The organism is Nocardia sp. NPDC102475 (assembly GCF_055584605.1).
The window spans coordinates 117,452-173,091 of sequence record NZ_JBVJLS010000001.1 but is presented as its reverse complement, the minus strand read 5'-3'; the positions used below and the strand labels follow the sequence as shown (position 1 = coordinate 173,091).

The following is a 55,640-nucleotide window of genomic DNA, read 5'->3' as shown; positions in this document are numbered from 1 at the left end:
CCGAGCACCGCGGTGCCGCCGTTCTTCAGCGCGTCATCGATATGGCGACGCACGATATCGATCTGGCTGGGCATGGTCATCGGACCGTAGGAAGCATCGGCGTCCGAGCCCGGCTTGATGTCCTTCAGAATGCGCTCGACCTCGGCGACGAATTCGTCGCGCACCGAGCGATCCACGTAAACCCGCTCCACACCGGCGCAGGTCTGGCCACTGTTGGCGGTGGCGCCCCAGGCGACCGCATCGGCCGCGGCCTTCACATCGGCATCGCCCGCGACGATCACCGCATCCTTACCGCCGCATTCCAGCAGCACCGGGGTCAGCGATTCGGCGGCCGCGGCCATGATCTTCTTGCCGGTAGCGGTGGAGCCGGTGAACGCGATCTTGTCCACCCCGGCGTGTACCAGCGCTGCGCCGGTCGCGCCGTAACCATTGACCGTCTCGAAGACGCCTTCGGGCAGCTCCGGATTGGCCTTCTTGAACGCATCGGAGAGGAAATTGCCGATGCCGGTGGAGAATTCGCTCGGCTTGAAGACGACGGTATTGCCCGCGGCCAGGGCGTAGGCGATGGAGCCGTTCGGGGTGTAGACCGGATAGTTCCACGGGCCGATCACGCCGATGACACCGAGCGGGCGCTGCTCCAATCGTGCGGAGAAGTTCGCCATCAACGCGCCGGGGGAGATCTTCTTCGGCGACAGCACCTTCTTGGCGTTCTTGGCCGCCCAGGCGATGTGCTCGAGTGCGAGCATCAATTCCAGGAACGCGTCGTCGAGTGGTTTGCCGTTCTCCTTGTGGATGAGCGCGGTGAACTCCTCGGAGTCCGCGACCAACTGGCTCGACCAGCGCAGCAGATGTTTGCGCCGCTCGTCGAAGCTCAGTCCGCCCCAGGTGGCGGCGGCGGTACGGGCCTTGGCGACGGCGGAGCGCACCGCGTCCGCGTCCGCGATGGTGTGGGTGGCGATGACCTCTCCGGTGGCCGGATCGACCGATGTCAGCGCCGTCTGTGGCGCCGCTGGGGTGGTCTCGATGGTTGTCACGGTTGGTCTCTCCTCTTGCCGAGATAAGTTAACGACCATTCTCTGAGATGATGCTATGCCACAACTCTCACCAGGTCACCCCTCCCGTCAATTCTTCCCGAGTCTGTCGGCGCCGCGTGCAAGTATCGAGATATGTGCGGCAGATATGCGACAACTACCGATCCCGGTCGGCTCGCCGCCGAACTGGACGCCATCGACGAGACGCCGACCGCTGACAACGGCGGTTCCGCCAACTACAACGTCGCGCCGACCACCCAGGTGCTGACCTTGGTGGAGCGCCATGAGCACGGCCACCCCGACGACGACCCCGAGTTGCGCATCCGGCGGATGCGCTGGGGCCTGATCCCGGTCTGGACCAAGGCCGCCGAACCGGGCGTGCCGGTCAAGGGCAAACCGCTGTTCAATGCCCGCGCCGACAAGGCGGCGACCACGCCATCGTTCCGTGATGCGGTGAAGTATCGCCGCTGCCTGGTTCCGATGGACGGCTGGTACGAGTGGTTGGTCGAACCGGATGCCGGGGCCAAAGGCAAGGTCGCGAAACATCCGTACTTCATGGCGAATGCCGATGGCTCACGGCTGTATATGGCCGGATTGTGGTCGGTTTGGCGGGACCGTTCGCAGCAGGAGAGCGAACCGCTGCTCTCGTGCACCATCCTGACTACCGACGCCGTCGGCGAGCTCACCCGCATCCACGATCGGATGCCGCTGCCCATGCCGCAAGAGAATTGGGCGGCCTGGCTGGATCCGGATCATCCGGCGCCGGCCACCCTGCTCGAGACGCCGAGCGTCGGATCGGTGGCGGGCATTGTGGCGCATCCGGTCTCGACGCTGGTCAACAGCGTGCGCAATAACGGTCCGGAGTTGTTGGCGCCGTTGGACTCTCGGGCCGGCACGGAAAAGGCCGGGCAGATCAGCTTGCTGTGATCGCCCGGCCCGCCGTTCATCGACTCAGAGCTGGCACTTCACGCTGTTCGTCACGATATTCAGCGCACACTTGGCGATGCCGCCGCCCAGGTCGATGACCTTGCGCGCGACGCCGCCGCCCAGGTCGATGACCTTGCCTGCGACGCCGCCGCCCAGCTTCTCGGCCTTGTCGGCCTTCTCATCCTTCGTCGGGGTGTTGTTCTTCTTCGGCCCGTCGTCAACGGCATGCTCGTCGAAGGGGAAGTCGTTGACGTCGATCACCAGGGGGCTGCCAGGTGCGGCGGTGGCCGTAGGCGCTAGCAGCGCGGCCGGGCCGTTGGTGAGCAGGAGAACTCCGAACAGGGTGACGATCACGGTGCTGCACAATCGCTGGCGCGCGGACATTTCGCATCACATCCTCGAGTCGGACGATCTGGGCCCGTTCAGTAACGCACAAATGTTGCTGGCGTGGTGCGGATTTATACGGATGTGACTAGTGCGGTTACCGCATCGGTGAGTCGAACCAGGTCCGCCGGTGCCAATTCGATCTCCAGACCGCGCCGTCCCGCGCTGCAAAGCATGCGGTCCCAGGCCAGTGCCGAGGCATCGACCACGGTGGGCAGCAGCTTGCGCTGGCCGAGCGGGGAGATGCCGCCGAGTACGTAACCGGTGATTCGCTCGGCCTTCGCCCTATCCGCCATGGCCGCCTTGGGCGCGCCGAGCGCCGCGGCGGCCGCCTTGAGCGACAAGGTGTTCGGCACCGGCAACACCGCGACCGCGAGCGCGCCGGACGACAATTCGATCACCAGCGTTTTGAAGATCTGCGCCGCCGTCACCCCGACCTCGGCGGCGAGTGCGTCGACCGCCTCGCCGCCGTAGGAGTCGGCGCGCGGATCGTGCTTGTACGCGTGTACGCGGTGGGCCACACCGGCCTTGGCCAGGGTGCGGATCGCCGGGGTCGAGGCTCCTGCCATGCCGGTCACCCTAATGGCGGTCGGCAACGCGGTTTTCGGGGCGGGGAGTTCGCTATGGGAACACAGTCGAGCGCGGACATGTTGCATGCGATACGGAAGCCGCACGGCGGTTGTACGACGTGAAGGAGAGGTCGGTGCCAGTTCTGCTCGAAGAACGCCCGGTGACGTCGCAGAGGGACTCTCAGTTCTCACTCGATCTGGCCACGCCTGTAGATTTGGCAGGTACGGCGATCGAAGGGATTGGTGTGACGAGCGACGATGACGTGGTGACCGACGGTGCGGTCGGCGCCGCGGTCGACGATACCGAGCTGGTGCAGCGGTTCGAGCGCGATGCGCTCCCGTTGCTCGACCAGCTCTACGGTGCCGCGCTGCGCATGACCCGGAATCCGGCCGATGCCGAGGATTTGGTGCAGGAGACCTACGTCAAGGCGTTCCAGGGCTTCAAATCCTTCAAGGAGGGCACCAATCTGCGTGCCTGGCTCTATCGGATCCTGACCAACACCTACATCAACTCCTACCGCAAGAAGCAGCGCCAGCCCGCGCAGTATCCGACCGACGAGATCACCGACTGGCAGCTCGCGGCCACCGCCGAGCACACTTCGACCGGGCTGCGTTCGGCCGAGGTGGAGGCGCTGGACGCGCTCCCGGACGACGACATCAAGGCCGCACTGCAGGAGCTGCCGGAGGAATTCCGGATGGCGGTGTACTACGCGGATGTCGAGGGTTTCCCATATAAGGAAATCGCCGACATCATGGGCACCCCCATCGGTACGGTGATGTCCCGGCTGCATCGCGGCCGCAAGCAGCTCAAAGGATTGCTCGCCGATGTGGCGCGCGAACGTGGATTCAACCGCAACGGCGCGGAACGCCAGGAGGTCAAGCAGTGAGTACGGAGCGTGACCCCGATATGGAGTTGGACTGCACGGCTGTGCTCGCCGACGTCTGGCTCATGCTCGACGGTGAATGTGACGATGCCACCCGGGCCCGGCTGCAGCACCACATGGATCACTGCTCACCGTGCATCGAGGCCTACGGCATCGAAGAGAAGGTCAAGAGCCTGCTGAGCCGCAAGTGCGGCGGCGATCGGGCGCCGGATTCACTGCGCGATCGGCTGAGCCTGGAAATCCGCCGATCCGTCACGGTCACGCGGGTCGAGACCACCGAGTAGTTCCGGAAACAGAAAAAACACCGAGTGCCTACGGAAGATCATGGCCCTCGGTGTTTTTCGTCTGTTACGGCTCAGGCGTTGGGACGCTTGCCGTGGTTGGCCGCGCTTCCCTTGCGGCTGCGCTTCTTACGACCACGCTTACCCATAGGTAGTCTCCCTTCTGATTGAAGGCCATTGTTTCATGTGTGGTTGGCTGTAGCTTCAGCGGATACGGGCGAACGAGTGGATGAGGTGTCATGGCGGAGGAAGTGCTCTCGGAGCTGGTGTCGGTCGTGCAGCAGGTTGTCGTTGCCGAGGGTGACGAGGTACACGAGGGCGACACCCTGGTGATCCTCGAGTCGATGAAAATGGAGATCCCGGTGCTCGCCGAAAGCGGCGGCACGGTGACCTCGATCGGCGTCAAAGAGGGCGATGCGATCAAGGCCGGGCACCTGATCGCCGTCATCTCTTAACTTCTGAAGCGGGTAGATCGAAATGGCGACACTGAGTGAACTGCTGGCCGAACACACCGACCTACCCGGCGTCGCCGTGGACCATCTGCAGCGGGTGGTCGGCGATTGGCAGCTGCTCGCCGATCTGTCCTTCGCGGATCTGCTGCTGTGGGTCGGTGCGGGACCGATCGCCGACGGCGCCGATATCGTCTGCGTCGCACAGTGTCGACCGACGACCGCGCCCACCGTCCATCCGGAGGATCGGGTCGGCGGAACCGCATTGCACACCGATCATCCGCAGGTGTTCGACGCGCTGGTGACCGGCAAGATCGTGCGCGCGGACAGCGATGTCGAGGCCGAGGGCGTCTACCATCCGCATCCGGTGCACGCCATCCGCGAGGCCATTCCGGTGCGCTGCGGCGACGATGTCATCGCGGTGCTCAGCCGCGATACCGATCTGCAGCGCTCGCGAGTGCGCAGCACGCTGGAGATCGCCTATGTCGCCTGCTCCGACGATCTGTGCCAGATGATCGCCGACGGCACCTTCCCGACCACCGAGGACCGCGCCGCGACGCACTCCAGTCCCCGTGCGGGCGACGGCTTCATCCGGCTCGATACCGCGGGCATCGTCGTCTACGCCAGCCCGAACGCACTGTCGGCGTATCACCGGATGGGGCTGCAGTCGGATCTGGCCGGTCAGGATCTGGCCGTCACCACCCGGTCGCTGATCACCGATCCGTTCGACGCCCAGGAGGTCGTCGGCGATATCCAGGCCGCCCTGGCTGGACGCACCGGGCGCCGCATGGAGGTCGAGGCGCGCAGCGCCACCGTGCTGCTGCGCACCCTGGTGCTGCGCCCGCACGGGGAACTGGCCGGGGCCGCGGTGCTGGTCCGTGACGTCACCGAGGTCAAGCGCCGCGACCGCGCGCTGCTCAGCAAGGACGCGACCATCCGCGAGATCCACCACCGGGTGAAGAACAATCTGCAGACCGTCGCCGCGCTGCTGCGGTTGCAGGCGCGCCGCACAGAGAACGAGGAGGCGCAGGTCGCGCTGACCGAATCGGTGCGCCGGGTCACCTCGATCGCTTCGGTGCACGAGATGCTGTCGATGTCGGTGGATGAAGAGGTCGATCTCGACGAAGTCGTGGACCGGCTGCTGCCGATCATGGCCGATGTCGCGACCGTGCACACCGCGAGAATCAAAGTGCGCCGGGCGGGTTCGCTCGGCGTGTTCTCCGCCGAACGCGCCACCCCGTTGGTGATGGTGCTCACCGAACTGGTGCAGAACGCCATCGAGCACGCCTTCGATTCCGGCGAAAACGGCACGGTGACAATCCGTTCCGAGCGTTCGGCGCGCTGGCTGGACGTGATCATCAGCGATGACGGCCGCGGCCTGCCGCCGGGTTTCAGCCTGGAATCCTCCGACCGCCTCGGCCTGCAGATCGTGCGCACCCTGGTCACCGCCGAACTCGGGGGCTCCATCGGTTTACACCCAGGTGCCGATATCGGCACCGACGCTGTGCTGCGAGTACCATTGGGCCGCCGCTCCGGGCGCTGAGTCGAATTCGCCTGGCAAGCAATAAGACTCAGCTTCTATGCATAGCTGACCACAACGGAGCGAGTCTTACGAGCGACGTTCGCGGCCCGTCTCGCGGCCGAGCCGTCGAAGCGCATGCGCCGCAATTAGACACAGGCACAAAATAGCCCGGCACCTGAGTGCCGGGCTTGACTGCGTTACCGGGCCGGGCTGAGAGGTCCGGTAACGCTGGTCGTCCTACTAGACGACGGTGCGGGTGCGCGTGCGGGCGTTGCGACGCTTGAGCGCCCTACGCTCGTCCTCGCTCATACCGCCCCACACGCCGGCATCCTGCCCGGACTTCAGGGCCCAGGACAGGCAGTCGGCGGTAACGGGGCAGCGAGCGCAGACCAGCTTGGCATCGGCAATCTGCGCGAGCGCCGGACCACTGTTACCCACCGGGAAGAACAGCTCGGGGTCCTCATCGCGACAGATGGCCTTGTGGCGCCAGTCCATTCCTCTGCTCCTTTGCTGGGCGCCGCAAAGGGCGCCTACGGTTTGTGGATCGTTCACTTGTGCGACTCGAATGTTTCCGCACGGTTGCTTGTGAATGCTTTCACGAACACCGTAGATGTCAATAGGTATCCGGTGCACCGTGGGGAAGCTCACGCTCTCAAGGAACCCCTTGGGGAACCTGCCCGGTCCTTTGTACTCGCTCTACCCGGTTTTCGCAGCACAACACCGAGTTTTTTCGCGCGTTTCGTGCTCATTTCGGGCGGGGAGCGACGACCTCGAGCACGTCGGGCACGGCTGTGAAATCCACCATGTTGCGTTTTCCGATAAAGTCGCCATCGATTTGCAGGCCGATCGGCTCGCTGGCCTCGATGTGCAGGGACGGCACATCGTCCTCGCGAAACAGGTTGCGGGACTTGGGATTTCCATTGGCCGCGAGAAGCTGCCTGGCGAGCAACAGGGTGGAGACCACCGACATCGACCGCACGGCAAACACGCCGAGACCGGTTTCGAAGGCCGTGCCCGGGTTGGTGTGCACCGGGGTGGCGTTCAGGTAGGTCCACGGACTGGCGTTCGTTACGAAGGCGTAATGGACCTCACTGATCGGGTCGAATCCCGGGATCTCGATCCGGACGCTCGGCTCCTTGCGCTTCGACTTGAAAAACTGTCGGACAGTGGTGCGAACGTAGCGACCGGGGGTGGCGGCATGGCCGTTGGCGCGGCTGTTGTCGATCGCTTCGCAGACATCGGCGTCGAGACCGACACCCGCGCTGAAGCCGAACCATCGGTCATCGGCGAGGCCGAGCCCGATCTTACGGTCGTGGTCGAGGGTGAGCAGATCGATGAGCTGGTTGGTTGCGGTCACCGGATCCGGGGAGATGCCGAGGGCGCGCGCGAACACATTCGCCGAGCCGCCCGGAATCACGCCGAGGCGCGGCAGCCAGGCCTGTCCGTCGTCGACCTGGGGCAGCGGCAGATAGCCGTTGATGGTCTCGTTGACCGTCCCATCGCCGCCGTGCACGACGATCAGGTCCATCTCGTTGGTTGCTGCCCACTGTGCCAATTCCGCCGCGTGGCCGCGGTGCTGGGTATGCGCGACGGTCAGCTGAGTCCGGCTCTCCAACGCGTGCGCCAGCAGGTCCCGCGTCGCCGGCGTAGTCGAGGTGGCATTCGGATTCACGATCAGCAACGTCCGCACCTTCGGCAGCCTAATCGGCGCACGGCCCGGTCCGAAAAGCCGCCGAGTGCGTTCTAGGCTTGGCCACGTGGCGGACAGCGGCAAAGACGAGGTTTCGGCGGGTGTGCCCGCGACGGTGCGCGGTGCGGGCGGATTGGTCGCGCTGGAGGGGGCGGTGGCCGTGGTCGTGGCGATCGTGCTGATCGTGCGTGGCCTGCTCGGACACGATCAGAGCGCCGCGAGCGGATACGGCACGGCCGCGTGGTTCGGGATTCTCGGCGGCGCGGTGCTCGCGGCCGGGATCGGACTTTTTCTCGGGCACCGATGGGGGCGGGCCATCGCCGTGATCGCACAGGTGCTGCTGCTTCCGGTGACCTGGTCGCTGCTGACCGATTCGCATCAGCCGGTGCTCGGCGCGCTGCTCGGCCTGGTCGTGGTGGGCGCGCTGGTGTTCTTGTTCGCGCCCGCGTCGAATCGCTGGATGGCCGAGGTGTACGGGATCGAACCGGAATCGAAGTAGCCGGGATCAGGCGGTGGCGGCGCGCAGTGCCTGACGGCACCAGTGATCGGCCCGGCGGGTGGTTTCCGGCTGACGGTAGCGCGGGGTCAGCGCGAGCACCTGGGTGCATGCGGTGTCCAAGTCGATGAGATGACCGACCGAGACGAAGACCGGCTTGACGCCGCGCCGCGTGCGCAGCGCCCGCCCGACGACTTCGCCGTCCATCGCGATATCGCTGACTGCGCCGCGCTCGGGACCGGGCTCCGCGTAGTCGCCCCACGGTGTCTTGGCTACGCCGATCGTCGGTGTGCCCGTGAGGATTCCGACGTGGCAGGCCAAGCCGAAGCGGCGCGGATGTGCGAGTCCCTGGCCATCGCAGATCAGCAGATCCGGTGTGGTACCGAGCTTTTCGAGTGCGGCGAGGGTTATCGGCAGTTCACGGAAGGACAGCAAGCCCGGCACGTAAGGAAAGGTGACCGAGCCGTGCGCTACCGCGGTCTCGACGGGATCCAGTGTGGCACTGTCCAATACGACCGCGGCTGCGGCGGCGATCCCGGTTTCGTCGTCGTAGGCGGAGTCGAGTCCGGCGACGGTGCGGAATTGCGGTTGATGCGGGTCGGTCGTAATCACCAATGGCCGCAACGCATCCTGGATCGCCATGGCCTCGTCCGCGGTGGTCGGCCAATCCGTCGGTGCGGTAACCCTCACTCGTTCACCAGGCTTCGGCGGCGAGTTTCTCGATGGCCGCGCCGGTGAGCCGGTAGCCGACCCACTCGTCCTGCGGTTTGGCGTCGATGGATTTGTAGAACTCGATGGCGGGCGTATTCCAGGTCAGCACGGCCCAGTCGACCCGGCTGTAGCCGTTGGCGGCGGCCTCCTCGGCGAGGGCGGCCAGCAGCGCCTTGCCGTAACCCTTGCCGCGGGTCTCCGGCTTGACGTACAAGTCCTCCAGGTAGATGCCGTGTACACCAGTCCAGGTGGAGTAGTTCAGGAACCAGATCGCACAGCCGACCACACCGGTCTCGTCCTCGACGACATGGGCGAAAACCGCGGGCGACGGCCCGAACAGCGCGGCGTCCAGCTGCTCGGCGGTGAGCGTGCACTCCGCGCGGGACTGCTCGTACTCGGCGAGATCCTCGACCAGGCCCACCATGGCGGGTACATCGGCGGGGGTGGCGTGGCGGATCTGGCCGGTGCGGGTCATAGTGCGGCTCCGTGATTTGCGGGAACTAGGTTGTGCGCCAGGATGGTTCGGTCGTCGTGTTCGTAACCGAGCACGGTGATCGCGGCGGTCGACATGGTGAAGCGCCGCCCCTCCCGGATATCGAGTTCGGCCCAGCGGGCGATCAGCGCCCGGGAGAAATGACCGTGGCCGACCAGCACGATATCCCGGTCCGGCAGTGCGGGTTCGACCGATGCCAGCACCCGATCGGCGCGCGCGCTGACCTGTGCGGCCGTCTCGCCACCCGGCACGACTCCGGTCCAGATGGTCCAGCCGGGATCGTGCTCACGGATCTCGACGGAGGTCTGCCCCTCGTAATCGCCGTAATCCCATTCGGCCAGATCGTCGTCGACGACGGTATCGGTCAGCCCCGCGAGCACCGCCGTGCGCACAGCACGTTGACGCGGACTGGTGAGCACCAGCGGGTCGCGCAGCTTCAGCTCACCGAGCAGTCCGCCCGCGGCGCGGGCCTGTTCCTCACCGCGCTCGGTGAGCGGCAGATCGGTGCGGCCGGTATGGCGCCGTTGGCTGGACCAGGTGGTTTCGCCATGCCGGAGCAGGACCAGTCGGGCGTCGTCGCGTGCGGACATGGCTAGTCAGCCTCCCCGAATCTTTTGCCGGTCGTCGGTGCCTCGATAGTCATTTGCCGGGCCGGCAGTAGGTGCCGCCGGGTTTTTGGGCGTTCCCGATGAGTTACCCATGTTCTTACTAAATCAGTAATCACGAGCCCAGTGCGAACATCTCGGCTCCACGTCTTTCCAGCACGGTTGTGCCGAGGACGGCGAGCGAGATGGGAGAGCCGTCGTAGCCGGGGCGGGCAACCGGAATACGCGACACCTCGGTGCCCGAAGTGGGATCGAGGACCGCGATGGCGCCGTCGACCGGCACGAGTAGTCGGCCGGCCATGAAGACGGGACTGCCGAGTGCGCCGGGGGCGGCCCAGATCGGATCGAAAGTGCCCGCGTTCAAGGCGATCAGGCTGTTGCCGGTGAATACCAGGAACAGCGAACTGATCCGAGTGGTTGTCGTCTTATCGCTCAGCGGTGCGGAAAGCTGGTGCACCACAAGCGCATTCCCGGTGCCGTCGAAGACCTCCAGCCGCGGCGAAATCGCCTCGGCGGTAGCGGTCGCGGGCGCACCCGGCAGGTACAGCACGATTCGGTTGTCGGACACCGCGATTACGCGCCCGTCGGGCGAGTCCGCACCGGATCCGTTGAGCACATGCGACCCGTACTCCTCGGGCACCGTATTGTCCTTCGGCGCCGGATTGAGCACGGTCAGCCGGTTGGTCGGATCTTCGGGGCAGCGTTCGAGGACGGCGAGCCGGGTGGAACTCGAACTCGACGAGATCAGCTTGCAGCCCTTGCGCGGTTGGGTTTTCACGTTGACGGGTGCGTCGACGTAACCGTATTCGAGAGTGCGCACCAGATCCGAGCGCCACATCTCCAGCCGTCGCGGGCCCTGGGCCAGCACATAGGTGCCGTCGACCGATAGTTGCACGGTCGGATCCATATAGCTGCTGCGCGCGGTCCGGCGCGAACCGTCCTCGCCGGCCAGCAGCGTGGCCTGGCTGCAGCCGCGCTGATCCTTGTACACCGCTATCACCGTGCCGAACTGCGACTCCACGCCGCACAGGGGTAGGTCGCGCCGATAGTGCCACACTTGCTCACCGGTACGCGGATCGTGTCCGGTGACCGTGCCATCCGCGCCTGTCACGACCGTGCCCGCGGCCACCAGCGCCCGGTTCGCCGCGGGGTCCGGCGCATGCCACAGCTCGCGCAAGCTCGTCGGAACCTGATCAGCCGCCGCGGGAGTGGAAACCGGATGTTCCGCCGTCACCGATTCGGTGCCCCTGGCATCACTGCGTGCCCACACCACCGCCGCCGCGATCACCACGACCACGGCGATCGCGACTGCGGAGATGATGTCGGCGCGCGTTCGCCGCTCGGGTGCGAGCACGTTTGCGAGACTACAACGTGTCGCCCGGGGGATGCGATCGGTCTCGCGTGGGCATCCGCCGACGCATGACGGCCGCGGACGCGTTCAATGGCGCTCACCTGCCGGTATTTCCACGTTCGGCGGCCCCCTTGCCGCTCGCCTGCGACCATGCATCCGTGACGCGTCCGCGTCGGCGCGGTTGAGACACCACAGGCGCGCCTGTCCATGACAGACGCGCCTGCTTGTCGACTATGCCGAGGCGGTCACCGTTTCGGGAGCGGTTTCCACGGCCGCTTCGCCGGCCTCCGCTTCGCCCGCGGGCTTGCGACGGCGGCGGCGACGGCGTGCGGGCTGATCGGTGGTTTCGGCGTCATCGGAATCGCCGTCCGAGTCCGACTCGGCGCTCACGCCGTTTCCGTTGTCTCCGTTGTCCTTCGACTCGGTGCCGTTCTCGGTGCCGTCTTCGATGGCACCGGCGGGCTTGCGGCGGCGACGGCGGCGACGCGCGGGCTTGTCCGCCGTCTCGTCGTCGGTCGCATCGTCGAGCGGGGCTGCGGCGGTATCGGTTTCGGATTCATCGGTCTCGATGCCGTTGGTTTCGCCGTCGATCGGCTGACCCGCGCGGGTGCGGCGACGATTGCGCTTGCGCGGCGCACGAGCAGGGCGCTCGACAACCTCGTCATCCTCGTCGCGGACCGGCTTCGGCTTGCGGACGGTGCCGGTGACGCCTTCCGGAATGCCGAGGTCGGAGAACAGATGCGGGGACCGCGAATACGTTTCGACCGGATCCGGGATGCCGAGTCCGAGGGCCGTGTCGATGGACGTCCAGCGGTTCAGTTCGTCCCAGTCGATCAGTGTCACGGCGACACCGGTGCGGCCGGCCCGGCCGGTGCGCCCGATCCGGTGCACGTAGGTCTTCTCGTCCTCCGGGCACTGGTAGTTGATGACGTGGGTGACATCGTCGATATCGATGCCGCGCGCCGCGACATCGGTCGCGACCAGCACATTGATGGCGCCCTTGCGGAACTTGGTGAGCGCCTTCTCCCGAGCGATCTGCCCGAGGTCACCGTGTACAGCGCCGACGGCGAAGCCGCGGTCGGCCAGATCGTCGGCGACCTTCTGTGCGGTGCGTTTGGTCCGGGTGAAGATCATGGTCGCGCCGCGGGTCTCGGCTTGCAGCACTTTGGCGACCAGTTCGCTTTTGTCCAGTGCGTGCGCACGGTACACGAACTGCGTGGTGCGATCGTGCACGGCGGAATCGTGCGGCTCCTCGGCGCGGATATGCGTAGGCCTGGTCAGGAAGGTGCGGGCCAGGGTGATGATCGGGCCCGGCATGGTGGCCGAGAAGAGCATGGTCTGACGCTGCGTCGGAACCATGCCGAGAATTCGTTCGATATCGGGTAGGAAGCCCAGGTCCAGCATTTCGTCGGCCTCGTCCAGGACGAGCACGCCGATCTTGCCGAGGATCAGATGGCCCTGATCGGCCAGATCCATGAGTCGGCCGGGGGTACCGACGACGACGTCCACACCGGAGCGCAGCGCGGCGATCTGGGACTCGTACGGGCGGCCGCCGTAGATCGAGAGCACGCGCAGCTGGCCCTGATGGTTCTTCAGGTACTTGCTCGCGTTCTCCAGATCCTTGGTGACCTGAATGCAGAGTTCGCGTGTCGGCACGATGATCAGTGCCCGCGGGGTGCCGTCCAGCGGGGTCGTCCCCGTGTCGGCGGTGGCGATCCGGTGCAGCAGCGGCACACCGAATCCGAAGGTCTTACCCATACCCGTGCGGGCCTGACCGATCAGATCTTCACCGGCGAGTGCCAGCGGCAGGGTCAGTTCCTGAATTGCGAATGTGCGTTCGATTCCGATCTCGCCGAGTGCTCGCACGATTTCATCGCGAACCCCCAATTCGGCGAATGTCGGAGCGGTATGGGTTTCGTCCAGTTCGGCGGTCAGTAGCGTATCCGCCAGACCAGGTTCCTGTTCGACAGTGATCTTGCTCAGGTTCGTGCCTTTCCTCGTTATCGCGTCACGCGCGCACGAGGTGTGGGGCGGACCGGCCGGCCCGCGACAACCACAAATCCGCCTGTGATACTCACCTCGGCCACTGCCCTGATGTCTGCGGGAGCTCGTCGTTTCGGCAGCTGACCTCGGAAGACATCGGCGCGGCGCAAGGGTGATGCGGATCTGGTGCGCGCACATATTCCCGGACTTCGAAAACCTCGTCGGCGACACTCGGGCGACCGTACGATCCGGCGACTCGACGGACGAAAATTTCCGTTGTCCGCAGAGATTGTAGCGTGATATTGTGCTGGGCTCGAATTCGACGTAACAGTCCGCTGCCGTAGCGGCTGCTTGCAGGTCGCTCGAAATGGTCGGTAATTCCGGACAAAATACGCGGTTTCCTTGCGTTGACCGTCGACGTACGCTGCGCCACATGGCAATTCATCTGGCGCGTCGAATCTGGCACACTCTCGAACCCATCCACGATGTCGTGTATTTCGGCGCGGACGTCAAGCAGGCCGGAGTTGCGCTCGGACTGCGCGGATTCTGGCAGACCTACTTCGCATTCCGGGCCGCGCCACTCGGGCCGGTGGGCGCGGGCGCGGTACTGGCGACCTTCGCCGGATTCCATCCGGACACGGTGGCCAAGGCGGTGCCGGATGCCTGGGCCCGGACGACGCCAGCGGCATGTCTGCAGGCCCGGCTCGCCTTTTCGGTCGGATTGTTGCGCGGGGCCGGAGCGGGTGACGCCGATTGCGCCCGTGCCGCCGAATTGCTCGAACCGGTAGCGCGGACGGCCGATCCGACCGGCCGCCCGCTGTATGCGGCGAATGCGGAATTGCCGCTGTCGGCCGATCCGGTGGCCGCGCTGTGGCAGCTCACGACCACGCTGCGCGAACATCGCGGCGACGGACATGTGGCGGCCCTGGTTGCTCACGGCCTGTCCGGATCGCAGGCGCTGGTGCTGCAGGTAGCGGCCGGAAAGTCGCCCGAATCGGTGATGCGGCCCGCGCGCGGCTGGTCGGAGCGGGAATGGTCCGATATCACCGACGAGTTGCGCGCCAGGGGTTTGATCGTGGGGGAGCCGATCAGTCCGGAGTTGACCGGCTCCGGCGCCGAATTGCTCGAACGCGTGGAGGCCGATACGGACGAAGCCGCCTGGAACGGCGCACTGGCGGCGCTGTCGCAGGACGCCATCGCCGAGCTGACCTACTTGCTCGAACCGTTGACGAAGCGTGTTCAGGAGAGCGTGGTGCCGCCGCTCAATCCGATCGGCATGACGCGGGGCTGAGTGGTGCACGATTGCTCACAAATCGGAGTTGCCTGTTACCGTCGGTAACGGGATGTGAGACATTCTCGAGGTGAGTTTCACCGACACCGTCACCATCGCGGCGCGCAATGCCTGGGCGCTGACCTTCGGCCAGGGCGTCGAGGCGCCCGATCCCGCCCCGTCGACGGTGCTGTGGGACGAACCGCATCGGCAGCTGCGCCGCTTCGAGGGTACCGGATCCGCCGCTGCCGCAACGGATTCGGCGGTGCTGCTGGTGCCGCCGCTGGCCGCACCCGCCAGCTGCTTCGATCTGCGTCCGGATCAGAGCCTGGCCCGATTCCTGCTGGAGACGGGCCGGGCGCCCTACGTCGTCGACTACGGCCAGATCACCTTCGCCGACCGGCGGATGGGCTTCGAGACCTGGATCGACGAGATCCTGCCCGAGTCGATCCTGCGCACCTCCGCCGATCGCGACGGCCGTCCGGTCGACCTGGTCGGCTGGTCCATCGGCGGCACCCTCGCACTGCTGACCGCGGCCGCGCACCCCGAACTGCCGATCCGCTCCATTACGGCGGTCGGCTCGCCGCTGGACTACGACAAGATGACCGGCATTCCGCAGGTGCGCGCGGTCGCCAAGCTGACCGGCGGCATCGCCACCTCGACGGCGGTGCGTGCGGCGGGCGGCATTCCGGCCACGCTGACCAGAATCGCCTACAAGGTGACCGCATGGGACCGCGAACTCACCCGTCCCTGGTTCGTCGCGAGCAACATCGCGCGCACCGAAACCCTGGCCAAGATGGAGTCCATCGACCGATTCATGTCCGAGATGCCCGGCTATCCCGGCCGCTTCTACGGCCAGCTGTGGGGCCGCCTGATCCTGAACAACGACATCGGCCGCGGTGTCGTGAAACTCGGCAAGCGCCGCATCGAATTGGCCGACGTGACCGCGCCCGTACTGCTGGTCGGCGGACCCGCCGATGTCATCACCCCCGCCGCCGCGGTGGCGGCCGGACAGCGCATCCTCACCGGCGCGCAGTCCGTTCGCTACGAAACCGCACCCGGCAGCCACCTCGGCATCCTCACCGGAGAAACCGCGCGCGACACCACGTGGACCTATCTCGACAAGTTTCTGTCCGAGCTGTCCTGAACCAACGACGCTCCCGATGTTCGTCGGGATGACGGCGACATGTAACGGGATGACGGTGTCACGTAACAGGCCGGGACTAGGCTGTGTCGACATGGGAGCACAGTCACCTGCAGCGGTAGGGGTTTCGTTGTCCGGCTCGTTCATTTCCGCCGACGAACCGGGCGTGATCGACCTGTTCGCGGTGCTCGCCTACGGTGAGATCTCCGCGTTCTACCGGCTGGCCGAGGAGGCCAAGCTGTCGCCGACGCTGCGTGGCAAGGTTGCCGTCGCGAAGATGGCCGCCGCCGAGATGCGGCACTTCGAAACCTTGGAGTCCGCGCTGGCCGAGCGCGGTGTGGATATCTTCGACGCGATGGCGCCGTTCGTGCGCGCCCTGGACGCCTACCACGACTCCACCGATCCCTCGACCTGGCTCGAGTCGATGGTGAAGTTCTACGTCGGTGACGGCATCGCCGCCGACTTCTACACCGAGATCGCCGGCGCCCTGTCTCCCGAGGTCGCCGCCGTGGTCCGGGATGTGCTCGCCGAGACCAGCCACTCCGAATTCGTGGTGGAGGAGGTGCGCCGCGCGGTCGCGACGAGCCGCTCCGAGCGCGACCGGCTGACGCTGTGGGGTCGGCGGCTGCTCGGTGAGGCGATCACCCAGGCGCAGTACGTCATGGCTCAGCGCGACGAACTCACCGAACTGGTGCTCGCCGCGACCGGTGACCTCAACGGCATTGCCGCACTGTTCGAGCGCATGCAGGCCAGCCACGCCGAACGCATGGCCATCCTGGGAATCTGATTACTCGTTGACCGCGCGGACCAGTCGCAGGCCGGGCGATTGCGCCTGCGCCTGGTCGGTGAGCCAGACGACGATGCACTGATCCTTATCGGCGTTCAGTGCCTCGAACGGGATGTCGATATGGCCGTACTCCGGGTGGTCGAACCGCATCGTGCCCGAGACCAGGTCGTCGATATGCTGTGGCTGCCAACGGCTTTCGAACTCCGGATAGGCGAGGAGCGCGTCGATCAGCTCGAGTAGGCGGTCCTCGCCCGGCCAGCGGATCGTCGCGCGGCGCAGTGCGGCCGAGAAAATATCGGCCACCTCGTCCCAGTTCCGCAGCACCTGCTTGGCGCGCGAATGCGCGAAGGTGAACCAGGCCAGATTCACGACCTCTGGATTGTCGAGCAGGCCAACGGGTTTCGCGATGTCCGCCCAGGCCGGATTCCAGCCGAGCACATTGAGCCGCCGCCCGATCACGAAGGCCGGGGTGGGATGCAGTGCGCGCAGGATGGTCTCGATCGCGGGCGTCGGCTGCTCTTCGACGGCTTCGGTTGTGGGACAGCGGGATTCGTTGCTCGAGGTGACGGCGAGCCAACCGAAGTGGTGGCGGTCCTTACCCTCGATCAGCAGCGCCTGCGCGAGCGCATCGATGACCGCGGGCGACGGATTGGTATCGCGGCCCTGCTCGAGCCGAGCCAGATAGTCGGCGCTCACCCCGGCGCGCACCGCCACCTCTTCGCGGCGCAGTCCCGGGGTACGGCGGCGACCGCCCCCGGGAAGTCCCACATCCGCCGGCCGCAACTGGGCGCGGCGCGCGATGAGGTATTCCGCGAAGGGATTGGGTGCCATACGTTTCATCGTGCCCCGTCCTGGGATGGTTATCCGCGCCCTGACGGGTCCAGGATAACGGCGGTCTGGCTAGCGGACCACGGTCCGGTCATGCTCTATGGCATGACATCTTCCGCTGAATCCACCACCACACTCACCCCGGGCTCCTGGGCTCTGGACGCGATGCATTCCCAGGTCGAGTTCACCATCCGCCACCTCGGCATCTCCAAGGTCCGCGGCCGCTTCAACAAGTTCGAGACCGAGTTCGTCGTCGACGACAACGGTTTCGCCAGCCTCGGCGCCACCATCTACCTCGACTCCTTCGACACCGGTAACGCCGATCGCGACAACCACGTCCGCACCGCCGACTTCCTCGATGTCGCCAACCGCCCCACCCTGAGCTTCCGCGCCGTCGAGCCGGTCCAGATCACTGAATCGTTCGAGGTCGAGGGCGAGGCCACGCTCGGCGGGATCACCAAGCCGGTCACCCTCGATGTCGAGTGGGGCGGTGTCCAGGTATTCGCCGGAACCGGCGACCGGCATGCGGGTTTCTCCGCGAGCGGCACCATCAAGCGCACCGATTTCGGCGTCGGCGGCCCGCTGCCCGGCATGCTCAGCGATACCGTCAAGGTCGAGCTGGAAATCCAGCTCATCGAGCCCAAGTAGCATTTGTTCGCTGTGAGCGCAGGCGGGCGTGATACCGGCTTCGGGGTGCTGCATTAGCCTTGATTTCGACAGCACACAGGACTCTAGGTTCGGAGGTTGGCCGTGGAGGTCAAGATCGGTATTTCGGATAGCCCACGCGAGCTCGTGATCAACAGCGGGCAGACCCCGGACGAGGTCGAGGCGCTGGTGTCCGGTGCGCTGAGCGGCGACGGCGGCGTCGTCGCGCTCACCGACGAGAAGGGCCGCAAGTTCCTGATCCAGGCCTCGAAGGTCGCCTATGTCGAGATCGGCGCCGCCACCGGCGGTCGCGTCGGCTTCGCGGCGGTCTGAGCCGAACCGCGACGCAATAGACGAGAGCCCCCGCACTCGGGTGTGAGTGCGGGGGCTCTGCTGCCTCGATACTCGATCAGTGGATCGGATGCAGCGGCACGTGTGACAGACCGCCCCATGCCAGCGCGACGGTGGTGTCGACCGCCTCTTCCTTCGGAATCGGCCGATCGGCCTCCAGCCAGTACCGTGCGGTGAACTGGCTGGTGCCGACCAGTCCGACCGCGAGGATCCTGGCCCGGTAGGGGTCCAAACCGGAATCGTGGGCGACCAGGTCGAAGACCGCGTCTACACAGGCCTCGGTGGCCTGCTCGACCCGGCGCTGCACCTGCGGCTCGCTGATCAGATCGGATTCGAAAACCAGTCGGAAGCCCTGCATTTCGTTGTCCACGAAATCGAAGTAGGCCTGTACTGCGGCGCGCACACGCTGCCGGTTGTCGGTGGTCGAGCGCAGCGCCTGGCGCACACTCGACACCAGCATGTCGACATAGTTCTGCAGCACCGCCAAATAGAGTTCGAGCTTGCTGGCGAAGTGCTGATAGAGCACCGGCTTGCTCACTCCTGCGCACTGCGAGATCTCGTCCATACCCGCGGCGTGGTAGCCGCGCTGGACGAACACCTCGCTGGCAGCCGCGAGTAGCTGTTGACGACGCTCGTCGCGCGGAAGCCGGGTACCGCGCTTGGTCGGCGCCATGGCATCGGAGGACGTTTTGCGGGACGTCATCCGGTCCACGAGGTCAGTCATTTTTCGGCTCTCCCAGTCGATGCCCCGGCAAATTGGGGTGTACACCGGGTATCCCATGAACGATACCCGTTTGTATCTCGTCTGCCGATCGGGGCCGCAGATGCAGTCCACTCGGTGAGATATATCGCACCGGTAGCGACTGCTTGCAGGTCGCTCGAAAGGGTCGGCATCAGGCATGGAGGACTGGTCGGGTCGGGGGTATTGCGCCCTGTGAGACGCTGGTTGACGTGACCGACCGACCGGAAAGACCCTCCGGCGCCGGACGCAGTGCGTATCGCCGGGCTGGCTCCACCGCGTCCGGTTCCGTAGTCTCGGGCTCTGTGGAAAGGCCAGGCCCCGAGGTGCGTACAGGGGCAGCCACCCGAAACGGTGCAGCTGCCCGGGACGGCGCCAAGGGTGAGATCGAATGGAGATCCGGTTCGCCACCGCAGGATGCGAATGGTGTCGAGGTCTATGACCCGCTCGGTTCGCACGAACCAATGGTGGACCGTTCCTATCAACCCCTGCGGGCCCGCTGGGATCCCACCGCACCCGACGAGAGTCGTTCCCGCGCACCGAGACCCGAGCGCGATACCAAGAAGCAGAGCGCGGTCGGTCGTTTCATCCGGACCTATGGTTGGCGTGCTTACGCACTTCCCGTACTTTTCGTGGTGACCGTGCTGGTGATCGTGGACGCGGTGCGCGGAGGCACCGATCCGGCGAATATGCCAGGCGGGGCACCGGGATTCGGACGATTGAGCCCGCGTGCGGCATCCGCCGGAATCATCGGCGCACCGCCCGGCGACGGCCACTTCCCGACGAATCTGCCGACCGGCGCGCTGCCCGACGGCGGACCGTTCACCGAAACCGGTACGGGCACATGGCGTGTGGTGCCGGGGACCACCGCGCAGGTGGGCACCGGATCGGAGTTCCAGTTCAAGTACACCGTCGAAATCGAGGACGGCGTGGACACTTCCGGATTCGGCGGAGACGAATCCGTGGCCAAGTTGGTCGACAGCACCCTGGGCAATCCCAAGAGTTGGGCGCACGACACCAAATTCGCCTTCCGGCGCATCGATCACGGCGAACCGGACTTCCGTATTTCGCTCGCTTCCCGCGAATCCTCGCGCAAGGCCTGCGGTTTCGATATTCCGATCGACTCCTCCTGCTTCAATGCCGATCTGCGGCGAGTGGTGCTTTCGGAGGTGCGCTGGGTGCGCGGTGCACTGGCCTTCGAGGGCGATATCGGTTCCTATCGGCAGTACCAGGTCAACCACGAGGTCGGCCATGCCATCGGCTACCACCAGCATCAGCCGTGCGAGACCGACGGTGGGCTCGCCCCGGTGATGATGCAGCAGACCTTCGGCACCAAGAACAACGACATCGCCGCCCTCGATCCCGACGGTGTGGTCCCGATGGACGGTAAGCGCTGCCGCTTCAACCCCTGGCCTTATCCCCGCGGCTGAATTATTGGCAGCGCCTGCGGCGCTGCGTGTTCGCGGCCCCCTGGTGTCTCGCGTCCGAGCCGTCGAGACTCGCGCCTGCGGCGCATGCGCTTCGACGACTCGGACGCGAGACGGGCCGCGAACGGGTCGCGAACGGGTCGCTCGTAAGACTCGCTCCGTGGTCGTCGAGTGAGTGGGCAGGTCGGCGCCGGGTGTATACCCGCTCAGGGGCTCGGGTTGGTGGTGCGAGACCATGGTCGGGAAGAACGGCCCGATTGTCGGTGTTGACTAAGTAGGCGCTGAGCCACCACAGTGCGATCGGCCAATTGATTCGAGGAGCCCTGGACGTGTCATCACCGAAGTCCCTGCCGCCGCTGGTCGAACCGGCCGCGGAGCTGACCAAGGACGAGATCGCCCGCTACAGCCGTCATCTGATCATCCCGGACCTGGGTGTGGACGGGCAGAAACGGCTGAAGAACGCCAAGGTGCTGGTAATCGGCGCCGGCGGGCTCGGCTCGCCCGCGCTGCTGTATCTGGCGGCCGCCGGTGTCGGCACGCTCGGCATCGTCGAATTCGACGAGGTCGACGCGTCCAATCTGCAGCGCCAGATCATCCACGGCGAATCCGATATCGGTCGCCCGAAGGCCGACAGTGCGCGCGATTCGATCCTCGAGATCAACTCCGGCATCGAGGTCCGGCTGCACAAGATCCGCCTGGAGCCGGAGAACGCCGTCGAACTGTTCGCCGAGTACGACCTGATCGTCGACGGCACCGATAACTTCGCCACCCGCTACCTGGTCAACGACGCCGCGGTGCTGGCGGGTAAGCCGTATGTCTGGGGCTCCATCTACCGCTTCGAGGGCCAGGTGTCGGTCTTCTGGGAGGACGCACCGGACGGCCGCGGCATCAACTACCGCGATCTCTACCCGGAGGCCCCGCCGCCCGGCATGGTGCCCTCCTGCGCCGAGGGCGGTGTCCTCGGCGTGCTGTGCGCCTCCATCGGTTCGATCATGGTGACCGAGGCGATCAAGCTGATCACCGGCATCGGCGAACCGCTGCTCGGTCGTCTCATGGTCTACGACGCACTGGATATGAACTACCGGACCATCAAGCTGCGCCGCGATCCGGAGCGTCAGCCGATCACCGAACTGATCGACTACGAGGCGTTCTGCGGTGTGGTGTCCGAGGAGGGTCAGGCCGCGGCCGCGGGTTCGACGATTACCGCGCGCGAGCTCAAGGAACTGCTCGACGCGGGCAAGGAAATCGAGCTCATCGACGTGCGCGAGCCGGTCGAATGGGACATCGTGCACATCGAGGGCGCAAAGCTCATCCCGAAGGATCGATTCCTCTCCGGTGAGGCGCTGTCGGATCTGCCGCAGAACCGGCCGATCGTCTTGCACTGCAAGACCGGTATCCGCTCGGCGGAGGTGCTCGCGGTCCTGAAGAACGCCGGTTTCTCCGACGCCACGCACGTGCAGGGCGGCATCGTCGCCTGGGCGAATCAGGTCGACAAGTCACTGCCGGTTTACTAGATCTAGTGCCCCGCCGTCAGCAGATTGCTTCGTGACGTAACTACCGCGGAGTGAGTCTTACGAGCGACCGTTCGCGGCCCGTCTCGCGTCCGAGTGGCCGAAGCGCATGCGCCGCAGGCGCGAGTCTCGACGGCTCGGACGCGAGACACCAGGGGGCCGCGAACACGCAGCGCCGAAGGCGCTGCCGACGACAGAGCACACGGCGCGCCGCAGGCGTGCCAAATTCAACACAGGTACCGTACGGCCGTGACTTCTGTGGAACCCCCCGAGCACGTGCGCGCCACGTTCGGTCTGCGCGAAGTGACCCCGGTTTCGCTGGGAGACTGGGACGGCGGCTGGCGGCTCGGTGACGTGGTGCTCAGCCCGATCGCCGATCATGCCAGGGCGGCATGGTCGGCGAAGGTCCGCGAAACACTGAAGGTGGACGGCCTACGCCTGGCCCGGCCCGTGCGTGCCACCGACGGCCGCTACGTCGTTTCCGGTTGGCGCGCGGATACCTACCTCGAGGGTGTGCCCGAGCCACGTTACGACGAGGTCGTCTCGGTGTCACTGCGACTACACAAGGCCACGGCGGAGCTCGAGCGACCACGGTTTCTGGTCCAGCCGCCGGTCGCCCCCTGGGTCGATGTCGACGTCTTCGTCGCCGCCGACCGCGCCGCCTGGGAGGCGGTACCGCTGCGAAGTCTGCGCGCCGGTGGCATCACCCCGGCAACCTCCCCCGACGGCCAACGCAGCATGGAATTGATCGGCCAACTCGCCACACTGCGCAAACCGGTCCAAACACCCGCGCAACTGGTGCACGGAGATCTGTTCGGCACGGTACTTTTCGCCGGAGTCTTCACACCCGGCCTCACCGACATCACGCCGTACTGGCGTCCGGCGCCATGGGCCGCCGGTGTCATCGTCGTCGACGCACTCGCCTGGGGCGGCGCCGACGACGGCCTGCTCGACCGCTGGTCCGATTTACCCGAGTGGCCGCAGATGTTGTTGCGAGCGGTCATGTTTCGGCTTGCTGTACATGCGCTGCACCCCCGCTCGACCCCCGAGGCGTTTCCCGGATTGGCGCGGACCGCCGACATGGTTCGCCTCATGCTCTGAGTTCCGTCTCAACCGCGCGATCGCCCGGTTACCCGATCTGCGCCGTGCGCTGCATCGGTTGCTCTATGCTCGGACAACCGCCATCAGGCGGCATCGTTTTACCCGCTTTTCGGGCCACCGGATGCTGTGCGGTTGCCCGTGCTCGAACGGCCCCGCGACCGGTTCAGATGATGCCGGAATGGAACCGGATCGGACCCTCGTGGAGCAGCGTAAGCGTTGTGCCCGTGCTAATTTGACGTTCGTGGACGCGGTGAGGAGCGGCGCGCCTGCGACTTGGGGTGAGGACGGCAGCAGGTGAGAATCCAACCGAGGCAACAGATTCTGGACGTGTGGCGCGCCATGCTCGCCGCGTGCTGGGATGGCAGGGATTGGCGCTGGGGCGGTCGGATGGACGCCAACTCTATCAGCGATTCCGAACAGTTGCTCTGCCTGCTGTATCCGGCCACCGAGATCGATATCTTCGCACTGGACAATCCGGATCGCATGGAGGACGACGTCAGTTCCGTCCTCGAACCGCTCGGCGGTCCGAAGCAGATCGGCAGCTTCGTGGTCTGGCTGCTCGAGCGCTACATCGAGCAGAACACCCGTAACGACGGGCAGCCGAACTTCTCCGCGGGCAGCTATCTGCGCTCCGCCGATGAGCGCGAACCCAATACGGCGCAGCGTGGCATCGAGGTCGTCGACTCGTACTCGATGTCGCTGACCGTCTGTATGGCGGGCCTGCGCTTCCTGCGCGCCTTCCGCGGTTGGGCGCGACCAGGGGAACTGACACAGCGGATCGATATCCTCTCCGGGCAGCTCAGTGCGCGGCTCACCGCGGCGATGACCGGACTGGTGCGCAGTTTCGTCGTCAATACCGTTAAGCCGAAATCCCCTGAGGGACAGACGATTCTGGGGATGCTGAACCAGACCGGCGAGCCCGAGCAGGCCATGGTCGAGGGTGTGCGGCGCAGTCTGGAACGGGTACGGGCGCGGTTGCGCAGTGACGTCACCTTGGGCCAGGAGGAATCGGTCAAGGAGCTCGAGGACGAGAATCTGCTGTTCGAATGCGGGTGGAGTTGGGGTGTGGCGCGCGACGCCACCGAGGTCGACTTCGTCGAGGCGCAGATCGCGAGTGAGAAGGGCATCGCCGATCCGCGCCCGTATCTCTATTTCACGGTCGTCGCGCTGGACGGTATCAACGACCTGGTCTCCCCGCGCACCGGTGAGCTCGGTCTGCTCGACGAGAAACAGCACCGGCTGGCCCAGGCCCTGCGTACCCGCTGGGAGTTGACTCAGCGCTACTGGTCGACGGTCGCGCGGTTCGGCTCGGGTAGTTGGCCGCTCGAGGATATCCCGTGGCGCACCTCCGACGGCGAGCAGTCGGACTACTTCAGTCTCATCGTATCCGCGGTATTGATCCAGGATCTCGTCGCGCGCACCGCATCCGATGACGACTTGACAAGGGCCGTAGCCATTTTCGACGAATTGGCAGGCCGGGGCCGGATCATTCGCCGGACGATGCGCGAGGACCCCGCGGTCGCGCTGCACACTCCCGGCGTGCGACTGACCCTGCGCGGCAGTGAGGGCGTCGAGGACGGACCGACACTGCAGTGGGAGGTTTCGGACTTCTCAGCGGTGCTGCTCAAGCGAATGTTGCAGGCGGCCAGGCTGTCCAACAATGTCGCGGCCCGCGACAAGCTGATGGAATTGGCCAAATCGGTAATGGAGCATCTGGATCGGCGCATGCTGCGCGCCGGTGCGCCCGGACTGTGGGACGATCCGGCGGGCGCGTTCGGGGAGAACGGCGATGCCGAGGTCACCAGGCCGTCCTGGTACATGACCGAACGCGTCGTCGAATGTCTGGTGGCCGCGGACCGCACCTACCGTGAACCGCCGCCCAACTGGCCGGATCTGCAGGACGTCGCGCGGGTCATGCTGAATACCGCCGAGCATCGATTCGATCAGGAGATGCTCGGTGTGAGCATCGATGACACCTCGGGCAATCGAGCCGCGCTCGATCGCGTGGAAGACCATATCGATCAGGCCAGGCGGTTGGTGCGCGAGGATTCCGCGACCACTTTCGTGCACGCCCTCGACGCGCTGCGTGAACTCGACCGACTGGCCGCCGCCCGCCGCGATGCGACAAGGAACCCCTAGCGCATGATCGTGTTCGCAACCTCCGACAAGGGCGGCACCGGCCGCTCGGTGACCAGCTGCAATCTCGCCTATCGGATGTGTGTGCGGGGTAAGCGGGTCGCCTATCTGGATTTCGATTTCGGTTCCCCCACCGCGGGTGCGCTTTTCGAGATCAGCGGTGTGGAGCGCGGCATCACCGGTGGCGACGGCCTGCATTCCTATTTGCTCGGCCGCGGCGTCGCCACTCGAATCGACGTGCGGGACAATACCGATCGTCGCGAATTACGTAAGATGCGCACGCGAACCGGCAAGCTGTTCCTGCTGCCCGGCGATGCCGGTGGCGCGGAGTTCACCAAAATCGATGACCGCACCCTCGACAACTGCGCCCAGTTGCTGCTCGAACTCGATCAGGACTTCGACGTATGCATCGTCGATCTCAGCGCGGGACGCTCGGTGGCGATGGAAATCGCGCTCAAGGCAACGGCTTTGCCGCAGTTGGCCGCGCGAACGGTGCGCTGGTTGGTATTTCATCGCTGGACCCGTCAGCACATCATCGCCGCACACGGTCTGGTGCGCGGACAGTTCGGGATCCTCGATTGCGGTGCGGGCGCGGGCCACGATCGCGAGGTGCTGCTGGACAACATCAGGTACGTGCGCACCGCCGTGCCGCAATTGAACGACGCGGCCGAATCTCCTGGGCCGCAGGCGGCTTGGTTGCACCAGCAGGACTCCATGTTGAAACGGCTGGCGTCGACGAACAAGGTCGGTGCGAGCGCGATGCTCGGCGAGACCCCGGTCGAGCCGGTATTGCAATGGCGCGAACAGCTGATTCTGGACATCGACGTGCAGAAGGAAATTGCCAACAAGGCAACAGTCGAGGCCTTCGACACGCTCGCCGATCGCGTGCTCGACCCCGCGACTTGGCGCCGGATCTGAATCGACTGAACTCGAGAACACCATCGGAGGAAAGGGATTTCGAGCACATGGAGCATGCCGCAGGCTACAGCGAGGCCACCGAGCACCCGCGCGTCGCCAAGGTGCCGCTGTCCCATGTGTCGATCGAGGTCGGGCATTTCTATATGCACGATCTGGCCAATGGCGAGGAGAAGATTCGCACGCAGTTTCGTCGGATCGTGCCGCTGGTCACGGCATTCACCGAGGCCGCGAAAATCGAATTCGGTCCGCGCGCCAGGGTGAGCACCTGCTTTCTGGTCGACGACTATTTCCGGTTCGACACCAATCCCGGCGAAATACTCGACAAATTGCTGCGCAATGCCGACGAATGTGGTTTGAGCATCGACTATTTGGCGCGCGAGGCGGGCTGCTGGGAGGTTCCGGCCGCCGAATACGGCGCGGTGAGCGCGCCGCGTATCGAACTGGCCGAGTTGGTCCGCGCCCGCATCGTGGCCGAACCGCCCGAGGGCGCGAACGGACGCAGACCGCCCACCGCGGAATCCGGCTGGCTGTGCAATGGGCGACGTGCCTCCGATGATCCCTCGGAGCAGGCCATGCACGACGAGCCGTACGAACCGGCCGAGGAGTTCGGGCGGCGCGAGCATTCGATCTTCCTCGACGTCGAAATGTGGAGCAAACAAACCCGAAAGGTGAACGGGCGCAAAGAAGTCTTCACCAAATGGTCCTGCCCGTATCTGGCGTCCATCTGGCAGTTGCTGCGACTGGGCATGCTGCGCTTCGACGGTATGCCGGTGGTCGAGCCGCAGCCGTGGGAGGCGGGTATGCCGTGGCCGAGCAGTTGGTGGGAGATGCCCGCGGTGGTCCAGCTGAATCCGCGGGCCAAACCTTTTGCCGCATATCGGTCACTTTCGCTGCTGCCGCAGCGATATCTGGGTATCGAGCACGCGGTGCGGGTAATACTCGATCACATCCAACTCGACGACGAAGTGGTGGATCAGATCGTCGCCAGGGGAAACGAGGAGGGCATCGACGTATCGCGCAAGGTGACCGAACGCCTCACCCATTTCCTGCTGGACGGATCCTGACGTGAACGAACCGAACGATTCGGCCGCGCGCCGGATGCGCACGGCCCGCTCGACGCCGCATCTCAGGCAGCTGCGTCGTGGCCGAGCCGTGCGCCTGCTGGTGCGCGCTGGTGCGGCACAGACCAGGACACCCGCCGGCCCACTGATCGTGTTCGGTGAGGTGGACACTTGCCTGCTGCCCGCGGCGACGCCGCTGCCGCGCGGTGATCTCGAGGAACTGCTCGAGCTGGTGCCGGGCCGTCCGATGCTGTGGCGGGAGCGCCCGATGTCGCTCGCGGTTTCGCCGACCACCGCCGAGGGCGTGGATTGCCGGTTGGCCGCCCCTTCGCATCCCGATGTGCGGGCGATCGGCACGGTGGCAACGCATGCGGTCGTGGTCGGCGGACGGGTGCTGCAGAGTTCGGCACAGACCAGAGTCGTGCGCGCCGCAGGCGATCAGCGTCGGACGTGGTCGCACTATCTGAGCCAGGTCGGGGTGTCCGAGGTGATCACCAAGGTCACCGCCGAAACTGGTGCCCGGCTGGCCGAGGGCTTCCTGGCCGCGGGCCCGCCGCCGGTGGGCGCCCTTGATCTCGCGTCGATCGCCAATCGGCTGCTCGGCCGCATTCGGATGGATCACCGCCTCGATCAGAACACGCCGGTGCAATCGGGGACGACCAGGCTGCGCTGGGCGGCGCGGATGGGTGATCCGGCGCAGCCTGTGGTGTGGTTCCGGTTGCAGAACGATACGGTTCGCACCGCGTTGATCACCGTGCGCACCGAGGCGGAACTGGCCGATGTGCAGCGGTTCTGCGAGGATCTCGCGGTGCACGATTGGCTGCTGTCGGTCACCGCCGCGGGGCTGGAGAAGTCCGACCTGTACCCGCCGGGCAGTGCGGAGTCGGTGGCGGTGCTGGCCCCGGTGTTGCACCACCTGGCGCATCTGTGGGTGCCCGGCGCGCATACGCCACCGGCGCTGCGCGGGCTGTGGACGCAGCTGAATACCGATCCGGATTTCACCGCGGGACGGCGGGCATTGATCGATCAGCTGCACAATCGGGTGCTGGTGGCGGCACTCGATGCGGTGCGGCACACCAGGATCGGCAACGAGGACTACAGCGCGGATTAGCACGCCGCGGCGGCATCAGATTCGGAACCATCGCCGGACCAGCAGTGCGAAGAACAGCGAGTTGAGTACGAGTCCGGCGTAGGCCTCGATGATCAGGAGTGTCCGTCCGGCGCCCCTGATGTCCTCGAGGTCGCCGAGGCCGAGTGGATTCAGATAGTTGATCAGGCACATGTGCAGCGCGGTCGGGATGGGCTGGCCGTCGGTGGCCCACAGCACGACGGTGCCGATGAGCAGTACGGCGGCGATCCAGCCGAGCAGCCGGAACGGCCGAAAACCGTAGCCGCACAGCACTTCCAGGGTCCAGTGCGGGATCCGCTTCCAAACCGGATCGACCGCGCGGCAGCGCGCTTGCGCCAAGGCGTGCCCGCAGCGGTCCTGTGCGTCGAAGTCCTCCTCGACACGGTGTACGCCCACCGCGCGTTTGAAGGCCAGCACGGCATGGTGGGGCAGGTCGGCGGCGACCAGCGCGCGGCCGAGATGCTCATAGATTTCGGCGATCCGGGTGTTCTGAGTGCGGCTCAACCGTCGTGGTCCGCGGAATTCGACCTCGGCGGCGAGCAGAGCCGTCAATGCGCGCAGTCGGCCGTCGCCGTCCGCGACGGGTTCCTGTGCCGCCGTGTAGATATGGGAGAAGACCAGGCTGTCGCCGGGCTGGGAGATCTTCACCGGGTCGTAGTCCAGCTCCAATGTCTCGACATGGGTGTTCAAGGAGTCGAGAAGCGGCTGTTCGGACCCGCCCTCGGCCTGTTGGAAGTATTCGGTGATCTCGCCCGCGTATCGGTCGGCATGGCGATCTATCAGCATGGTCATCGAATTGACCACGGGTGACAGTTGGGACAGGCCCGCGTATTCGGTCATCGTGTGTTCCCCCGGGTGCAGCCGTCACGTTCGACGTGATACCCACCATACCAACGCGATTCGACGGTCAATCCGGTGCGCGACCGCCCTTGAGCCACCGCTTGTCGCTCGGTCCGGGGAACTGCGAGGTGGTAGGCCAGCGATCGATGCGGTGTACCAGCACATCTCGCGGTTCGTCCGCGCCGAAGTAGCGCTGTTCGTATCCGGCCCAGCGGAATCCCGCGTTCTTGTACAGCTTGACCGTGCGCCGATCGGTAGGTCGCACCGTGAGGTATACCGAATCTGCTTGTGCGGTGCGGCAACTCGTCACGGCCCGGTCCAGCAGCGCGCGGCCGAGCCCGCGATTGCGGTAGTTCGGTGCGACCGCGAGACCCATCACCCAGCCGCGCCGCCGGGTGCCGACGCCGACGAGTGCGTAGCCGCGCACTCTGCCGCCGATTTCGGCCACCACCCAATCGGGTCCGTGCAGGTCGAACAGTTGCCGCAGCGTCACATACGGGTAGCACAGGTCGCCGAAATGTTCTCGCTCCAGCGCGGCGATATCGTCGAGATCCGCCAATCGTGCGGTCCGGAACACCGGTTCCCCCGCCCCCTCGGAATTATCCAATGCCCACCCTCCCGGTGTGAGGCTGCTTTCCAGCGTAAAGTGCTGGCGCAGTTGATGGACCGAGACCGCCAAAAGCAATCCCTACTCAGTCGCGGGTGGTGATGCGGATGGACGGCCGAATGCCGCGCTGGGGACCTCGTCCAGCGCGGCATTCGGGTCTAGCGGGTGATGTGGTTATACGTTGGCGTAGGCCAGTGAGGGGACACGGGCTACGGCGAACGAGGAGCGCAGGTAGAAGAACCAGGTGACCGTGGCCATGACCAGGAACGCGCCGGCGTAGGCCCAGAAGGCCGGGTTCATGCTGTGGAAGTTGATGTTGGACAGGCGAAGTGCCTGCTGGAGCAGGTAGCCACCGGACGCGCCGATCGCGCCGATGACACCGATCGCGGCACCCGCTTGACGCTTGGCCGAGGCGGCGGCGTCGGTGAGGTCGAGTCCCTGTTCGGACGCGTACTTCTTGGCCTCGGCGCTGAAGATGGACGGGATCATCCGGTAGGTCGAACCGTTGCCGATTCCGGTCAGCACGAACAGCAGCAGGAAGGCGACCAGGTAGAGCGGGAAGCTCTTGGCCTGTAATCCGGCCATGATCAGCACACATGCGACGGCCATACCGCCGAAGACGTAGATGGTCATCTTGGCGCCGCCGACTTTGTCGGAGATCCAGCCACCGAACGGACGGCTGAACGAGCCGACCAGCGCGCCGAGGAAGGCGAGGTTACCGAGGGTGGTGATCCAGCCGATCTTGGCCAGATCCGGGAAGTTGGCCTTGATCAGCGTCGGGAAGGCGAAGGAGAAGCCGATGAACGAACCGAAGGTGCCGATGTAGAGGAACGACATCACCCAGGTGTGCTTATTGGTCAGCGCCAGTTTGTAAGACTTGCCGTCGGCCTTGGCGGTGCTGATGCCGTCCATGTACCGCAGCGCGCCGAACATGGCGATCAGGATGAATGGCACCCAGACCAGCACCGACAGCGTGATGCCGAAGCGGTAGCCCGCCGCGTCCTTGGCCATGATGTGCGTGCCGAGGGTGATCAGCAGCGGCAGCACCAACTGGGTCTGCGCCACACCGAGATTGCCGCCCGCGGCGTTGATGCCGAGGGCCGCACCCTTTTTCCCTTCCGGGAAGAAGAACGAGATATTGGCCATCGATGACGAGAAGTTGCCGCCGCCGAAGCCGGCCAGTGCGGCAAGCACCATGAACACCCACATGGGGGTGCCGGGCTGGTTCACGAAGTAGGCCAGGCCGAGCGTCGGAATGAGCAGCATCCCCGCACTGAATGCGGTGAACGCGCGTCCGCCGAACTTCGGTATGGCGAAGGTGTACGGAATGCGCAGTGCCGCACCGACAAGCGTCGGGGTCGAGGTCAGCAGCAGGGCATTGCTCACCGCCGTCGGGTTGCCCTTGCCGAGTCCGGCCAGGAAGTCGAAGCCCGCCAAGCCCATGCTGGTCACCACGGTGCCCCAGATGACCCAGACGCTGAAGCCGAGATTCTCGGCGAAGACGGAGAAGATCAGGTTCTTGCGGGCGGTGAGTTTGCCGCCCGATTCCCAGAATTCGGTGTTGTCCGGTTCCCAGTGATCCAGCCAGCGCCCCCTTTTCTGGTGCGTGAATACTGGGGTGTCCGACTGCTGGCCGGTGGCAGCTACTGCGGCAGTCATCGGCTTCCTCTCGATCTGGCTCGGTGGGTTCGCCGAGCTGCGGTCGAGACAAAGGTAAAAGCCGGTTGTTGCGTGTGAATGGCCTGAAGTGACGTTCCAGGCAAATCCGACTCACATGGTGGCGAGTCGGTCGGTGACCTATTGGTTACCTCGTCGGCGCAAGAGTTTTCGGTCGGTTGACCAGAAGTCTAGCGGTCCGGGTATTCGGCGATCAGCGAGGCGAGGAAGCATCGCGCGGCTTGGGCCGCGCGTTCCGGATCGCCATCAATAACGGCCTGCACCAATTCATTGTGCTCCGCGTCGTAGGCATCGTCGGATTTCGCGGTCCGCGCCCGGATCACCTGTTCGATAATCGGCAGCAGCGAATCGTAGAACTCCAGATATACCGCGTTGTGGCTGGCGACGACGATCGCGCGGTGCAGTTCCACATCGGCCTCGATGGCCGCGAGATTCTGTTCATCCCAGTGCTGCTGGCTGCGTTCCTCGAGCAGTCGCCGCAGATTGGCGATATCGGTCTCGTCGCGCCGGCGCGCTGCCAAGGCCGCGGCATTGGTATCCAGGGCCATGCGCAGCTCCAGCACATCGCGTTCCTCCGCGTCGGCGAAGTACTTCGCGAGGGTGCCGCCGACCTCCGAGGCCGCTATGACATAGGTGCCCGAGCCTTGGCGACGCTCCAGCATCCCGGAGTGGACGAGCGCCTGCACCGCCTCGCGTACCGTATTTCTCCCGGTTCCGGTGAGCTCGGTGAGCTCGGGTTCGGTGGGGATTCGGGAGCCGATAGCCCAACGGCCGGAACGAATTTCGGCACGCAGCTGCTCGGTTACCTGGGCAATGAGGCTGGTCCGCCGGACGGGTTGCACGGCATCAGAGTACCGCCCGTCACAAATCCTTGCCTCCTATCATCGGGTCATCCTATGATTTCGCAAGTGACTGCGACTTTCCCGGAAACTATGACTCGCCCGGAATCCGTCCGGGTCGAGCGGCGCAAACGTGCACTGACGGAAGGCCGACTGCTCGTCCTCGCCGCCATTGTGATGTCCGCGCTCACCCTCCGGGTCGCCGTCACCGCGTTCTCGCCGCTGGCCGAGCGCATCGGCGCCGATATCGGTTACTCGACGGCCGTCGTCGGCATCTTCGGCATGATCCCGACTCTGATGTTCGCGGTTTCCGGTCTGCTCACACCGCTTTTCGTGCGCCGGATCGGGCTGGAGCGCACCGCACTCGTCGCGATGCTGATGGCCGGACTCGGCATGCTGATCCGGGCGCTGGTCGGCGGCACGGCCGAACTGCTGATCTTCTCCGCACTGGCCCTCGGCGGAATGGGCATCGGTAATGTGGTGATTCCGCCGCTGGTCAAGCGGTATTTCCCGGACCGGCTCGCGGTGGTCAGCTCGCTGTACATCACCATGGTCCAGCTCGGCACCGTGGTGCCCGCGCTGATCGCGGTGCCGGTTGCCGACGCGCACGGCTGGCGGATCTCGCTGGGGCTGTGGGCGATTCTCGGCTTCGCGGCCGCGCTGCCGTGGCTCGGTGTGCTGCGCGATCGCCGGGGCCACGATCGGGTCGACAGCACGGCGCTGCCGTCGCGAACCAAGGAGCCCAAGGGCAAGGTGTGGCGTTCGCCGGTGGCCTGGGGCATGGCGGGCATGTTCGGCATGACCTCGCTGACCACCTACGCCATGTTCACCTGGCTGCCCAAGATCCTGTCCGAGGCGGGTGCGAGCGCCGGGTTCGGCGGAACCATGGTCGGCGTGTTCGCGCTGGTCGGTCTGGTGTCGGCGTTCACCGCACCGACGGTGGTCGCCCGGTTCCGCAATCCGTTCCCGTTCGTAGTGGGTTGTGCCGTCTTCTTTTTCACCGCATTCGCCGGACTGCTGATCGCGCCGATGACTGTGCCGTTGCTGTGGGTCGTGCTGTTGGGCCTCGGCCCGAGCACCTTCCCGATGGCACTTACGCTGATCAATATGCGCACCAGGACCGCACAGGGTTCGGCCGCGCTGTCGGGCTTCACCCAGGGCGTCGGATATGCGGTGGCCTGCATCGGTCCGGTGCTGTTCGGCATGCTGCGCAGCGCGACCGAGGGCTGGGCCGCGCCGTTCGCGATGCTCGTCGTCGCGGTGCTGGTGTTGCTTACCGGAGCCTGGCAGGCCTGCAAGCCGCGCATGCTCGAAGACACCTGGAATTGATCGCGCCTTTCGAGTTGCGAGGTGATGTGATGGCGCGCATGCTGTGCGCGTCACACCTCACCAGCCGGTAATTCGGAGATCGGCTGTTTGTGACGTGTGGAAACCGGTGTGTCACATGCGCGAAACATTTGGTTGGAACTCACCCGGCTTTCCGGGGAATCGTGAGCAACCGTTGATTTGACGGTCATTTGGGGCAGCATTTCGGCAATACCCGTTTCCTACCGTGGGGCTAACCGATTTTGGGAGGCCCCTGTTGAGCACGCTGACGCGTAACCACAACATCGAGCATTGGGATGCCGAGGATGTCGCGGCCTGGGAGGCCGGTGGCAAAGACATCGCCAAGCGGAATCTGATCTGGTCGGTCTTCGCCGAGCACGTCGGGTTCTCGGTGTGGTCCATCTGGTCGGTCATGGTGCTGTTCATGCCCACCGATAAGTTCGGCATCGATCCGGCGGGCAAGTTCTTCCTGGTCGCCATGCCGACGCTGGTCGGTGCGTTTCTGCGCATTCCGTACACCGTGGCCACGGCGCGTTTCGGCGGTCGCAACTGGACCATCTTCAGTGCCACGCTGCTGCTCATTCCGACGCTGCTCACGCTGTACTTCATCAATCAGCCGGGCACCTCGTACACGACGTTCCTGGTCGTGGCCGGATTCGCCGGATTCGGTGGCGGCAACTTCGCCTCCTCGATGACCAATATCAATGCCTTCTACCCGCAGCGGCTCAAGGGTTGGGCGCTCGGGCTGAACGCGGGCGGCGGAAATATCGGCGTGCCCGTCATCCAGTTGGTCGGTCTGCTGGTCATCGCCACCCTCGGCAACGGCTACGCCTCGCTGATCTGCGCGATCTACCTCGTGCTGGTCGCGCTGGCCGGTGTCGGCGCCGCGCTGTTCATGGACAACCTGAAGAACCAGAAGGCCGATCTCACCTACATGATCACGGCGCTCAAGGTGCCGCAGTCCTGGGCGATCGCCTTCCTCTACATCGGCACCTTCGGTTCGTTCATCGGCTACAGCTTCGCCTTCGGTCAGGTGCTGCAGATCAGCTTCAAGGCCGGTGGCGACACCGCCGCGCAGGCCGCACTGCATGCCGCGCAGATCGCCTTCATCGGTCCGCTGCTCGGTTCGCTGGCCCGCCCGTACGGCGGCAAGCTGGCCGACCGGATCGGCGGCAGCCGGGTCACCTTCTACACCTTCGCAGTGATGACAGCGGCCGCGGTACTGGTCGGCGTGGCGAGCACCGCGGGCGACCGTAGCGGCGGCGTGCCCAGCGGTGCGGCGATGGTCGCGCTGGTCGTCGGATTCATCGCGCTGTTCGTGGTATCGGGTATCGGCAACGGAGCTGTCACCAAGATCATCCCGTCGGTCTTCGACGCCAAATCCAAGAGCCTGGACGCGAGTCCGGCCACCCAGGCCGCCTGGTCACAGAACACCTCCGGTGCGCTCATCGGTTTCGTCGGCGCGATCGGTGCGCTCGGCGGCGTCGGGATCAACCTGGTCCTGCGCTCCTCCTACGCCTCGACCGCATCGGCCACCACCGCCTTCTGGGTCTTCATGGCCTTCTACGTCGCCTGCGCCGCGGTGACCTGGCTGGTGTTCCTGCGCCGTCCGCGCGGCGGCGTCGACTCCGAGGTCGTCGTGGAGGCCGAGGCGCTCGTGCTCGAAGCCGAGGCAACCACCCCGTCCCAGTCCACCAGCACGTCGGCCCGAGCCTGACGCCGAATCATCAACGGAGGACAGTCATGAACTCGACAGTCGACCCCACCCAGCGCAAGACCGTCGTGGTCGTCGGCCACGGCATGGTCGGGCACCGGTTCGTGGAGGCGCTGCGGTCCCGGGACGAGGCAGGCCAGTGGCAGGTCGTCATCCTCAGCGAGGAGCAGCTGCCCGCCTACGACCGCGTCGGACTCTCGTCGTACGTCGGTACCTGGGATGCCGCCGCGCTGGCGCTTCCGGGTAACGAATACGCCGGTGACGCGTTGGTCGAGCTGCGCCTCGGCCAGACCGCGCAGTCCATCGACCGCGAGGCGCGCAAGGTCACCACCTCGGCGGGCGACACCATCGCCTACGACGCGCTGGTGCTGGCGACCGGTTCGTACCCGTTCGTGCCGCCGGTGCCGGGTCACGACCTGCCGGAGTGCTTCGTCTACCGCACCATCGATGACCTCGACGGCATCCGCGCGGCCGCCGCCGCGGCCGGACCCGGTGCGGCCGGTGTGGTCGTCGGCGGTGGTCTGCTGGGTCTGGAGGCGGCCAACGCGCTGCGCCTGCTCGGCATGACGCCGCATGTCGTGGAGTTCAACCCCCGTCTGATGCCCGCCCAGGTCGACGAGGGTGGTGGCGCCATCCTGGAGAAGCTGGTCACCGATCTCGGGCTGCAGGTGCACACCGGTGTCGGCACCGCTTCGATCGAGACCGTCGCGGACGCGGGAGCGGCTGAGCGCCTGAAGATTACGCTCTCCGACGATTCGGTCATCGACGCCGGACTGGTGGTCTTCTCCGCCGGTGTTCGCCCGCGCGACCAGATCGCCCGCGACAGCGGCATCGAGGTCGGCCCGCGCGGTGGCATCATCACCGACCTCGGTCTGCAGACCTCCGATCCGAACATCTACGCGATCGGCGAATGCGCTGCGGTGGAAGGCGTTTGCTACGGCCTGGTCGCCCCCGGCTACACCACCGCCGAGATCGTCGCGGACCGATTGCTCGGTGGCGCAGGCGAATTCCCCGGCGCGGATATGTCGACCAAGCTGAAGCTGCTCGGCGTCGACGTCGCCAGCTTCGGTGATGCGCACGGCACCACCGAGGGCGCGCTATCGGTCGTACTGCACGACGCCGCCAAGGGCACCTACGCGAAACTCGTCGTCTCCGATGACGCGCAGATCCTGTTGGGCGGCATCTTGGTCGGCGATGCGACCGCGTACTCGGCGCTGCGTCCGCTGGTCGGGCGTCCGCTGCCCGCCGAACCGGCCGCATTGATCTCGCCCGCCGGCGCCGAACTCGGTGCCGACTCGCTGCCCGACGATGCCCAGATCTGCTCCTGCAACAACGTTTCCAAGGGTGCGATCTGCGGGGCCATCGAAGAGGGCGCCTGCGATATCGCGAGCGTCAAGAAGTGCACGTCCGCCGGAACCTCTTGCGGCGGTTGCGTTCCCATGCTCAAGAAGCTGCTCGAGCAGTCCGGCGTCGAGATGTCCAAGGCGCTCTGCGAGCACTTCTCGCAGTCGCGGGCCGAGCTGTTCCAGATTGTCCAGGCCACCGGCATCCGCACCTTCTCCGCCCTGATCGCCAAGCACGGCACGGGCACCGGCTGCGATATCTGCAAGCCGACGGTCGCCTCCATCCTGGCTTCCACTTCGAGCGATCACATCCTCGACGGTGAACAGGCCGCGCTGCAGGACACCAACGACCACTTCCTGGCGAATCTGCAGAAGAACGGCACCTACTCGGTGGTGCCGCGGATGCCCGGCGGTGAGGTCACCCCGGATCAGCTGATCACCATCGGTCAGATCGCCAAGGAATTCGACCTCTACGTCAAGGTCACCGGCGGTCAGCGCATCGACTTGTTCGGCGCCCGCGTCGAACAGCTGCCGCAGATCTGGCAGCGCCTGGTCGATGTCGGCATGGAATCCGGGCACGCGTACGGCAAATCGCTGCGCACCGTGAAGAGCTGCGTCGGCTCCACTTGGTGCCGCTACGGTCAGCAGGATTCGGTCGGCATGGCCGTGCAGCTGGAGAAGCGCTACCGCGGCCTGCGTTCGCCGCACAAGCTGAAGCTGGCCGTGTCCGGGTGCGCCCGCGAATGCGCCGAGGCGCGCGGTAAGGACGTCGGCGTGATCGCCACCGAACAGGGCTGGAACCTGTATGTGGGCGGTAACGGCGGTCTGACCCCGAAGCACGCGGTGCTGCTCGCCGGTGAACTCGACGACGAGACGCTGATCAAGTACATCGACCGGTATCTGATGTTCTACATCCGCACCGCCGACCGGTTGCAGCGCACCGCGCCGTGGCAGGAGGCGCTGGAGGGCGGCATCGATTACCTCAAGCAGGTCGTGTGCGAGGACAGCCTCGGTATCGCCGAGGATCTGGAGGCCGCCATGGCCCAGCATGTCGCCGGTTACCGCGACGAATGGGCCGCGGTGCTCGAGGACGAGGAGAAGCTGTCGCGTTTCGTGTCCTTCGTCAATGCCCCGGAAGAGACCGATCCGACCATTTCGTTCGATGAGACCGGGGAACGGAAGGTGCCGGTGTTGCTCGGCATGCCGGAAATCCCGGTCGCCACACGCGGGCAATAGCCGCTTAACCCCGAAGAAACAGGACGCCTGTACCAATGGATAAGGCGTTTGGAGGATGACACCGATGACCGTGATGGACACCCCCGGCATTGCCACTGCTACCACTGTGTTGACCCACCCCCTAGGCTCCGCCGACTTACCATCCCCTTCGGGTTGGACGCAGGCGTGCCGACTCGACTACCTGATTCCCGGCCGCGGCGTCGCGGTGTTGCTGAAGGGCGGCCGTCAGGCCGCTCTGTTCCTGATGACCGACGGCACGCTCGCCGCCGTCGGCAATATTGATCCGATCGGCCGCGCGGCAGTGATGTCGCGCGGGATCGTCGGTGACCGCGCCGGTATTCCGGTTGTGGCCTCACCGCTGCTGAAGCAGGCGTTCTCGCTTCTGGACGGGCGCTGCCTGGACGACGATTCGGCGACGCTGCCGGTTTACGCGGTGCGCGTCGAGGGCGGCATCGTTTCGGTTTCCAACGACCCGGTCGATGCCGGGCTCGTCGCCGCGGACGGTGGATAAGCATGACGACAATCGATACGGGCGCCTGTCTGGCCGGTTTCACGGTCGGCGTCACGGCCGCCAGGCGGGCCGATGAGTTCGCCACGCTGCTGACCCGACGGGGCGCCGGTATCGTCGCCGCTCCCGCTATCCGCATCATCCCGCTGGCCGACGACACCGAACTGGAGCGGGTGACCCGCGACCTCGTGGCCGATCCGCCACAGATCGTGGTGGCCACCACCGGCATCGGATTTCGCGGCTGGATGGAAGCGGCCGAGGGCTGGGGCATTGCCGAGGATCTGCGGCTGACGCTGTCGTCCACCAGGATGCTGGCGCGTGGGCCGAAGGCCAAGGGCGCCATTCGTGCCGCCGAACTGCGCGAGGAATGGTCGCCCGCATCGGAGTCTTCCGCCGAGGTGCTCGACCACCTGCTCGCCGAGGGGGTGGAGGGTGTGCGGATCGCGGTCCAATTGCACGGCGCGACAACCGAATGGGAGCCGGTACCCGACTTCTGCGAGGTATTGCGTTGTGCCGGTGCGGATGTCGTCGCGGTGCCGGTGTATCGCTGGGTGCCGCCGGATGATCAGGGTCCGATGGACAGCCTGATCGAGGCCATCATCACCTCCAGCCTGGACTGCGTGACCTTCACCAGTGCGCCCGCCGTGGCGTCGATGTTGATGCGCGCCAAGGAAACCGGGCTGCTGGAGGGTGTGCTGCACGCACTGCGCGGACGGGTGCTGCCCGCCTGCGTCGGACCGATCACCGCGGCTCCGCTGGAGGAGCTGGGTGTGCCGACCTCGATGCCGGGACGGGCGCGCCTCGGTGCGCTGGCCCGGCACGTCGCCGAGGAATTGCCGCGGCGCGCCAATCGAATTCAGGCCGCCGGACACACCATCAGCGTGCGCGGTGCGTGCGTAGTGGTCGACGGTTCCGTGCGCCAGCTCGCGCCCGCGCCGATGGCACTGATGCGATCGCTGGCACGGCAGCCCGGCCGGGTGGTTTCCCGGGAGGATCTGCTCGCGGCGCTGCCCGGCGGCGGTGACGACACCCATGCTGTGGAGACCGCGATCGCGCGGCTGCGTGCTGGGCTGGGTACCCCGAAAGCCATTCAGACCGTGGTCAAGCGGGGCTACCGGCTGGCGCTGGACGCCGCGGATTGCGCCGATGATTTTCCGCGCACCGTCGCCAACGGCCGTGCGCCGGTAGCGGGCATCGGTACCCCGGCCCGCGCGCCGAGGTACGCACAGCCTGCGGGGAGCTGGTGACGGCTCCGGCCCTGGTCCTGGTCGCACACGGCACCAGGAGTACCAGGGGTGTGCAGATGATCGCCGCGCTCGCCGAGGCGGTCGCTGACGAGTTCAGCAGGACGGCGGCCGGTGGGATGGGAGCAAGCGGGGTGGGTGAGCTCGGCGTCGCGATTTCGGGGCGCGACGCCGATACCTCCACGGCGCCGGTTTGTGCACCTCGCGCCGTTGCTCGTGGGCAGGAGGCGACCGAGAAGCCCTGGGTGCGTACCGCTTTCGTGGATGTGCTCGGCCCATCGCCGTCCGAGGTGCTGCGTGATCTGACCGATGCCCAAGGGGAATCGGTTCCTGCCGTTGTGGTTCCGGCCTTCCTCGCCTCCGGATATCATGTGTATCAGGATGTGCCGCGCGAGGTGGCCGAGAGCGGTCATCCCGAGGTCGCGGTGACACCCGCGATGGGACCGGATCCGGCATTGGCCCGCATCATGGCCATGCGACTGCGCGCCGCAGGCCGGCGCCCGGGTGACGCGGTGGTCTTCGCGGCGGCCGGATCATCGGATGCCCGTGCACGCCAGGACGTTCGGCGCGCAGCGAGCATGCTGGCCGAACATCTGGGTGTCCCGGTTCGCATCGGTTACGTCGCCACCGGAGCCCCGCGCGTACCGGAAGTCGTTGCCGAACTTCGTGAGTCGGGCGCAAAGCGCGTCTTCATCGCCTCGTATCTGCTGGCCCACGGTCTGTTCCAGCAGCGCCTGCACGAGGCGGGCGCCGACGGCGTCGCCGAACCTATCGGCGTCCACCCGGCCGTCGTCCGCCTGATCGCCGACCGCTACCGCACTGCCGCCCGCGAGCTGGTCCGTGCGCGTGCGATTTGAGTGGCTGTCGAAAAAGGTGTAGCACACCGTAGCAAGAAAGCTACACTGAACTCATGTCTCAGCCTGAGCGGGTTTCGGTGCGTGAACTGCGCAATCACGTCAGTGAGGTGCTGCGACGAGTCGAGGCGGGCGAGACCCTCGAAGTCACCGTGAACGAGCGTCCGGTTGCCCTGTTGGTGCCTCGCCGCGAGCGTCCGGCCACTGTGGCAACGCGGGCATTCCTCGCTGATCTGCCGCTCGCCGATCCCGGTCTGCGTGATCAGCTTGCGGATGAGTTGACCGAGACTACTGACGACACCGCAGGTCCGTGGCGGTGAGCGAGCGCATGAGCATCGGCCTGCTCGACACGTCGGTATTTATCGCGCGCGAAAGTAACCGGCGCATCGACATCGACCTGCTTCCGGAGGAATCGGCGGTGAGCGTGGTTACCTTCGCTGAGTTGCGGTGGGGTGTGCTGATGTCCGTCGATGACGAGTCCCGCTCCCGCAGGCTGGATACATTGACCGCAGCGCAACGCTTGCAGCCGATTCCGATCGATGAGCGTGTTGCTGCGGCGTGGGCGCTACTGCGGCAGCGTCTGAAGGCGGCGGGGACGAAGATGGAGATCAACGATTCGTGGATTGCCGCGACTGCGATGGCACACGGATGGCCGATAGTGACCCAGGACACCGGGTTTTCCTCTGTCGTGCCGGAGCTGACTGTCATTCAGGTATAGCCAGGCCGCCCCGGGGTTCGCTCAGGCGGATCGGCGTGGAGTGCGGGTGAACGAGGCGCGGTAGGCGCTCGGGGGTAGGCCGACGTGGCGGATCATGTGTTGGCGCAGGGATTCCGCGGAGCCCATGCCGCTGTGGCGGGCCACCTGGTCCATGGGCAGGGTGGTGGACTCGAGGAGTTCTCGTGCGCGCTGAATGCGTTGGTGCAGTAGCCATTTCTGCGGGCTGAGGCCGGTTTCCTCGTGGAAGCGCCGGGTGAGGGTACGTACGCTCGTGCGGGCGTGGGTGGCCAGATCGTCCAGGGATAGGGGAGTGTCGAGGCGTTCCAGAGCCCAGGTGCGGGTGGCCGAGAGGGTGCGGCCGTTCTCCGGCGGCAGTGGCGAGTCGACGAATTGGGCTTGGCCGCCGGGGCGTACCGGGGTTACGACCGCGGCGCGGGCCGCGGCATTGGCGACCGTCGCACCGTAGTCGGTGCGAATCAGGTGCAGGCACAGGTCGATTCCGGCGGCGGCACCGGCGGCGGTGGTCACCGGTCCGTCCTCGATGAACAGTGCGTCGCTGCGCACGGTCACATCGGGGAACATCTCGGCGAGTTCGTCGGCCAGACCCCAGTGCGTGGTCGCGGTGCGGCCGGACAACAGCCCGGCCTGGGCCAATACGAATGCGCCACTGCAGATCGAAGTGACGCGCTTGCCTTGATCGACGGCCTGGCGCAGTGCCGCGATGGTGGCCGCATCGGCGGTCCCTCGACTGCCGGTGCTCGGCACGATGACGGTATCCGCTTCGTCGAGCGCATCCAGTCCGCGCGGCACCACGACATCGAAACCGCCCAGCGCGCCGGGAACAATGCCCGGTTCGGCGGTGCACACCACCATCCGGTAACACGGCTCACCGTCGACCGTCACCGAGCCGAGCATGGTTCCGGGCATGGCGAGTTCGAAGGGCTTCACCGGCGCGACGGCGACAACGGCCACGGTCTTCATGGCTGGATCCTTGGGATAGATGGCTAACCGGCCACTAGTCTAGCGCTCCCGCACCGGGCAATGTTGACGGCACGCGATCGGCAGATTGCCTAGATTGCGTGAATCATCTTGTCTCAGAAGGGAAGTCGCATGCCTTCGCATGTCATCATCGGCCGGGGCGCCACCGCCTCGGCAACTGCGGTCCGATTGGCCGAGTCCGGCGACCAGGTGCGGATGATCAGCCGCAGCGGGACCGGCCCGCAGCATCCCGACATCGAACTGATCGCGACCGACGCCGTGGACGCGACCGCGCTCACCGATCTCGTCAAGGGCGCGGACACCGTATTCAATACCGCGATGCCCGCCTATCACACCTGGCCGGAGGCGGTACCGCCACTGTTCAGCGCCATACTGTCGGCCGCGGAGCAGTCCGGTGCGAACTACGTGATGCTCGGCAATCTGTACGGCTACGGCCCGGTGGACAGTGTGGTCACCGACGACACACCGCTGGCGGCCACCGGACCCAAGGGGCGGGTGCGCGCGCGGATGTGGCTCGATGCCAAGGCGGCCCACGATGCGGGCCGGGTGCGGGTCACCGAGGTCAGGGCGGGCCAATTCCTCGGCCGCGGTGCGGTATCGCTGTTCTCGCTGCTGGTGCAGCCGAAAGTGATTGCGGGCCAACTCGCTCTGGTCCCGCAGGACCTGGATCTGCCGCACTCCTACACCGCGATCGGTGACGCGGCCGCCGCACTCGTCGCGGTCGCGCGCAGCGAAAACGCTTGGGGGCGTGCCTGGCTCGCCCCGACCATCACCAGCACCCTGCGTGCGGCCGCCGAGCGCTTCGCCGCAACAGCGGATGCCCCGAAGCCGCGGCTCGAGGTGATGACGGACCGCGAACTGACCCTGCTCGGCCACACCGACCCGTTCTGGGCCGAATTGTTCGAGACTTACCACATGTCGCATCGCGAGTTCACCGTCGACGACGCCACCACCCGGGAGACCTTCGGACTCACCGCGAGCAACCTCGACGATGTCTTCGCGGAGGTGGTTTCGGCATCCTGATCGGGCCTGACGACGGCGACATCCCGAGGGTGTGAAATGCCGCGGTCTCGGTCCGGTAGTGCCGTAGGTTGGCCGCGGCAGGCTTTCCGAAATCCCCGGGGAGGCGTTGTGACGGGAGCCGACGACAACACCGCGCGAGCGGCCGAGACCGGTCCGACGGTCTTATTGCCCGAACTCCTGCGAGCGGGCACTGTTGCGGACGCGGTCGCTCTGCGTGACGGTGCGCGCACGATGACCTATCAGGAGTTGGACGAGGAATCGTCCAGATGGGCGCGCGAATTGATGGCCGGTGGTGCGGGACCGGGCGAGTTCGTGGTGGCAGCGCTGTCGCGGCCGCTCGAATCCGGGCTGGCGCTCTGGGCGGTCGCCAAGACCGGCGCGTGTTTCGTTCCGGTCGACCCGACCGAACCGTCGCGCCGAATCGCGACGGTGATCGCGGATTCCGGTGCACGGCAGGGGATTACGGTCGCCGCCGTCAGGCGGGATCTGCCCTGGCACGGCATCGACTGGCTGATGTTCGATGACTCGGCCGCGGCCGGTCGAGCCGCCCGTCGCCCCGCGACCCCGATCGACAATGTCCACCGGGCGCGGGCACTACGACCCGGCCACCCGGCGTATCTGCTCTACCCCTCGGATCCGACGGGTACCCCGAAGGGTGTCCTCGTCACCCACCGCGAGCTCGACCCCCGCACCCCGCATCCGCCCTCTGCCGGGCACCCGATGTCGTAGCCGGGCACACTGTGTGTGGGTGCCCGGCTATCAGACGGGGTGCCCGGTCTCAGGCGTTGTCGTACGCGTCCTGCAGAACCTTGATATCGAGCTTGGACATGGACTGCAGCGCCGCGGCGGCGGCGCCGATCTTGGTGGGGTTCACACCGTCCATGAGGGCGAGCAGGGGCGCGGGTACGACCTGCCAGGACAGGCCGTAGCGGTCGGTGAGCCAGCCGCACGGCCCGGGCGCACCGCCATCGACCAGGGCGTCCCACAGGCGATCGACCTCGGCCTGGGTATCCACGATCACCTGGATCGATGCGGCATCCGTGAACGGATGTCCGGGACCGCCGTTCATCAGGGTGTACGGGTGACCGTCGAGTTCGATCGAGACGATGAAAGCCGAGCCGTCGGGGTGGCGATTGACATCCACGATGCGAGAGTTGGGGATCAGCGCGGTGTAGCGGGCGGCGGCTTCCTCGGCGTCGTTGTCGAACCAGAGGAAAGTGTTGACCGACATGGTGGGCTCCTTGGGTTGGTTATGACCTGCTGTCACCCTTCGGTCGGAGCTGCCCCGACGTCTTCGACGTATCTCGCGAAATTTTTTGAAGAATTTTTCGTGCAGGTCAGACGCTCGCGACGGCGATGAAGCGGTCGGGAGTGATCGTGATCAGCACCCGCGCGCGCTCCACCTCGCCCAGCACCGGCCCACTGCCGTACTTCTCCCAGATGCGCTGGGTCCACACGCCATCCGCATCGATGGTCAGCTCGGCATCCCCGATCACCCGCACCTGCCGATTCGGCCGCTGCCCGCCGTCCCGCGAGCCCACAACTTCCCGATCGATTACCAACCCCACTCGCGGATTCGCCAGAATCCGCCGCAAATGCGGCCGCCCCGCCCAGCTTGTCAGCCGAAAAGCCTGCTGATCCCACAGAAACCACATCGGCGTGACATGCGGATATCCGGCCGCGTCGATGGTGGCCAGGTGCGCGACGATATCGCTGGCCAGCAACCCGGCAATCTCGGCTCGACGTAACGCCCGCATCCAAACCCCTTGATTCGAACTTATGTTCGAGTCTACCTCAGGGCAGTCGTGATCCCGGCCGAGGACAAGGTGCGGGTAGTGCTGTCGACGCTGACGTCGACCGTCACCGCCTCAGACCGTTTTGATCGCCCCGCCGTCGGCCAAATAGTCTGCGCCGGTGAGATTTCCGGACACATCGGACGCCAGGAAGGTCACTAGTGCCGCGGTCTCGTGTGGTTCGGTGAGTCGGCCAGTGGTGATGCCCATCCGTGCGGGGGCTTGGGCGAGGAATTCGTCGAGGGTTATTCCGTTTTGGGCGGCGACGTCGGCGGCGTAGCCGTCCGGGGCCGACCAGTTGCGGGTGCGGGTGGGGCCGGGGGAGACGGTAAGCGCGCGCAGGCCCTGCGCGCCGAACTCTTCGGCGAGTGCTTTGGTGAGATTGTTCAAGGCGGCTTTCGCGGTGCCGTAGTCGACGGGGTGGTAGGCAGCGCGCGCGCCGATGGAGGAGACGTTGATGATCACGCCGCGTTGCCGGAGCAGGCTGGGCAGGGCGTGGCGGGTGACCCGGACGGTGCCGAACAGGTTGAGTTCGTAGGTGCGCTGCCAGGCATCGTCGCCGATGTCGAGGAAGCCGGCGGCGTCGGCGCTGCCGGGGACGACGCCGCCGACATTGTTGATGAGGATATCGATCTCGCCAAGGATCTCGGTGGCGCGTTCGATCAACACAGTGGCCCCTTCTGGGGTGGCCAGGTCGACGGTCACGGCGGTGGAAGGGCCGTTGAGTTCGCGGAGTTCGGGCGTGATTGTGCGCGCGGCGGCGACGACCCGCACGCCTTCGGCCGTGAGTGCCCGGACGATTTCCAGGCCGATGCCTTTGCTCGCCCCGGTGACGATGGCGGTCTTGCCTGTGAGTTGCAGATGCATGGACTCTCTTTCTTGAACTGAAGTTACAAATCAAGAGCAGCATGCCTGCCCTCTGCTGATGACCTGCTTTACCGAACCGAACGATGAATTACAGTGCCCGCATTGCTGTTTCGACCAGTCCCGCGAGCCGGGCCGGGCGAGGGTCGGCCTTGGCGAGCACCCGCATTCCGTTGATGGTCACCAGTAGGAAGTTGGCTGCGGTCTGGGAATCCAGATCCTTGGTGAACTCCCCGGCGCGCTGCCCCTCCTCGATGGCGCTCCGGAAGGCATCGTGCTGCCGATCGAAAATGCGCCGCACGAGCAGCTCGACCGTGTCGTCGCCGCCCAGCTCGACTGCGGTATTCGTGGCCAGGCAGCCGCGGCGTTCTGTGTCGTCGCGGGCCGCGTCGAGCACCATGGTCAGCGCGGCGCGGACCCGATCCCGCGGTGAGCCCGGCCCGTCGAGCAGATTGATCAACCGCGCCGTTTCGTGCGCCTGATATCGGCGCAGCGCCCGCTCGAACAGGTCCCGTTTGCCCGTGAACGCGTTGTACAGGCTGCCTCGGCCGACACCGATCGCGTCGAGAAGATTCTGTGGCGTGGTCCGGGCGTATCCCTTGCGCCAGAACACCTCCATCGCCTTGGCGACCGCATCGTCGGGATCGAAGCTCTTCGTACGTGCCACGAGATCCACGGTAGAGATTCTGTAATCGCAAGTCAAATATCCAGCGAGGGGTGCCGGCGATCCGGTTCAGTGCTCTCGGTAGTAGTCGGCGAGGGTGTGGAATGCGGCCTTCGGTTCCCATGGCAGGTCCGGATAGGTGTCGCCCTTGCGGTTTTCGAAGACTTTGACGATGCCGTAACTGGCCAGGTCCAGGTCATCGCGTGGGTCACCATCGGGGCGGTGCGGATGGTCGTGCAGGGCCAGGGTGAATACGAAGGCGCTGTCCACGCCCTTGGCGTCGAAGATCTCGAGTAGCTCGCGGATGTAGGCGGCCTGGCCTGCCTCGTCGCGGCGGTAGTCGCCGTTCACGCGCAAAGGCGCGCCGGTATCCGGGTCGTGTTCGACGATCTCCAGTCCGAGTGCGCCGCGATCGCCCGCGCCGTGGAAGGTGGCCGCGCCGAATTCGGTGATTGCGAGCGGCTTGCCTTGGGCGACAAGGGTTCCGACGCCATCGGCGAACCGGTCGGCGATCTCGGCGGACCGATACAGATCCGCCGAGGCAATGTCGAAGGGGTCCCAGTCGACGTGTTCGAGCGGCACCGCGGCATAGGTGATTTTGCCGCCGAAATGTTCCCGGACCACCGCGACCGCTTTGCCGAGGAATTCATTGACCCGCGCGCTGACCTCGCCGATCTGCTCGCGCGGCCGATCCGGTCGCAACAGCAGCTCGAGCCGCTCGTCGATATCGCGGCCGGGCAGGAATCCGTGGTTCATCAGACTCAGTTCCGCGCCGGTCACGAAGACAACCTCGGCTCCATGCTGTCGCAGTCTTTCCGCGCGCTGGGCGCAGTCGGCGAACAGCGCGAGCACTTCCTCGGGTTCGAGCTCCAGCGGATAGGGCGAGAACCAGACCTCCAGGCCGAGTTCGGCGGCGTAGGTCGCGGCGAGCTCGATTCGATCCGGATCGCCGCCCATCACACGTATTGCGTTGCAGTGCAGGTCATCTCGAATGATGCGGAGCTCCCGCTCGACCTCCGCCGCGTCGAACGGCTGCCGGGACAGCCCGCTTTTGCCGAGGAAGCCGGTGCTGTAACTGATGCCCTTTGCGCGCATGGTGCATTCCTTCTATCCAACAGGGCTAAGGTACTTCTAGTACCTTAACTCCTCAGTACTCAGGCGTCACGCTCTTGTCGGAAGGTACGATGAGTTTCGGTTGGCGAAAGGTGGCAGGTGTGGAACAACTCGGGCAAACGCGGCGGCGTGGTGCAGCGCTCGAGGAGGCGATCCTGCGCGCCGCGGCAGAGGAGCTGACCGAATCCGGATACGCCGGACTGACCATGGACAAGGTCGCGGCCCGCGCGGGCACCAACAAAAACGCCATCTACCGCCGTTGGCCGAATCGCCTCGCACTCGGCATCGCCGCCTACCGGCAGCTGACCACCGCCGTTCAGCCCCCCGATACCGGGAATCTGCGCGAGGACGTACTCGAGATGCTCCGCCGCGCCAACCGCCACTGGAGCTCACCCCTCGGCGCGGTCATGCGCGACTTATTGGCGGCGGCCGGTGGCGCGGCGGAACTGCTCGCGCAGCTACCCGAGCACTCCACGGACTCCGGTGCCGCCACCTGGCTGACCATTCTCGGCCGCGCGGTCGCCCGCGGTGAGGCCGCACCCGAGGCCCTGCATCCACGGGTCGCCACAGTGGCAATCGTCTTGTTGCGCAACGAATTCGTGCTGCGCGGGATCCCGACCGCACCCGATGATGTGCTGGTCGAAATCGTCGACGAGGTGTACCTGCCGCTGGTGCGGCAGCGGACCCCGGGCTGACTAGGCGCAGTCGGGGGCGTCGGCGTCTTCGAAGAGCGGCTTACCGGTGGGCGGCGCGTAGACGACGTCGAGGACGAGCGGGTCGGGTCCGAGATTGCGGCCGATGTGCACGTTCCAGGCGCCCTCGGGTTCGTAGATGAAATCGCCGGTGTGGAAGACCGGGGCCACGCAGTCGGGGCCCGGATGGGTGAGGGTGCCCGAGCGGACGAAGCCGAAGACCGGACCGTAGTGATAGTGCCAGCCGGTGGAACCGCCTGGCGCGATGGTGATTTCGCGGACGACCAGGTCGGTGCCCGCGACGAACGGCAGCAGGCCCGCGGGGATCTGCGCTTGGGCGAGGGTGACCGCGGTGATATCGGTACCGGGCGTCGCATGTGCGGTCGCGGCGCCGAATACGGAACCGCCCAGGACGACCGCCACGGCCGCCGCACGCGTAAATGACGTCATCGCCGCAGCCTAACCCCGAAGACGCCGCAGCAAAAGGATGAGATTGCCGCTGTCGCTGGGGTATTCGTTCGTTTTGGGCGAATTGCGTAGCTATCGTGTGGTGAGGGCCGGAGAGTTCACGAATTGTTCGTGCGTGGGAAGCGGTGTCGAGTTGCGTGATGCGCTGGGGCCGTAGAGCATCGGTGCCGTGCCGTCGAATCCGATGAACCCCGCTGGCGATCTTCCGGATACCGGAATTCCCGCTGCCAACGCCGCCCATATGACCATGGACGAGCAGCACGAGTGGCATCGGAACTACCTACGTCGGCACCCGGTCTCCCGGCGCAATGTGCTGCGCGGTACCGCGGCGGCCGCCGCGGCCGCGGCCGTCGGCACCTCACCGTTCGGCAGGCGCGCCTACGCCGAGGACGCGCAGCTCGCGGTCGGCGGTCGACGTGTCGGATATGGAGCGGATGCGACCAGTCAGCTCCGGTTCGCCGGTCAGCTCTCCCGGCCACCGGCCGGTACCAAGGTCTTCCTGGACCACGGCCCGACGCCGGCGCTCGGCGGCACCATCGAGGCCGAGGTGCGCAATCTGCTGACCCAGGTCCCCTCCGCAGACGGCGGTGTCCTCGCAGCCGAACAGTTCTACGTGCACGCCCCGGTCGACGGCCTACCCGGACGCGTGCCGCACTTCTATCGCTGGCGCACCTCCGACGGCTTCACCGGCGATATCCGTGCCGCCGCACCCGCGATGCCGAGTGCGCGTAGCGCCATCCTGCCGTTCCGGTTCACCATGATGGGCGATCAGGGCACCGACGAGACGCCGGCGCTGCCGCAGGGCACCGTGTCCGGCGACTACGACGACAAGTACTACAAGGCCGATAACGATCCGAACGCGCCGCACGCGAGCAATGTGCTGCGCCAAATCGCCGCCGCCAAACCGGATTTCCACATTCTCGCCGGTGATATCGCCTACGCCGACCCATCCGGCGGGGGCAAGCCGAACGAATTCGTCGCCAACGGCGCGAAGCTCGAATCCGGTTTCGACAAGTACAACCCCTACGTCTGGGATGTCTACTTCGGGGCCATCGAACGCAGTGCCGCCGAGACACCGTGGATGTTCGCCACCGGCAACCACGATATGGAAGCGACCTACGGCCAGCACGGCTACGGCGGACATCTGGCGCGGTTGGACTTCCCCGGCAACGGCCCCGCGGGCTGCCCGTCGGCATATTCGTTCACCTACGGCAATGTCGCGGTGCTCTCGCTCGACGCCAATGACGTCAGCTATGAGATCAAGGCCAATGCCGGGTATTCCGGTGGGGCGCAGACGAGTTGGGTGCAGCGCACTCTCGCCGCCTACCGCGCGGACCCGAATATCGACTTCCTGGTGTGCTTCTTCCACCATTGCGCGTACTCGACCACCGACGCCCACGCCAGCGACGGCGGCGTGCGCGACGCGTGGGCCGGATTGTTCGACCGGTATCAGGTGGATCTGGTGCTGCAGGGCCACAATCACGTCTACGAACGCACGGATCCGATCCGCGCCGGCGCCGCGACCAGGATCGCCGCGGACAATTCGATCGTCTACCCGGATACGGACGGCACGGTCTATTACACCGTCGGCGGTGGCGGCCGACCGCGCTACGACTTCCAGCCCGGTTCGCAGGAAACGTTCCGCGGCCACGAATTACCGGACACGACGGTCCCGAACAGCTATGTGTGGACCGCGTCCGGCGGCAAACAGGACGAAGCGGCTTCCTGGTCGCGAGTGCGGTTCCGCAACTACTCGTTCCTGCGCGTCGATGTCCGGCCCGGCATCTTCGCCAGCGAGATGGATGTGGTCGCGGTGGACGAATACGGCCGGGAATTCGACAAACTCACCTTCCGCCGCCTGGTCCACTGAACCGCTATTTCTCCTTCGGCGGCAGCGAACGCGCATAGCTGACGCCGCGGTCGACCCATTCATCGAGCGCTTCGTCATCGGCGACGGCCGCGCCGTCGACCCGCAGCCAGTTGTTCATTTCGCGACCGCCCATCACCATCGTGCCGACGTATTCGCGGGCGAGCAGGGTGGTGCTCTCCTGCGGGTCGACGCGGACGAGTAGACCGCCCGTCCGGCTCGCCGCTACCGCCATATTGCCGTTGATCAGGAAGGCGAGACCGCCGAACATCTTCTTTTCGCTCACGTCGGGTGTCGGGTCGATCAGCTCCCGGATCCGATCGGCGAGCACTTTGTCATAGGCCATACCGCATTGTCGACCAGGGCACCGACAAGTGTCGGCTATGCGCCCAGCGCGGCGGCGAACAGCGGCCAGGACTGGTGGACGTCGTCCTGCCAGTACGACCAGGCGTGCGTTCCCGCCGGACGGAGATTCACGGTGGCGGGTATGCCTGCCTCGGCCAGCCGATCCACGAAGGGGCCGGTGCAGCCATCGATGACGGTCTCCATGACACCGCCGACCAGCATGCGGTCGAGCAGCCGGACCGGATTGCCATCGATGCCGACATCGCCGAGGGTTTCGTGTACTCCCGGTGCGCCATTGCCCGACGAGACGTAGAGCGCCAAGCCGCGCAGCCGGTCCACGTGCAGCATCGGATCGTGCTCGGCCCAGGCGGGATTGTCCGGGGCGCCCCACATGTTGCCCGCATTCGCGCCGAAGACCGCGAGCTGGGAGTGCAGATAGGCGATGGCGGCGGGGTCACTGGTGCGCGGGCAGCCACTGTAGGCACCTACAGCCTGATAGAGGCCGCGCGCGCCGATGGCCAGATTCAGTGCCGAGGTCGCCGACATCGACAGGCCCGCAACGGCATTGCGCCCCGTCATACCGAAACGCGTTTCCAGCAGCGGCGGCAGCTCCTTGGTCAGGAACGTCGTCCACTTGTTGCGGCCCAGGACCGGATCGTCGTCGAGCCAATCGGTGTAGTAACTCGCGCGCCCACTCATCGGCACGATCACATTGACGTTCTTATCCGCGAAGAAATCCGCGACATCCGTGCGGCGCGTCCACGGTCCGCCGTCCTCGCCGCCATCGATCGCATTGAGCAGATAGAGCGCGGGCGCACCTGCACCGGGATGCGACATCCACAGTGTGATGGGCCGATTCATCGCCGCCGAATGGACCACGACCTCGAACTGCCGCCCGCCGAGCGGCCGGACATCGAGGATCCGGGAGCCGGGATCGGCTGCGGCGGTTACAGGAACGGTCGCGGCGTAGACCGCCAACAGGAAAACCAGGCATCGCGTGAGGGAGCGCAGCGAGCGAACCATCGGCACAGCGCCCATCGGGCGTGCCGGAACCGAGCGCCAGCGAGGTGTAGGCACGAGCCGGTACATGGGTCGAATTCCTATCACGGCCGTCGGCGCGTCCTCGGGATTCGACAAGCGTGTTTGCCGGGAAAGCACACAGCCCCGCTCTCCCGATCAGGGAGGACGGGGCTGCTGGGCATCGGGTGAGAGGACCCGAACCCGGGGGTCAGCGCCAGGTTTCGGGCGTGACGGGGGCATCCCACGCACGCGCGTAGCGACGCTTGTCCGGGGCGTTGGATTCCTTTGCGCGATACACGATGTACGGCCGGGTCAGGTAGCCGACGGGCGCACTGAACATGTGGACCAAGCGGGTGTAGGGCCAGATGGCGATGAGTGTCAGCACTACGAGACCGTGCAGCTGGAAGGTCCACGGAGTGCCGACCATGAGCTCGGGCTCCGGATGGACCGTGAAAAGGCTACGGAACCACGGGGATACGGTCTCGCGATAGTTGTAGGTGCCCCACAGCAGATTGCTGCCCCAGGTATTGAGCAGACCGGTGATCAGCGCGGCGGCCAGCAGAACATACATGAGCTGGTCATTGCGCGTGGTGGCCTTGCGGACGGCGGGAACGGTGATGCGGCGGTAGAGCAGGATGCCGACGCCGAGGATGACCGCGAGTCCGGCGACCGAACCCGCCGCGACCGCGACCTCGTGGTAGGTGTGCTCGGAGACGCCGACGGCGTCGGTCCAGGATTCCGGGATCAGCACGCCGAGCACGTGCCCGCCGATGACCCCGAGCATGCCGAAGTGGAACAGCGGGCTGCCCAGCCGCAGCAGGCGGCTCTCGTAGATCTGGGAAGAGCGTGTGGTCCAACCGAATTGGTCGTTGCGGTAGCGCCACAGGTGGCCGAGCACGAACGAGGTGAAGGCCACGTAGGGCAGCGTCATCCAGAAGGCGGTGGTCATCGGCGGGCTTCCGATCCGTCGAACAGCGAGGGGTCCATGGCGAAGGGGTCGAGACCGACCTCTTCCTCGGGCGGTCCCTGGGCGGCGAGTTCGGCGATGCGACGCCGGTCCGCAGTGGTCAGCGGCGGCAGAGTGGCGACGACGGCGGCCAGCACTCCGGCGTACGGGGATCCGTTGTCTTCCAGCGACAGCCGCAGGAGTTCGATCACCGGAACGTGTTCGCCCAGCAGACGTTCACCGCCGATCGGGTCGACGGTCGCGGCGAATTCCAGCAGCACCGGCAGGTGGTCGGGCAACTCCTCGTCACCGAGTTCGACACCGGCGTGCCGGTAGGCGTGCTTGAACCGCAGCAGTGCCATACCGCGTTTGCGGGTGTCGCCGTAGGCGTAGAACGTGAGGTGCATGCTGGAACGGCGGCGCATATCGAAGGTTTCGACGTACTGCTGTGCCAGCGTGATCGGCGGGGTGGCACGCAGGTGGTGGATGAACTCCAGCAGCGACGCGCCTACCACGTCCGGCAATTGCGTTGCGGCATCATCGATCTGGTCGACGGTCGCCAACATCTGCTCGCTCGGATAGTCGAGCAGCAGCGCGGCGATCCGCCACACCAGGCGGCAATCGCGCTCGGACAGCTGAGCGACGGGCTCGGGCCTGCGGCGCACCTTCAGCAGTGCCATCATGCGCCTCCGGGTGTCAGCGGATTCATTTGGTCGCTCCGGTCGGCGTAGGCGTGACGGAACCGTTGGTCGAGCCATTCGTGGCCACACCGTTTTTCGCCGAACCGCTGGTCCCGTTCACACCGTGCCCATTGGCCCCATTGCCATTGCGCGCGGTCGGCAGCAGTCCGTCGGTATTGCGCCCATCCCAGTTCAGCAAATTGATCCGATTCGACTTCTCATCCGGCGCCGCGCCATTGGTATCGGTCAGATGGAACTTCTCCACCATCGTGTCGAATGCCGTCATACCCGGTCCGCCGTCGGTATCCAGGCTGCATCCGGTCGCCAGCGAATCCAGTTCGTGCGCCTGCGTAGTCGCGCCGTGCGGAATCACGTATCGGTGTTCGTATTTCGCGATGGCCAGCAGCCGGTACATCGCCTCGATCTCCTCCGGCTCCAACCGCACCGAGGGTGCGATCGACGGATCCGGCTCCATACCGAGATTCACCGACCGCATGAACGACCGCATGGCCGCCAGCCGCTGCAGCGACGCCCGCACCGGCCCGATCTCACCGGCGGTGAACAGTTCGGCCAGGTACTCCACCGGAATGCGCAGTGCGTCGATGGCGCCGAACAGATTCGACGCGTCCTCGGCATCGTGTCCGGTCTCGGAGAGCACATCCACCACCGGCGACAGCGGCGGCACGTACCAAACCATCGGCATGGTGCGGTATTCCGGATGCAGCGGCAGCGCGATCTGGTAATCGACGATCAATTTGTAGACCGGCGAATTCTGCGCGGCCTCGATCCACTCCGGCGAGATCCCGGCCCGCTCGGCCTGCGCGACCACTCGCGGATCATGCGGATTGAGGAACACCCCGAGCTGTGAGGGGTACAGATCCTTGGTTTCGGTGACCGAGGCCGCCGCCTCCACGGCATCCGCGTCGTACAGCATGACGCCGATGTAGCGCAGCCGGCCGACGCAGGTCTCCGAACAGACCGTCGGAATACCGACTTCCACGCGCGGGTAGCAGAACGTGCACTTCTCCGCCTTGCCCGTCTTGTGGTTGAAGTAGATCTTCTTGTACGGGCAGCCGCTGACGCACTGTCGCCAGCCACGGCATTTGTCCTGGTCGACGAGCACAATGCCGTCCTCGGACCGCTTGTAGATCGCACCCGACGGGCACGAGGCCACACACGACGGATTGAGGCAGTGCTCGCAGATCCGCGGCAGGTAGAACATGAAGGTCTGTTCGAACTCCAGCTTCACCTGATCCGACAGCTTGGCCAGCAGCGGGTCCTTGCCCACCTGCTCCGGTCCGGAGCCCAGGTCGTCATCCCAGTTGGCGCCCCAGGTGATCTTCGTATCCTGCCCGGTGATCAGCGATTTCGGCCGCGCGACCGGGCTGGTGTCCATCGCGGGCGCGGACAGCAGGTTGTCGTAGTCGTAGCTCCACGGCTCGTAGTAGTCGGAGACCGTGGGCAGATCCGGATTGGCGAAGATATTGAGCAGCCGCTTCAGTCGCGAGCCCGACTCGAGGGTCAGCTTGCCGCGCTTGTTGAGCCTCCAGCCGCCCTTCCACTTCTCCTGGTCCTGGTACTGCCGTGGATAACCCTGTCCGGGACGGGTTTCCACATTGTTGAACCACATGTACTCGGTGCCGCCGCGGTTGGTCCACGCCTGCTTGCAGGTGACGCTGCAGGTGTGACACCCGATGCACTTGTCCAGGTTCATCACCATGGCCATCTGTGCCATGACACGCATGTCAGTACTCCACTTCCTGCGAGCGACCATCGAGCGGAGCGTCGTGACCTCGTCGGATCATGTCAGTACTCCACTTCTTGGTTGCGTCCATCA

Annotated in this window: 59 protein-coding genes (1 of these 59 cut by a window edge); 30 read left to right on the top strand and 29 right to left on the bottom strand. The window is 65.9% G+C overall.

Annotated features, from left to right (window positions below):
* Window positions 1-1,073, bottom strand: the 5' portion of a protein-coding gene (locus tag ACZ60G_RS00800) for an aldehyde dehydrogenase family protein (RefSeq protein ID WP_465806074.1). Its footprint begins 475 nt before the window's first position; 1,073 of the gene's 1,548 nt are visible here — the first part of the coding sequence; the start codon lies at window positions 1,071-1,073; the stop codon falls past the left edge of the window.
* Between the two features lie 93 nt (window positions 1,074-1,166).
* On the opposite strand from ACZ60G_RS00800, the gene ACZ60G_RS00795 reads away from it, so the two are divergent.
* Complete coding sequence (locus tag ACZ60G_RS00795; RefSeq protein ID WP_465806072.1) at window positions 1,167-1,958, top strand: SOS response-associated peptidase; 792 nt, start codon at window positions 1,167-1,169, stop codon at window positions 1,956-1,958.
* 24 nt (window positions 1,959-1,982) lie between these two features.
* Here ACZ60G_RS00795 and ACZ60G_RS00790 read toward each other — a convergent pair whose 3' ends face one another.
* Window positions 1,983-2,342: a hypothetical protein gene (locus ACZ60G_RS00790; RefSeq protein WP_465806070.1), complete on the bottom strand. Its 360-nt coding sequence runs from the start codon at window positions 2,340-2,342 to the stop codon at window positions 1,983-1,985.
* Window positions 2,343-2,416: 74 nt separating this feature from the next.
* The gene (gene ybaK, locus ACZ60G_RS00785; RefSeq protein WP_465806068.1) at window positions 2,417-2,911 is read right to left on the bottom strand and encodes a Cys-tRNA(Pro) deacylase; all 495 of its coding nucleotides are present in this window, start codon (window positions 2,909-2,911) and stop codon (window positions 2,417-2,419) included.
* Window positions 2,912-3,108: 197 nt separating this feature from the next.
* On the opposite strand from ybaK, the gene ACZ60G_RS00780 reads away from it, so the two are divergent.
* Both ACZ60G_RS00780 and rsrA read left to right on the top strand, forming a co-directional pair.
* The gene (locus tag ACZ60G_RS00780; protein WP_465806714.1) at window positions 3,109-3,798 is read left to right on the top strand and encodes a sigma-70 family RNA polymerase sigma factor; all 690 of its coding nucleotides are present in this window, start codon (window positions 3,109-3,111) and stop codon (window positions 3,796-3,798) included.
* Window positions 3,799-3,818: 20 nt separating this feature from the next.
* Window positions 3,819-4,079, top strand: a complete 261-nt coding sequence (rsrA, locus tag ACZ60G_RS00775; RefSeq protein ID WP_040694865.1) for a mycothiol system anti-sigma-R factor — start codon at window positions 3,819-3,821, stop codon at window positions 4,077-4,079.
* Window positions 4,080-4,150: 71 nt separating this feature from the next.
* Here rsrA and ACZ60G_RS00770 read toward each other — a convergent pair whose 3' ends face one another.
* Window positions 4,151-4,225 (bottom strand): 50S ribosomal protein bL37, encoded by a 75-nt coding sequence (locus ACZ60G_RS00770; RefSeq protein WP_095887907.1) that lies wholly within the window; start codon window positions 4,223-4,225, stop codon window positions 4,151-4,153.
* Window positions 4,226-4,315: 90 nt separating this feature from the next.
* Between ACZ60G_RS00770 and ACZ60G_RS00765 the strand changes: the two genes are divergently transcribed.
* Window positions 4,316-4,531, top strand: coding sequence for a biotin/lipoyl-binding carrier protein (locus ACZ60G_RS00765; RefSeq protein WP_040694864.1), 216 nt, complete (start codon window positions 4,316-4,318; stop codon window positions 4,529-4,531).
* A gap of 22 nt (window positions 4,532-4,553) precedes the next feature.
* Window positions 4,554-6,068 carry a sensor histidine kinase gene (locus tag ACZ60G_RS00760; protein ID WP_465806066.1) on the top strand — a complete coding sequence of 505 codons (1,515 nt, stop codon included), beginning with the start codon at window positions 4,554-4,556 and terminating at the stop codon, window positions 6,066-6,068.
* 219 nt (window positions 6,069-6,287) lie between these two features.
* Here the strand turns inward: ACZ60G_RS00760 and ACZ60G_RS00755 are convergent, their stop codons facing one another.
* Complete coding sequence (locus ACZ60G_RS00755; RefSeq protein WP_011211115.1) at window positions 6,288-6,542, bottom strand: WhiB family transcriptional regulator; 255 nt, start codon at window positions 6,540-6,542, stop codon at window positions 6,288-6,290.
* A gap of 250 nt (window positions 6,543-6,792) precedes the next feature.
* On the bottom strand, window positions 6,793-7,737 hold the full coding sequence (locus tag ACZ60G_RS00750) for a diacylglycerol/lipid kinase family protein (RefSeq protein WP_465806062.1): 945 nt from the start codon (window positions 7,735-7,737) through the stop codon (window positions 6,793-6,795).
* Window positions 7,738-7,804: 67 nt separating this feature from the next.
* Between ACZ60G_RS00750 and ACZ60G_RS00745 the strand changes: the two genes are divergently transcribed.
* On the top strand, window positions 7,805-8,236 hold the full coding sequence (locus ACZ60G_RS00745) for a hypothetical protein (protein WP_433525210.1): 432 nt from the start codon (window positions 7,805-7,807) through the stop codon (window positions 8,234-8,236).
* 6 nt (window positions 8,237-8,242) lie between these two features.
* Here the strand turns inward: ACZ60G_RS00745 and ACZ60G_RS00740 are convergent, their stop codons facing one another.
* From ACZ60G_RS00740 to ACZ60G_RS00720, 5 genes are all read right to left on the bottom strand, one after another.
* Window positions 8,243-8,923 (bottom strand): endonuclease V, encoded by a 681-nt coding sequence (locus ACZ60G_RS00740; RefSeq protein ID WP_465806060.1) that lies wholly within the window; start codon window positions 8,921-8,923, stop codon window positions 8,243-8,245.
* 4 nt (window positions 8,924-8,927) lie between these two features.
* Window positions 8,928-9,419 carry a GNAT family N-acetyltransferase gene (locus ACZ60G_RS00735; RefSeq protein WP_465806059.1) on the bottom strand — a complete coding sequence of 164 codons (492 nt, stop codon included), beginning with the start codon at window positions 9,417-9,419 and terminating at the stop codon, window positions 8,928-8,930.
* Window positions 9,416-10,027, bottom strand: a complete 612-nt coding sequence (locus ACZ60G_RS00730; protein ID WP_465806057.1) for an acid phosphatase — start codon at window positions 10,025-10,027, stop codon at window positions 9,416-9,418. Before ACZ60G_RS00730 ends, ACZ60G_RS00735 begins: the two co-directional genes overlap by 4 nt.
* A gap of 130 nt (window positions 10,028-10,157) precedes the next feature.
* Entirely contained in the window at window positions 10,158-11,396 is a 1,239-nt protein-coding gene (locus ACZ60G_RS00725) for an Rv3212 family protein (RefSeq protein ID WP_465806055.1), read from the bottom strand.
* Window positions 11,397-11,624: 228 nt separating this feature from the next.
* Entirely contained in the window at window positions 11,625-13,397 is a 1,773-nt protein-coding gene (locus ACZ60G_RS00720; protein WP_465806711.1) for a DEAD/DEAH box helicase, read from the bottom strand.
* 412 nt (window positions 13,398-13,809) lie between these two features.
* Here ACZ60G_RS00720 and ACZ60G_RS00715 point away from each other — a divergent pair, with 412 nt between their 5' ends.
* The 3 genes from ACZ60G_RS00715 to ACZ60G_RS00705 all read left to right on the top strand — a co-directional run bounded on the left by ACZ60G_RS00715 (window position 13,810) and on the right by ACZ60G_RS00705 (window position 16,577).
* Window positions 13,810-14,667 carry an SCO6745 family protein gene (locus ACZ60G_RS00715; protein WP_465806054.1) on the top strand — a complete coding sequence of 286 codons (858 nt, stop codon included), beginning with the start codon at window positions 13,810-13,812 and terminating at the stop codon, window positions 14,665-14,667.
* 70 nt (window positions 14,668-14,737) lie between these two features.
* Entirely contained in the window at window positions 14,738-15,793 is a 1,056-nt protein-coding gene (locus ACZ60G_RS00710; protein WP_465806052.1) for an alpha/beta fold hydrolase, read from the top strand.
* A gap of 91 nt (window positions 15,794-15,884) precedes the next feature.
* The gene (locus tag ACZ60G_RS00705) at window positions 15,885-16,577 is read left to right on the top strand and encodes a ferritin-like fold-containing protein (RefSeq protein WP_465806050.1); all 693 of its coding nucleotides are present in this window, start codon (window positions 15,885-15,887) and stop codon (window positions 16,575-16,577) included.
* On the opposite strand, the gene ACZ60G_RS00700 is transcribed toward ACZ60G_RS00705, so the two are convergent.
* Window positions 16,578-17,408, bottom strand: coding sequence for a helix-turn-helix transcriptional regulator (locus ACZ60G_RS00700; RefSeq protein WP_465806048.1), 831 nt, complete (start codon window positions 17,406-17,408; stop codon window positions 16,578-16,580). It abuts the gene before it with no gap.
* Between the two features lie 102 nt (window positions 17,409-17,510).
* On the opposite strand from ACZ60G_RS00700, the gene ACZ60G_RS00695 reads away from it, so the two are divergent.
* Together ACZ60G_RS00695 and ACZ60G_RS00690 are read left to right on the top strand one after the other, a co-directional pair.
* Window positions 17,511-18,053, top strand: coding sequence for a YceI family protein (locus tag ACZ60G_RS00695; RefSeq protein WP_465806046.1), 543 nt, complete (start codon window positions 17,511-17,513; stop codon window positions 18,051-18,053).
* 102 nt (window positions 18,054-18,155) lie between these two features.
* Complete coding sequence (locus ACZ60G_RS00690; protein WP_465806044.1) at window positions 18,156-18,383, top strand: DUF3107 domain-containing protein; 228 nt, start codon at window positions 18,156-18,158, stop codon at window positions 18,381-18,383.
* 76 nt (window positions 18,384-18,459) lie between these two features.
* Here the strand turns inward: ACZ60G_RS00690 and ACZ60G_RS00685 are convergent, their stop codons facing one another.
* Window positions 18,460-19,125: a TetR/AcrR family transcriptional regulator gene (locus ACZ60G_RS00685; protein WP_063041158.1), complete on the bottom strand. Its 666-nt coding sequence runs from the start codon at window positions 19,123-19,125 to the stop codon at window positions 18,460-18,462.
* A 341-nt stretch (window positions 19,126-19,466) separates the two neighbouring features.
* On the opposite strand from ACZ60G_RS00685, the gene ACZ60G_RS00680 reads away from it, so the two are divergent.
* The 7 genes from ACZ60G_RS00680 to ACZ60G_RS00650 all read left to right on the top strand — a co-directional run bounded on the left by ACZ60G_RS00680 (window position 19,467) and on the right by ACZ60G_RS00650 (window position 28,405).
* Window positions 19,467-20,570 carry a DUF3152 domain-containing protein gene (locus ACZ60G_RS00680; RefSeq protein WP_465806042.1) on the top strand — a complete coding sequence of 368 codons (1,104 nt, stop codon included), beginning with the start codon at window positions 19,467-19,469 and terminating at the stop codon, window positions 20,568-20,570.
* A 326-nt stretch (window positions 20,571-20,896) separates the two neighbouring features.
* The gene (gene moeZ, locus ACZ60G_RS00675; protein WP_465806040.1) at window positions 20,897-22,081 is read left to right on the top strand and encodes an adenylyltransferase/sulfurtransferase MoeZ; all 1,185 of its coding nucleotides are present in this window, start codon (window positions 20,897-20,899) and stop codon (window positions 22,079-22,081) included.
* A gap of 246 nt (window positions 22,082-22,327) precedes the next feature.
* Window positions 22,328-23,179: a TIGR02569 family protein gene (locus tag ACZ60G_RS00670; protein WP_040694815.1), complete on the top strand. Its 852-nt coding sequence runs from the start codon at window positions 22,328-22,330 to the stop codon at window positions 23,177-23,179.
* A gap of 294 nt (window positions 23,180-23,473) precedes the next feature.
* Window positions 23,474-25,318, top strand: coding sequence for an SCO2524 family protein (locus ACZ60G_RS00665; RefSeq protein ID WP_465806039.1), 1,845 nt, complete (start codon window positions 23,474-23,476; stop codon window positions 25,316-25,318).
* Between the two features lie 3 nt (window positions 25,319-25,321).
* Window positions 25,322-26,233: an SCO2523 family variant P-loop protein gene (locus tag ACZ60G_RS00660; RefSeq protein WP_465806038.1), complete on the top strand. Its 912-nt coding sequence runs from the start codon at window positions 25,322-25,324 to the stop codon at window positions 26,231-26,233.
* A 47-nt stretch (window positions 26,234-26,280) separates the two neighbouring features.
* Window positions 26,281-27,297, top strand: coding sequence for an SCO2522 family protein (locus ACZ60G_RS00655; protein WP_465806037.1), 1,017 nt, complete (start codon window positions 26,281-26,283; stop codon window positions 27,295-27,297).
* Window position 27,298: 1 nt separating this feature from the next.
* Window positions 27,299-28,405, top strand: a complete 1,107-nt coding sequence (locus tag ACZ60G_RS00650) for an SCO2521 family protein (protein WP_465806036.1) — start codon at window positions 27,299-27,301, stop codon at window positions 28,403-28,405.
* A gap of 15 nt (window positions 28,406-28,420) precedes the next feature.
* On the opposite strand, the gene ACZ60G_RS00645 is transcribed toward ACZ60G_RS00650, so the two are convergent.
* From ACZ60G_RS00645 to ACZ60G_RS00630, 4 genes are all read right to left on the bottom strand, one after another.
* Window positions 28,421-29,263 (bottom strand): hypothetical protein, encoded by an 843-nt coding sequence (locus ACZ60G_RS00645; protein ID WP_465806035.1) that lies wholly within the window; start codon window positions 29,261-29,263, stop codon window positions 28,421-28,423.
* A 67-nt stretch (window positions 29,264-29,330) separates the two neighbouring features.
* Complete coding sequence (locus ACZ60G_RS00640) at window positions 29,331-29,870, bottom strand: GNAT family N-acetyltransferase (RefSeq protein ID WP_465806034.1); 540 nt, start codon at window positions 29,868-29,870, stop codon at window positions 29,331-29,333.
* A gap of 174 nt (window positions 29,871-30,044) precedes the next feature.
* Complete coding sequence (locus ACZ60G_RS00635) at window positions 30,045-31,529, bottom strand: MFS transporter (RefSeq protein WP_465806032.1); 1,485 nt, start codon at window positions 31,527-31,529, stop codon at window positions 30,045-30,047.
* 188 nt (window positions 31,530-31,717) lie between these two features.
* Entirely contained in the window at window positions 31,718-32,389 is a 672-nt protein-coding gene (locus ACZ60G_RS00630) for a FadR/GntR family transcriptional regulator (RefSeq protein ID WP_387290001.1), read from the bottom strand.
* Between the two features lie 66 nt (window positions 32,390-32,455).
* Here ACZ60G_RS00630 and ACZ60G_RS00625 point away from each other — a divergent pair, with 66 nt between their 5' ends.
* From ACZ60G_RS00625 to ACZ60G_RS00590, 8 genes are all read left to right on the top strand, one after another.
* Complete coding sequence (locus ACZ60G_RS00625) at window positions 32,456-33,715, top strand: MFS transporter (RefSeq protein WP_465806031.1); 1,260 nt, start codon at window positions 32,456-32,458, stop codon at window positions 33,713-33,715.
* A 250-nt stretch (window positions 33,716-33,965) separates the two neighbouring features.
* Window positions 33,966-35,429 (top strand): nitrate/nitrite transporter, encoded by a 1,464-nt coding sequence (locus ACZ60G_RS00620; protein WP_465806709.1) that lies wholly within the window; start codon window positions 33,966-33,968, stop codon window positions 35,427-35,429.
* Window positions 35,430-35,455: 26 nt separating this feature from the next.
* Window positions 35,456-38,005 (top strand): nitrite reductase large subunit NirB, encoded by a 2,550-nt coding sequence (gene nirB, locus ACZ60G_RS00615; protein WP_465806030.1) that lies wholly within the window; start codon window positions 35,456-35,458, stop codon window positions 38,003-38,005.
* Between the two features lie 64 nt (window positions 38,006-38,069).
* Window positions 38,070-38,516 (top strand): nitrite reductase small subunit NirD, encoded by a 447-nt coding sequence (nirD, locus tag ACZ60G_RS00610; RefSeq protein ID WP_465806029.1) that lies wholly within the window; start codon window positions 38,070-38,072, stop codon window positions 38,514-38,516.
* Window positions 38,517-38,518: 2 nt separating this feature from the next.
* On the top strand, window positions 38,519-39,760 hold the full coding sequence (locus tag ACZ60G_RS00605; RefSeq protein ID WP_465806028.1) for a uroporphyrinogen-III synthase: 1,242 nt from the start codon (window positions 38,519-38,521) through the stop codon (window positions 39,758-39,760).
* Window positions 39,757-40,614 carry a sirohydrochlorin chelatase gene (locus ACZ60G_RS00600; protein WP_465806027.1) on the top strand — a complete coding sequence of 286 codons (858 nt, stop codon included), beginning with the start codon at window positions 39,757-39,759 and terminating at the stop codon, window positions 40,612-40,614. Before ACZ60G_RS00605 ends, ACZ60G_RS00600 begins: the two co-directional genes overlap by 4 nt.
* A gap of 53 nt (window positions 40,615-40,667) precedes the next feature.
* Window positions 40,668-40,931, top strand: coding sequence for a type II toxin-antitoxin system Phd/YefM family antitoxin (locus ACZ60G_RS00595; protein WP_465806026.1), 264 nt, complete (start codon window positions 40,668-40,670; stop codon window positions 40,929-40,931).
* Window positions 40,928-41,329, top strand: coding sequence for a PIN domain-containing protein (locus ACZ60G_RS00590; protein WP_465806025.1), 402 nt, complete (start codon window positions 40,928-40,930; stop codon window positions 41,327-41,329). The genes ACZ60G_RS00595 and ACZ60G_RS00590 overlap by 4 nt, the downstream gene beginning before the upstream one ends.
* Before the next feature lie 21 nt (window positions 41,330-41,350).
* On the opposite strand, the gene ACZ60G_RS00585 is transcribed toward ACZ60G_RS00590, so the two are convergent.
* Entirely contained in the window at window positions 41,351-42,310 is a 960-nt protein-coding gene (locus ACZ60G_RS00585) for a GlxA family transcriptional regulator (protein WP_465806024.1), read from the bottom strand.
* A 129-nt stretch (window positions 42,311-42,439) separates the two neighbouring features.
* On the opposite strand from ACZ60G_RS00585, the gene ACZ60G_RS00580 reads away from it, so the two are divergent.
* On the top strand, window positions 42,440-43,351 hold the full coding sequence (locus tag ACZ60G_RS00580; RefSeq protein WP_465806023.1) for an NAD-dependent epimerase/dehydratase family protein: 912 nt from the start codon (window positions 42,440-42,442) through the stop codon (window positions 43,349-43,351).
* A gap of 108 nt (window positions 43,352-43,459) precedes the next feature.
* Window positions 43,460-44,080, top strand: a complete 621-nt coding sequence (locus tag ACZ60G_RS00575; protein ID WP_465806022.1) for an AMP-binding protein — start codon at window positions 43,460-43,462, stop codon at window positions 44,078-44,080.
* A gap of 49 nt (window positions 44,081-44,129) precedes the next feature.
* Here ACZ60G_RS00575 and ACZ60G_RS00570 read toward each other — a convergent pair whose 3' ends face one another.
* From ACZ60G_RS00570 to ACZ60G_RS00550, 5 genes are all read right to left on the bottom strand, one after another.
* A complete protein-coding gene (locus ACZ60G_RS00570) occupies window positions 44,130-44,582 on the bottom strand; it encodes a VOC family protein (protein ID WP_465806021.1) in 453 nt (150 codons plus the stop codon).
* Between the two features lie 106 nt (window positions 44,583-44,688).
* Window positions 44,689-45,108: a pyridoxamine 5'-phosphate oxidase family protein gene (locus ACZ60G_RS00565; RefSeq protein ID WP_433525238.1), complete on the bottom strand. Its 420-nt coding sequence runs from the start codon at window positions 45,106-45,108 to the stop codon at window positions 44,689-44,691.
* Between the two features lie 111 nt (window positions 45,109-45,219).
* The gene (locus tag ACZ60G_RS00560) at window positions 45,220-46,011 is read right to left on the bottom strand and encodes an SDR family oxidoreductase (protein WP_465806020.1); all 792 of its coding nucleotides are present in this window, start codon (window positions 46,009-46,011) and stop codon (window positions 45,220-45,222) included.
* Window positions 46,012-46,099: 88 nt separating this feature from the next.
* Window positions 46,100-46,675 carry a TetR/AcrR family transcriptional regulator gene (locus ACZ60G_RS00555; RefSeq protein ID WP_465806019.1) on the bottom strand — a complete coding sequence of 192 codons (576 nt, stop codon included), beginning with the start codon at window positions 46,673-46,675 and terminating at the stop codon, window positions 46,100-46,102.
* A gap of 66 nt (window positions 46,676-46,741) precedes the next feature.
* Window positions 46,742-47,767, bottom strand: a complete 1,026-nt coding sequence (locus ACZ60G_RS00550; RefSeq protein ID WP_465806018.1) for a hypothetical protein — start codon at window positions 47,765-47,767, stop codon at window positions 46,742-46,744.
* A 119-nt stretch (window positions 47,768-47,886) separates the two neighbouring features.
* Here ACZ60G_RS00550 and ACZ60G_RS00545 point away from each other — a divergent pair, with 119 nt between their 5' ends.
* Entirely contained in the window at window positions 47,887-48,480 is a 594-nt protein-coding gene (locus ACZ60G_RS00545; protein WP_465806017.1) for a TetR/AcrR family transcriptional regulator, read from the top strand.
* Here ACZ60G_RS00545 and ACZ60G_RS00540 read toward each other — a convergent pair whose 3' ends face one another.
* Window positions 48,481-48,927 carry a cupin domain-containing protein gene (locus ACZ60G_RS00540; RefSeq protein ID WP_063041205.1) on the bottom strand — a complete coding sequence of 149 codons (447 nt, stop codon included), beginning with the start codon at window positions 48,925-48,927 and terminating at the stop codon, window positions 48,481-48,483.
* Window positions 48,928-49,114: 187 nt separating this feature from the next.
* Between ACZ60G_RS00540 and ACZ60G_RS00535 the strand changes: the two genes are divergently transcribed.
* Window positions 49,115-50,815, top strand: coding sequence for a metallophosphoesterase (locus ACZ60G_RS00535; RefSeq protein ID WP_465806016.1), 1,701 nt, complete (start codon window positions 49,115-49,117; stop codon window positions 50,813-50,815).
* A gap of 4 nt (window positions 50,816-50,819) precedes the next feature.
* Here ACZ60G_RS00535 and ACZ60G_RS00530 read toward each other — a convergent pair whose 3' ends face one another.
* From ACZ60G_RS00530 to narH, 5 genes are all read right to left on the bottom strand, one after another.
* Window positions 50,820-51,158, bottom strand: coding sequence for a TfoX/Sxy family protein (locus ACZ60G_RS00530; RefSeq protein WP_465806015.1), 339 nt, complete (start codon window positions 51,156-51,158; stop codon window positions 50,820-50,822).
* 35 nt (window positions 51,159-51,193) lie between these two features.
* On the bottom strand, window positions 51,194-52,195 hold the full coding sequence (locus ACZ60G_RS00525; protein WP_465806014.1) for an alpha/beta hydrolase: 1,002 nt from the start codon (window positions 52,193-52,195) through the stop codon (window positions 51,194-51,196).
* Window positions 52,196-52,385: 190 nt separating this feature from the next.
* Window positions 52,386-53,126 carry a respiratory nitrate reductase subunit gamma gene (gene narI / locus ACZ60G_RS00520; protein WP_465806013.1) on the bottom strand — a complete coding sequence of 247 codons (741 nt, stop codon included), beginning with the start codon at window positions 53,124-53,126 and terminating at the stop codon, window positions 52,386-52,388.
* Entirely contained in the window at window positions 53,123-53,803 is a 681-nt protein-coding gene (narJ, locus tag ACZ60G_RS00515; RefSeq protein WP_465806707.1) for a nitrate reductase molybdenum cofactor assembly chaperone, read from the bottom strand. Before narJ ends, narI begins: the two co-directional genes overlap by 4 nt.
* 25 nt (window positions 53,804-53,828) lie before the next feature.
* Window positions 53,829-55,547, bottom strand: a complete 1,719-nt coding sequence (gene narH, locus ACZ60G_RS00510) for a nitrate reductase subunit beta (RefSeq protein ID WP_465806012.1) — start codon at window positions 55,545-55,547, stop codon at window positions 53,829-53,831.
* Window positions 55,548-55,640 lie beyond the last annotated feature (93 nt).

What these genes read in the sequence shown, in the direction of transcription:
- ACZ60G_RS00705 (WP_465806050.1), top strand. Translation starts at nt 15,885, where the DNA reads ATGGGAGCACAGTCACCTGCAGCGGTAGGGGTTTCGTTGTCCGGCTCG.
- ACZ60G_RS00595 (WP_465806026.1), top strand. Translation starts at nt 40,668, where the DNA reads ATGTCTCAGCCTGAGCGGGTTTCGGTGCGTGAACTGCGCAATCACGTC.
- ACZ60G_RS00565 (WP_433525238.1), bottom strand. Translation starts at nt 45,108, where the DNA reads ATGCGGGCGTTACGTCGAGCCGAGATTGCCGGGTTGCTGGCCAGCGAT.
- ACZ60G_RS00530 (WP_465806015.1), bottom strand. Translation starts at nt 51,158, where the DNA reads ATGGCCTATGACAAAGTGCTCGCCGATCGGATCCGGGAGCTGATCGAC.
- narJ (WP_465806707.1), bottom strand. Translation starts at nt 53,803, where the DNA reads ATGGCACTGCTGAAGGTGCGCCGCAGGCCCGAGCCCGTCGCTCAGCTG.
- rsrA (WP_040694865.1), top strand. Translation starts at nt 3,819, where the DNA reads ATGGAGTTGGACTGCACGGCTGTGCTCGCCGACGTCTGGCTCATGCTC.
- ACZ60G_RS00695 (WP_465806046.1), top strand. Translation starts at nt 17,511, where the DNA reads ATGACATCTTCCGCTGAATCCACCACCACACTCACCCCGGGCTCCTGG.
- ybaK (WP_465806068.1), bottom strand. Translation starts at nt 2,911, where the DNA reads ATGGCAGGAGCCTCGACCCCGGCGATCCGCACCCTGGCCAAGGCCGGT.
- narH (WP_465806012.1), bottom strand. Translation starts at nt 55,547, where the DNA reads ATGCGTGTCATGGCACAGATGGCCATGGTGATGAACCTGGACAAGTGC.
- nirB (WP_465806030.1), top strand. Translation starts at nt 35,456, where the DNA reads ATGAACTCGACAGTCGACCCCACCCAGCGCAAGACCGTCGTGGTCGTC.
- ACZ60G_RS00585 (WP_465806024.1), bottom strand. Translation starts at nt 42,310, where the DNA reads ATGAAGACCGTGGCCGTTGTCGCCGTCGCGCCGGTGAAGCCCTTCGAA.
- ACZ60G_RS00570 (WP_465806021.1), bottom strand. Translation starts at nt 44,582, where the DNA reads ATGTCGGTCAACACTTTCCTCTGGTTCGACAACGACGCCGAGGAAGCC.
- nirD (WP_465806029.1), top strand. Translation starts at nt 38,070, where the DNA reads ATGACCGTGATGGACACCCCCGGCATTGCCACTGCTACCACTGTGTTG.
- ACZ60G_RS00765 (WP_040694864.1), top strand. Translation starts at nt 4,316, where the DNA reads ATGGCGGAGGAAGTGCTCTCGGAGCTGGTGTCGGTCGTGCAGCAGGTT.
- ACZ60G_RS00550 (WP_465806018.1), bottom strand. Translation starts at nt 47,767, where the DNA reads ATGCGCGCAAAGGGCATCAGTTACAGCACCGGCTTCCTCGGCAAAAGC.
- ACZ60G_RS00755 (WP_011211115.1), bottom strand. Translation starts at nt 6,542, where the DNA reads ATGGACTGGCGCCACAAGGCCATCTGTCGCGATGAGGACCCCGAGCTG.
- ACZ60G_RS00540 (WP_063041205.1), bottom strand. Translation starts at nt 48,927, where the DNA reads ATGACGTCATTTACGCGTGCGGCGGCCGTGGCGGTCGTCCTGGGCGGT.
- ACZ60G_RS00735 (WP_465806059.1), bottom strand. Translation starts at nt 9,419, where the DNA reads ATGACCCGCACCGGCCAGATCCGCCACGCCACCCCCGCCGATGTACCC.
- ACZ60G_RS00795 (WP_465806072.1), top strand. Translation starts at nt 1,167, where the DNA reads ATGTGCGGCAGATATGCGACAACTACCGATCCCGGTCGGCTCGCCGCC.
- narI (WP_465806013.1), bottom strand. Translation starts at nt 53,126, where the DNA reads ATGACCACCGCCTTCTGGATGACGCTGCCCTACGTGGCCTTCACCTCG.
- ACZ60G_RS00580 (WP_465806023.1), top strand. Translation starts at nt 42,440, where the DNA reads ATGCCTTCGCATGTCATCATCGGCCGGGGCGCCACCGCCTCGGCAACT.
- ACZ60G_RS00560 (WP_465806020.1), bottom strand. Translation starts at nt 46,011, where the DNA reads ATGCATCTGCAACTCACAGGCAAGACCGCCATCGTCACCGGGGCGAGC.
- ACZ60G_RS00525 (WP_465806014.1), bottom strand. Translation starts at nt 52,195, where the DNA reads ATGGGCGCTGTGCCGATGGTTCGCTCGCTGCGCTCCCTCACGCGATGC.
- ACZ60G_RS00605 (WP_465806028.1), top strand. Translation starts at nt 38,519, where the DNA reads ATGACGACAATCGATACGGGCGCCTGTCTGGCCGGTTTCACGGTCGGC.
- ACZ60G_RS00660 (WP_465806038.1), top strand. Translation starts at nt 25,322, where the DNA reads ATGATCGTGTTCGCAACCTCCGACAAGGGCGGCACCGGCCGCTCGGTG.
- ACZ60G_RS00685 (WP_063041158.1), bottom strand. Translation starts at nt 19,125, where the DNA reads ATGACTGACCTCGTGGACCGGATGACGTCCCGCAAAACGTCCTCCGAT.
- ACZ60G_RS00635 (WP_465806032.1), bottom strand. Translation starts at nt 31,529, where the DNA reads ATGACTGCCGCAGTAGCTGCCACCGGCCAGCAGTCGGACACCCCAGTA.
- ACZ60G_RS00645 (WP_465806035.1), bottom strand. Translation starts at nt 29,263, where the DNA reads ATGACCGAATACGCGGGCCTGTCCCAACTGTCACCCGTGGTCAATTCG.
- ACZ60G_RS00655 (WP_465806037.1), top strand. Translation starts at nt 26,281, where the DNA reads ATGGAGCATGCCGCAGGCTACAGCGAGGCCACCGAGCACCCGCGCGTC.
- ACZ60G_RS00700 (WP_465806048.1), bottom strand. Translation starts at nt 17,408, where the DNA reads ATGGCACCCAATCCCTTCGCGGAATACCTCATCGCGCGCCGCGCCCAG.
- ACZ60G_RS00715 (WP_465806054.1), top strand. Translation starts at nt 13,810, where the DNA reads ATGGCAATTCATCTGGCGCGTCGAATCTGGCACACTCTCGAACCCATC.
- ACZ60G_RS00760 (WP_465806066.1), top strand. Translation starts at nt 4,554, where the DNA reads ATGGCGACACTGAGTGAACTGCTGGCCGAACACACCGACCTACCCGGC.
- ACZ60G_RS00730 (WP_465806057.1), bottom strand. Translation starts at nt 10,027, where the DNA reads ATGTCCGCACGCGACGACGCCCGACTGGTCCTGCTCCGGCATGGCGAA.
- ACZ60G_RS00790 (WP_465806070.1), bottom strand. Translation starts at nt 2,342, where the DNA reads ATGTCCGCGCGCCAGCGATTGTGCAGCACCGTGATCGTCACCCTGTTC.